53 protein-coding genes (2 of these 53 only partly in view) are annotated in these 55509 nt (G+C 71.8%); 21 read left to right on the top strand and 32 right to left on the bottom strand.

The window, feature by feature from the left end:
• Positions 1 to 549, bottom strand: partial view of a metallophosphoesterase gene (locus ACZ63I_RS21705; protein WP_469340871.1) — the start only. It extends 717 nt beyond the left edge of the window; the window shows 549 of its 1266 coding nt (coding positions 1-549); the start codon lies at positions 547 to 549; its stop codon lies off the left edge, out of view.
• A 179-nt stretch (positions 550 to 728) separates the two neighbouring features.
• The gene (locus ACZ63I_RS21700; RefSeq protein WP_469340622.1) at positions 729 to 1016 is read right to left on the bottom strand and encodes an SCO4848 family membrane protein; all 288 of its coding nucleotides are present in this window, start codon (positions 1014 to 1016) and stop codon (positions 729 to 731) included.
• A 79-nt stretch (positions 1017 to 1095) separates the two neighbouring features.
• Between ACZ63I_RS21700 and ACZ63I_RS21695 the strand changes: the two genes are divergently transcribed.
• A complete protein-coding gene (locus tag ACZ63I_RS21695; RefSeq protein ID WP_469340621.1) occupies positions 1096 to 2352 on the top strand; it encodes a D-alanyl-D-alanine carboxypeptidase family protein in 1257 nt (418 codons plus the stop codon).
• On the opposite strand, the gene ACZ63I_RS21690 is transcribed toward ACZ63I_RS21695, so the two are convergent.
• A complete protein-coding gene (locus ACZ63I_RS21690; RefSeq protein ID WP_469340620.1) occupies positions 2300 to 3292 on the bottom strand; it encodes a YihY/virulence factor BrkB family protein in 993 nt (330 codons plus the stop codon). The genes ACZ63I_RS21695 and ACZ63I_RS21690 overlap by 53 nt on opposite strands.
• 183 nt (positions 3293 to 3475) lie before the next feature.
• Here ACZ63I_RS21690 and ACZ63I_RS21685 point away from each other — a divergent pair, with 183 nt between their 5' ends.
• Complete coding sequence (locus tag ACZ63I_RS21685; RefSeq protein ID WP_469340870.1) at positions 3476 to 4249, top strand: SDR family NAD(P)-dependent oxidoreductase; 774 nt, start codon at positions 3476 to 3478, stop codon at positions 4247 to 4249.
• Between the two features lie 21 nt (positions 4250 to 4270).
• Here the strand turns inward: ACZ63I_RS21685 and ACZ63I_RS21680 are convergent, their stop codons facing one another.
• Complete coding sequence (locus tag ACZ63I_RS21680) at positions 4271 to 4864, bottom strand: 2'-5' RNA ligase family protein (RefSeq protein ID WP_469340619.1); 594 nt, start codon at positions 4862 to 4864, stop codon at positions 4271 to 4273.
• Positions 4865 to 5039: 175 nt separating this feature from the next.
• Positions 5040 to 6053, bottom strand: coding sequence for a tryptophan--tRNA ligase (gene trpS / locus ACZ63I_RS21675; protein ID WP_469340618.1), 1014 nt, complete (start codon positions 6051 to 6053; stop codon positions 5040 to 5042).
• A 156-nt stretch (positions 6054 to 6209) separates the two neighbouring features.
• On the opposite strand from trpS, the gene ACZ63I_RS21670 reads away from it, so the two are divergent.
• From ACZ63I_RS21670 to ACZ63I_RS21660, 3 genes are all read left to right on the top strand, one after another.
• A complete protein-coding gene (locus tag ACZ63I_RS21670) occupies positions 6210 to 6830 on the top strand; it encodes an RNA polymerase sigma factor (protein ID WP_469340617.1) in 621 nt (206 codons plus the stop codon).
• Positions 6827 to 7681, top strand: a complete 855-nt coding sequence (locus tag ACZ63I_RS21665) for a hypothetical protein (protein WP_469340616.1) — start codon at positions 6827 to 6829, stop codon at positions 7679 to 7681. The genes ACZ63I_RS21670 and ACZ63I_RS21665 overlap by 4 nt, the downstream gene beginning before the upstream one ends.
• Positions 7682 to 7799: 118 nt before the next feature.
• Positions 7800 to 8504: a hypothetical protein gene (locus ACZ63I_RS21660; protein WP_469340615.1), complete on the top strand. Its 705-nt coding sequence runs from the start codon at positions 7800 to 7802 to the stop codon at positions 8502 to 8504.
• Positions 8505 to 8520: 16 nt separating this feature from the next.
• On the opposite strand, the gene ACZ63I_RS21655 is transcribed toward ACZ63I_RS21660, so the two are convergent.
• Positions 8521 to 9789, bottom strand: a complete 1269-nt coding sequence (locus tag ACZ63I_RS21655) for a serine hydroxymethyltransferase (RefSeq protein WP_469340614.1) — start codon at positions 9787 to 9789, stop codon at positions 8521 to 8523.
• Positions 9790 to 10050: 261 nt separating this feature from the next.
• Between ACZ63I_RS21655 and rocD the strand changes: the two genes are divergently transcribed.
• Complete coding sequence (rocD, locus tag ACZ63I_RS21650) at positions 10051 to 11256, top strand: ornithine--oxo-acid transaminase (protein ID WP_469340613.1); 1206 nt, start codon at positions 10051 to 10053, stop codon at positions 11254 to 11256.
• An 87-nt stretch (positions 11257 to 11343) separates the two neighbouring features.
• Here the strand turns inward: rocD and ACZ63I_RS21645 are convergent, their stop codons facing one another.
• Both ACZ63I_RS21645 and pdxR read right to left on the bottom strand, forming a co-directional pair.
• The gene (locus ACZ63I_RS21645) at positions 11344 to 11736 is read right to left on the bottom strand and encodes a VOC family protein (protein ID WP_469340612.1); all 393 of its coding nucleotides are present in this window, start codon (positions 11734 to 11736) and stop codon (positions 11344 to 11346) included.
• Positions 11737 to 11828: 92 nt separating this feature from the next.
• On the bottom strand, positions 11829 to 13295 hold the full coding sequence (pdxR, locus tag ACZ63I_RS21640; protein ID WP_469340611.1) for a MocR-like pyridoxine biosynthesis transcription factor PdxR: 1467 nt from the start codon (positions 13293 to 13295) through the stop codon (positions 11829 to 11831).
• A 47-nt stretch (positions 13296 to 13342) separates the two neighbouring features.
• Here pdxR and ACZ63I_RS21635 point away from each other — a divergent pair, with 47 nt between their 5' ends.
• Together ACZ63I_RS21635 and ACZ63I_RS21630 are read left to right on the top strand one after the other, a co-directional pair.
• Positions 13343 to 13879 carry a carboxymuconolactone decarboxylase family protein gene (locus ACZ63I_RS21635; protein WP_469340610.1) on the top strand — a complete coding sequence of 179 codons (537 nt, stop codon included), beginning with the start codon at positions 13343 to 13345 and terminating at the stop codon, positions 13877 to 13879.
• Between the two features lie 14 nt (positions 13880 to 13893).
• Positions 13894 to 14607: an isocitrate lyase/PEP mutase family protein gene (locus ACZ63I_RS21630; protein ID WP_469340609.1), complete on the top strand. Its 714-nt coding sequence runs from the start codon at positions 13894 to 13896 to the stop codon at positions 14605 to 14607.
• Between the two features lie 165 nt (positions 14608 to 14772).
• Here ACZ63I_RS21630 and ACZ63I_RS21625 read toward each other — a convergent pair whose 3' ends face one another.
• The 6 genes from ACZ63I_RS21625 to ACZ63I_RS21600 form a co-directional block, all read right to left on the bottom strand.
• Complete coding sequence (locus ACZ63I_RS21625) at positions 14773 to 15249, bottom strand: DUF5990 family protein (protein ID WP_241778484.1); 477 nt, start codon at positions 15247 to 15249, stop codon at positions 14773 to 14775.
• 52 nt (positions 15250 to 15301) lie between these two features.
• On the bottom strand, positions 15302 to 15820 hold the full coding sequence (locus ACZ63I_RS21620) for a hypothetical protein (RefSeq protein WP_469340608.1): 519 nt from the start codon (positions 15818 to 15820) through the stop codon (positions 15302 to 15304).
• Positions 15817 to 16065 (bottom strand): helix-turn-helix transcriptional regulator, encoded by a 249-nt coding sequence (locus ACZ63I_RS21615; RefSeq protein ID WP_041985404.1) that lies wholly within the window; start codon positions 16063 to 16065, stop codon positions 15817 to 15819. The genes ACZ63I_RS21620 and ACZ63I_RS21615 overlap by 4 nt, the downstream gene beginning before the upstream one ends.
• Before the next feature lie 115 nt (positions 16066 to 16180).
• Positions 16181 to 17170 (bottom strand): malate dehydrogenase, encoded by a 990-nt coding sequence (locus ACZ63I_RS21610; protein WP_469340607.1) that lies wholly within the window; start codon positions 17168 to 17170, stop codon positions 16181 to 16183.
• A 392-nt stretch (positions 17171 to 17562) separates the two neighbouring features.
• Positions 17563 to 18234 (bottom strand): DUF3017 domain-containing protein, encoded by a 672-nt coding sequence (locus ACZ63I_RS21605; protein ID WP_469340606.1) that lies wholly within the window; start codon positions 18232 to 18234, stop codon positions 17563 to 17565.
• A gap of 31 nt (positions 18235 to 18265) precedes the next feature.
• Positions 18266 to 19129, bottom strand: coding sequence for a bifunctional methylenetetrahydrofolate dehydrogenase/methenyltetrahydrofolate cyclohydrolase (locus ACZ63I_RS21600; protein ID WP_469340605.1), 864 nt, complete (start codon positions 19127 to 19129; stop codon positions 18266 to 18268).
• Between the two features lie 233 nt (positions 19130 to 19362).
• On the opposite strand from ACZ63I_RS21600, the gene ACZ63I_RS21595 reads away from it, so the two are divergent.
• Positions 19363 to 19971 (top strand): RDD family protein, encoded by a 609-nt coding sequence (locus ACZ63I_RS21595; RefSeq protein WP_469340604.1) that lies wholly within the window; start codon positions 19363 to 19365, stop codon positions 19969 to 19971.
• A gap of 147 nt (positions 19972 to 20118) precedes the next feature.
• Here ACZ63I_RS21595 and purH read toward each other — a convergent pair whose 3' ends face one another.
• Together purH and purN are read right to left on the bottom strand one after the other, a co-directional pair.
• Positions 20119 to 21678, bottom strand: coding sequence for a bifunctional phosphoribosylaminoimidazolecarboxamide formyltransferase/IMP cyclohydrolase (purH, locus tag ACZ63I_RS21590; RefSeq protein ID WP_469340603.1), 1560 nt, complete (start codon positions 21676 to 21678; stop codon positions 20119 to 20121).
• Entirely contained in the window at positions 21675 to 22307 is a 633-nt protein-coding gene (gene purN / locus ACZ63I_RS21585) for a phosphoribosylglycinamide formyltransferase (RefSeq protein WP_469340602.1), read from the bottom strand. The genes purH and purN overlap by 4 nt, the downstream gene beginning before the upstream one ends.
• Before the next feature lie 264 nt (positions 22308 to 22571).
• Between purN and ACZ63I_RS21580 the strand changes: the two genes are divergently transcribed.
• Entirely contained in the window at positions 22572 to 23642 is a 1071-nt protein-coding gene (locus ACZ63I_RS21580) for a hypothetical protein (protein ID WP_469340601.1), read from the top strand.
• Here the strand turns inward: ACZ63I_RS21580 and ACZ63I_RS21575 are convergent.
• Entirely contained in the window at positions 23632 to 25458 is a 1827-nt protein-coding gene (locus tag ACZ63I_RS21575; protein ID WP_469340600.1) for a cell division protein PerM, read from the bottom strand. The genes ACZ63I_RS21580 and ACZ63I_RS21575 overlap by 11 nt on opposite strands.
• A gap of 116 nt (positions 25459 to 25574) precedes the next feature.
• On the opposite strand from ACZ63I_RS21575, the gene ACZ63I_RS21570 reads away from it, so the two are divergent.
• Positions 25575 to 26813: a sigma factor-like helix-turn-helix DNA-binding protein gene (locus ACZ63I_RS21570; protein ID WP_469340599.1), complete on the top strand. Its 1239-nt coding sequence runs from the start codon at positions 25575 to 25577 to the stop codon at positions 26811 to 26813.
• Positions 26814 to 26932: 119 nt separating this feature from the next.
• Here ACZ63I_RS21570 and sucD read toward each other — a convergent pair whose 3' ends face one another.
• From sucD to ACZ63I_RS21545, 5 genes are all read right to left on the bottom strand, one after another.
• Entirely contained in the window at positions 26933 to 27817 is an 885-nt protein-coding gene (gene sucD, locus ACZ63I_RS21565) for a succinate--CoA ligase subunit alpha (RefSeq protein WP_041985432.1), read from the bottom strand.
• Positions 27818 to 27839: 22 nt separating this feature from the next.
• Positions 27840 to 29015, bottom strand: a complete 1176-nt coding sequence (gene sucC / locus ACZ63I_RS21560; protein WP_469340598.1) for an ADP-forming succinate--CoA ligase subunit beta — start codon at positions 29013 to 29015, stop codon at positions 27840 to 27842.
• 210 nt (positions 29016 to 29225) lie between these two features.
• The gene (locus tag ACZ63I_RS21555) at positions 29226 to 30440 is read right to left on the bottom strand and encodes a vWA domain-containing protein (RefSeq protein ID WP_469340597.1); all 1215 of its coding nucleotides are present in this window, start codon (positions 30438 to 30440) and stop codon (positions 29226 to 29228) included.
• Complete coding sequence (locus ACZ63I_RS21550) at positions 30437 to 32746, bottom strand: DUF5682 family protein (RefSeq protein ID WP_469340596.1); 2310 nt, start codon at positions 32744 to 32746, stop codon at positions 30437 to 30439. The genes ACZ63I_RS21555 and ACZ63I_RS21550 overlap by 4 nt, the downstream gene beginning before the upstream one ends.
• Positions 32743 to 33843 carry an ATP-binding protein gene (locus tag ACZ63I_RS21545; protein ID WP_469340595.1) on the bottom strand — a complete coding sequence of 367 codons (1101 nt, stop codon included), beginning with the start codon at positions 33841 to 33843 and terminating at the stop codon, positions 32743 to 32745. The genes ACZ63I_RS21550 and ACZ63I_RS21545 overlap by 4 nt, the downstream gene beginning before the upstream one ends.
• 128 nt (positions 33844 to 33971) lie before the next feature.
• On the opposite strand from ACZ63I_RS21545, the gene ACZ63I_RS21540 reads away from it, so the two are divergent.
• Positions 33972 to 35330, top strand: a complete 1359-nt coding sequence (locus tag ACZ63I_RS21540) for an SWIM zinc finger family protein (RefSeq protein WP_469340594.1) — start codon at positions 33972 to 33974, stop codon at positions 35328 to 35330.
• A gap of 16 nt (positions 35331 to 35346) precedes the next feature.
• On the top strand, positions 35347 to 36975 hold the full coding sequence (locus ACZ63I_RS21535) for a DUF5691 domain-containing protein (protein ID WP_469340593.1): 1629 nt from the start codon (positions 35347 to 35349) through the stop codon (positions 36973 to 36975).
• Between the two features lie 17 nt (positions 36976 to 36992).
• Here ACZ63I_RS21535 and ACZ63I_RS21530 read toward each other — a convergent pair whose 3' ends face one another.
• On the bottom strand, positions 36993 to 37406 hold the full coding sequence (locus ACZ63I_RS21530) for a cobalamin B12-binding domain-containing protein (RefSeq protein ID WP_041985474.1): 414 nt from the start codon (positions 37404 to 37406) through the stop codon (positions 36993 to 36995).
• A 197-nt stretch (positions 37407 to 37603) separates the two neighbouring features.
• Here ACZ63I_RS21530 and ACZ63I_RS21525 point away from each other — a divergent pair, with 197 nt between their 5' ends.
• On the top strand, positions 37604 to 38407 hold the full coding sequence (locus ACZ63I_RS21525; RefSeq protein WP_469340592.1) for an alpha/beta fold hydrolase: 804 nt from the start codon (positions 37604 to 37606) through the stop codon (positions 38405 to 38407).
• Positions 38408 to 38641: 234 nt separating this feature from the next.
• Positions 38642 to 40249: a M23 family metallopeptidase gene (locus ACZ63I_RS21520; protein WP_469340591.1), complete on the top strand. Its 1608-nt coding sequence runs from the start codon at positions 38642 to 38644 to the stop codon at positions 40247 to 40249.
• Between the two features lie 23 nt (positions 40250 to 40272).
• Here the strand turns inward: ACZ63I_RS21520 and ACZ63I_RS21515 are convergent, their stop codons facing one another.
• Complete coding sequence (locus ACZ63I_RS21515) at positions 40273 to 42885, bottom strand: ATP-dependent DNA helicase (RefSeq protein ID WP_469340590.1); 2613 nt, start codon at positions 42883 to 42885, stop codon at positions 40273 to 40275.
• A gap of 237 nt (positions 42886 to 43122) precedes the next feature.
• On the opposite strand from ACZ63I_RS21515, the gene ACZ63I_RS21510 reads away from it, so the two are divergent.
• From ACZ63I_RS21510 to ACZ63I_RS21500, 3 genes are all read left to right on the top strand, one after another.
• Entirely contained in the window at positions 43123 to 44316 is a 1194-nt protein-coding gene (locus tag ACZ63I_RS21510; RefSeq protein ID WP_469340589.1) for a C40 family peptidase, read from the top strand.
• A 283-nt stretch (positions 44317 to 44599) separates the two neighbouring features.
• A complete protein-coding gene (locus ACZ63I_RS21505; RefSeq protein WP_469340588.1) occupies positions 44600 to 45676 on the top strand; it encodes a C40 family peptidase in 1077 nt (358 codons plus the stop codon).
• Between the two features lie 102 nt (positions 45677 to 45778).
• On the top strand, positions 45779 to 46183 hold the full coding sequence (locus ACZ63I_RS21500) for a hypothetical protein (RefSeq protein WP_469340587.1): 405 nt from the start codon (positions 45779 to 45781) through the stop codon (positions 46181 to 46183).
• On the opposite strand, the gene ACZ63I_RS21495 is transcribed toward ACZ63I_RS21500, so the two are convergent.
• The 5 genes from ACZ63I_RS21495 to ACZ63I_RS21475 all read right to left on the bottom strand — a co-directional run bounded on the left by ACZ63I_RS21495 (position 46180) and on the right by ACZ63I_RS21475 (position 49788).
• On the bottom strand, positions 46180 to 46461 hold the full coding sequence (locus tag ACZ63I_RS21495; protein WP_469340586.1) for a hypothetical protein: 282 nt from the start codon (positions 46459 to 46461) through the stop codon (positions 46180 to 46182). The two genes, ACZ63I_RS21500 and ACZ63I_RS21495, sit on opposite strands and share 4 nt — an antisense overlap.
• Positions 46461 to 46706 (bottom strand): hypothetical protein, encoded by a 246-nt coding sequence (locus tag ACZ63I_RS21490; protein ID WP_469340585.1) that lies wholly within the window; start codon positions 46704 to 46706, stop codon positions 46461 to 46463. The genes ACZ63I_RS21495 and ACZ63I_RS21490 overlap by 1 nt, the downstream gene beginning before the upstream one ends.
• Positions 46693 to 47601 carry an RpnC/YadD family protein gene (locus ACZ63I_RS21485; protein WP_469340584.1) on the bottom strand — a complete coding sequence of 303 codons (909 nt, stop codon included), beginning with the start codon at positions 47599 to 47601 and terminating at the stop codon, positions 46693 to 46695. Before ACZ63I_RS21485 ends, ACZ63I_RS21490 begins: the two co-directional genes overlap by 14 nt.
• A gap of 94 nt (positions 47602 to 47695) precedes the next feature.
• The gene (locus ACZ63I_RS21480; protein ID WP_469340583.1) at positions 47696 to 48397 is read right to left on the bottom strand and encodes a LuxR C-terminal-related transcriptional regulator; all 702 of its coding nucleotides are present in this window, start codon (positions 48395 to 48397) and stop codon (positions 47696 to 47698) included.
• 44 nt (positions 48398 to 48441) lie between these two features.
• The gene (locus ACZ63I_RS21475; protein WP_469340582.1) at positions 48442 to 49788 is read right to left on the bottom strand and encodes a PspC domain-containing protein; all 1347 of its coding nucleotides are present in this window, start codon (positions 49786 to 49788) and stop codon (positions 48442 to 48444) included.
• 156 nt (positions 49789 to 49944) lie between these two features.
• On the opposite strand from ACZ63I_RS21475, the gene ACZ63I_RS21470 reads away from it, so the two are divergent.
• Entirely contained in the window at positions 49945 to 51411 is a 1467-nt protein-coding gene (locus ACZ63I_RS21470) for a PspC domain-containing protein (RefSeq protein WP_469340581.1), read from the top strand.
• A complete protein-coding gene (locus tag ACZ63I_RS21465) occupies positions 51398 to 51661 on the top strand; it encodes a hypothetical protein (RefSeq protein ID WP_469340580.1) in 264 nt (87 codons plus the stop codon). The genes ACZ63I_RS21470 and ACZ63I_RS21465 overlap by 14 nt, the downstream gene beginning before the upstream one ends.
• Here the strand turns inward: ACZ63I_RS21465 and ACZ63I_RS21460 are convergent.
• Positions 51568 to 52092 carry a DoxX family protein gene (locus tag ACZ63I_RS21460; RefSeq protein ID WP_469340579.1) on the bottom strand — a complete coding sequence of 175 codons (525 nt, stop codon included), beginning with the start codon at positions 52090 to 52092 and terminating at the stop codon, positions 51568 to 51570. The genes ACZ63I_RS21465 and ACZ63I_RS21460 overlap by 94 nt on opposite strands.
• 100 nt (positions 52093 to 52192) lie before the next feature.
• Complete coding sequence (locus ACZ63I_RS21455) at positions 52193 to 53458, bottom strand: hypothetical protein (RefSeq protein WP_469340869.1); 1266 nt, start codon at positions 53456 to 53458, stop codon at positions 52193 to 52195.
• Between the two features lie 184 nt (positions 53459 to 53642).
• Between ACZ63I_RS21455 and ACZ63I_RS21450 the strand changes: the two genes are divergently transcribed.
• The gene (locus tag ACZ63I_RS21450) at positions 53643 to 54092 is read left to right on the top strand and encodes a cupin domain-containing protein (RefSeq protein WP_469340578.1); all 450 of its coding nucleotides are present in this window, start codon (positions 53643 to 53645) and stop codon (positions 54090 to 54092) included.
• 84 nt (positions 54093 to 54176) lie between these two features.
• Here ACZ63I_RS21450 and guaA read toward each other — a convergent pair whose 3' ends face one another.
• Positions 54177 to 55509, bottom strand: the 3' portion of a protein-coding gene (guaA, locus tag ACZ63I_RS21445) for a glutamine-hydrolyzing GMP synthase (protein ID WP_469340577.1). It continues 266 nt past the right edge of the window; 1333 of the gene's 1599 nt are visible here — the last part of the coding sequence; the start codon falls outside the window, past its right edge; its stop codon occupies positions 54177 to 54179.

Raw genomic sequence — 55509 nt, 5'->3', positions numbered from 1 at the left:
GACGCGCGGGCCGCGCAGCACGCCGTACGTCCCGTAGCCGACGGTGCCGAGGGCCGCGGCGGTCGCCGCGCCGCCGACGACACGGGCGACGAAGAGGCGGCGTGAGGGAACGGTGGCGGTCGCTGTGGCGAGGCTTCCTGACGGTGCGTCAGCTTCCGGGAGGCCGCGCGCTGCCTCTGAGCCGGACTCGGCCGGCGGGACCGGCTCGGCCCCGCTCCCCCCGCGTGCCGACTCCCGGCGCGCCGAATCCCGCCGCGCCAACAGTCGCCGCAGCAACGGCCGTACGACTTCGCCGACCGCGAGCGCCAGCAGCAGGTAGAGCAGGACGGCGAGCCACAGATACCCCGGCCAGGCGAGTACGCGCTGGAGCAGGAACGGCGCCCCCGACCGGCCCACGCCCAGCGCGGCGAAGGCCAGTACCGGCATGAGCACGGCGACGGCCGTACCGGCCCGGCGCCAGCCGCTGCCGTCGGCCGTAGTGTCGCGGACCAGCCGCCGCCACAGGTACCAGTGGGCCGCACCCACCACAGCGACAGCCAGCAGCACCATCAAGACGGCCAACACGATCACGAACGGCTCCTGCCCCAGTCGGCCGCGCCGCGCGACGCACCCCGTCGGGACAGTGTGCCGGGCGCCCGCCGGAGCACGGACGGCGGGCCGTGGTCAGCGGCGGCCTGCGGTCAGCGGCGGTCGTGGTCAGCCATGGTCGCGGTCAGCGGCGACCGCGGTCAGGGCACGTGCGTCGTTTCCGGTTCCGGCTGTGGCTCGTTCTCGTCCCGTTCGCGCCGCAGGGTGCGCACACTACGGAACCCGATGACCCCGATCGCCGTCCCCAGTACAAAGGACGCGACAGCCAGCAGCAGATGCACCCAGAAGTAGGCGGTCGGATCGCCCGCCTCGTCGAAGGCGAGTCCGCTGCCGTCCTGCCAGAGATTCTTTGCGAAGGTGATCCAGATCCACCAGCTCCAGACTCCGAAGGCGAGCAGGAACCAGGAGACGCGGCGGCTGAGCTTCATGGACCCAGTATCGCCGCCGGTCCCCGGTGCGAAGAGGCTGGGGTGGGGATCCATGGGCGGGGCATGTACGTTCTGGTGCGTGTCCGCTCTGAAAAAGACCGCCCTGACGGTCGTCTCCGCCGCGTTGCTGCCCGTTCTGACCGCCGCGCCCTCCTGGGCGGACGGCAAGCAGCCCCAGCCGCCCGCCTCGATGTCGAGCGTCGGCGGGACGAGGCTCGCCATGGCGGGCACGCAGGTGGATCTCGGACTCGGTGCGCCCGTCCTGCCCAAGAAGCTGTCGGGGCGGTCCTGGATCGTCGCGGACGCCGAGTCGGGCGACGTACTGGCCGCGCACAACCCGCACTGGCGGCTGGCGCCGGCCTCCACGCTCAAGATGCTCTTCGCGGACACGCTGCTGCCGAAGATGCCCAGCACCGAGCAGCACAAGGTGGCGCCCGCCGATCTGGCCGGCATGGGCGAGGGCAGCAGCCTGGTCGGGGTGAAGGAGAATCTCACCTATTCGGTCCATGACCTGTGGCTGGGTGTCTTCCTGCGCTCCGGCAACGACGCGGTGCACGTGCTGTCCGCCATGAACGGCGGCGTCAAGAAGACCGTCCAGGACATGCAGGCGCACGCCGACGAGTTGCAGGCCCTGGACACCAACGTCGTCTCGCCGGACGGGTACGACGAGCCGAGCCAGCTCTCCAGTGCCTACGACCTGACGCTGTTCGCCAGGTCGGGGCTGCAGAACAAGGACTTCCGCGCGTACTGCTCGACGGCGACGGCCAAGTTCCCCGGCGAGATGGTGAAGCCCAAGAAGGGCAAGAAGCCGAGCAAGAAGCGCTCGACCTTCGAGATCCAGAACACCAACAAGCTGCTCACCGGCGCCGGCGGCGTCAGCCCGTACCAGGGCCTCGCCGGGGTGAAGAACGGCAACACCACGCACGCCGGCGCCACCTTCACCGGAGTCGCCGAGCGCAACGGCAAGGTGCTGCTGGTCACCGTCATGAACCCGTCGTCGGACGAGAACCAGGCGGTGTACGAGGAGGCGGGGAGGCTGCTGGACTGGGGCTTCGCCTCGGCCGGCAAGGTGACGCCGATCGGCAAGCTCGTACCGCCGAAGTCGGCGAAGACCGGTACCCAGCAGGCGGGCGGCAAGCCCAGCGCCGCCGCGAAGCCCTCGCCCGACGCCGGTGCACGGGCCAACGCCTCGGCCGACGTTTCGGACGGTTCGAGCGGCGTCGGTATCGCGCTCTCCATCACGGCGGGCGCGCTGATCGTGCTGGCTGCCGCCGCCTATCTCGTCAACCGGCGCTGGCCGCTGCCGGACCTGGTCCGTCGCCGTTCGCGTCCCTGACCTGCCCGGCCCGCTCTTCCGCCGCCCGCTCCCGCTCCTCTTCGTGCTCCCGCTCCTGTTCCCGCTCCGCCGCGCGCTCCTTCTCCTGCTCCTTGCTGGGGGTGGCCGTCCAGGCGGCGCAGAACAGGAGCAGCTTCGCCATGAAGTTGATCCACAGCAGCAGCGCGACGGGCACCCCGAACGCGCCGTACATGGACTTCGAAGCGACGCCCTTCATATAGCCGCCGAGCAGCAGCTTGAGCAGTTCGAAGCCGATGGCGCCGAGCAGGGCGGCGACCGCGAGCCTGCGCCGCTCGGGCTTCACGCGCGGCAGCAGCGTCAGCACGTACAGCAGGATCAGGAAGTCGGCGACGGCGGCGACGGCGATCGCCGCGACCTGGAGCAGCACCCCGCCTGCGCCGCCTTCGGGGATGCCGAGCTTGTCGGCCGTCCAGCCGACGGCGGTCGAGCCGAACCCTGAGGCGCCGAGCGAGGCGAGGCCGACGGCGCCGAGGCCGAACAGGACCAGCGCGTCCTTGCCCTTGAGGACGATCGGATTGCCCTCGGGGCTGTCGTCCAGCTCCCAGACGGCCCGCAGGCATTCGCGCATGGAGCCGACCCAGCCGATACCGGTGAACAGCAGCAGCGCGCCCGCGATCAGCCCGACCGTGCCCGCGTTGGCGACGAGCGTGTCGATGTTGAGCTGGTCGGAGATGCCGGGCACCTGCTTGGAGATGCTGTTCTGCACCCGGTCGAGCTGCCCCTGGCTGAGCAGCGCCGCGCCGATCGCGGCGCCCACGGTGATCAGCGGGAAGAGCGCCAGGAAGCTGATGAAGGTGATGGCGGCGGCGAGTCTGGCCCAGTGGACCCGGTCGAGTGTCTCGTACGACCGCCACGCGTGCGTCTGCATCAGCCGGGCCACGAAGGGGCCGATGACGGGGAGCTTTTTCAGCCAGTCCATGGAAGGAGATTTACCCCCGAATCGGAAGTCCAGCGGTTACATCTCGGCCCCTCTCGGCCGACGGACACCGTCGGGCCCTGTCAGCCACCCATTCATACGCGCCGGATGGCGAAGGCGACAAATTATGAGGTATAGGGCGATACGGTCACCTTCATGTCTGTCTTGACGAAGGAGCACAGCCCGATGAAGGACGCCTTCGGTTCCCCGCGGTCCCTGCTCGTCCTCGGCGGCACGTCGGAGATCGGACTCGCGACGGCGCGCCGGCTGATCACCCGCGGGGTCCGTACGGTCTGGCTCGCCGGCCGGCCCTGCGCGGGGCTGGAGAGCGCGGCGGGGGCGCTGCGGGGGCTGCACGCGGACCTGGACGTCCGTACGGTCGCCTTCGACGCGCTGGAGACGGACGCGCACGAGGAGGCGCTGGGCAAGGTGTTCGCCGAGGGCGACATCGATCTGGTGCTGCTGGCCTTCGGGGTCCTCGGCGACCAGGCGCGCGACGAGGCGGCGCCGCTCGCGGCCGTGCGGGTCGCGCAGACGAACTACACCGGGGCGGTCTCGGCGGCGCTGGTGTGCGGGGCGGCGCTCCAGGCGCAGGGGCGCGGTTCGCTGGTGGTGCTGACGGCGGCGGCCGGCGAGCGGGCCAGGCGGACGGACTTCATCCACGGGTCGAGCAAGGCGGGCCTGGACGCGTTCACGCAGGGACTCGGCGACGCCATGTACGGCACGGGCGTGCACGTGATGATCGTCAGGCCCGGGTTCGTCCGGTCGAGGATGACGGCCGGCCGGCCGGCCGGGCCCGTGGAGGCGCTGGTGACGACCACGCCCGGGGCGGTCGCGACGGCGGTGGAGCTGGGGCTGCGGCGGCGCTCGGAGACGGTGTGGGTGCCGGGGGCGGCGCGGGTGGTGATGTCGGCGCTGCGGCATCTGCCGAGGGCGCTGTTCCGCAACCTGCCGCTCTGAGGCGAGCCCCGCCCGGCGCGCCTAAGGCCGCAGGGAGGAGGCGGGGTGGTCGCGCGGGCTGCTCTGCGAGGGCACCCCGCGCGTCTCGCCGCCGCCGCCGAACGCGTACTCGTGCAGCTTGCGCCACACGCCGTCGGTGCCCTGCTCGTAGAGCGCGAACGAGGTGCAGCTCCACTGCGCGCCGTACTCGGCCAGCTCCTCGTAGGCGCGGTCCATGGCGTCGTCGGCGATGCCGTGCGCCACGGTGACATGCGGGTGGTACGGGAACTGCAGTTCCCGTACCAGGGGCCCCGAGGCGTCCCTGACCCGCTTCTGGAGCCAGCTACAGGCCGAAACGCCTTCGACGACCTGGATGAAGACGACCGGCGAGAGCGGACGGAAGGTGCCGGTACCGGAGAGCCGCATCGGGAAGGGCCTGCTGGCCGCCGCGACGGCGGCGAGATGCGCCTCGACGGCCGGCAGCGACGCGTGGTCGACCTCCGTCGGCGGGAGGAGCGTGACATGGGTGGGGATGGCGTGCGCCGCGGGATCACCGAAGCCCGCACGCTGCTCCTGGAGCAGACTGCCGTACGGCTCCGGGACCGCGATCGAAACGCCGAGCGTTACGGTCCCCACGTCGTTCTCCTCACTTGATGCGCCACTCGCACCACTCGCACCGTGTGCACGTCGTCTACCGCTTCGCCGGTCATCTGATATGCCCGGCGCCGTCCGCCAGTGTGACTCGCCGCCGCCGCGCTTACCAGCGTGCCCGGTCGCCGGACCGGGTGCTCAGGGCCCGCTCGGTGCCCGCTCAGTGCTTGGCGGGCAGCAGGCCGATGCGGTCGTACGCCTGCGCCAGGGTCTCCGCCGCGACCGTACGGGCCTTGTCAGCGCCTTCCGCGAGGATCGAGTCCAGCGTCTCCGGGTCGTCCAGATACTCCTGGGTGCGGGTCCTGAACGGTGTGACGAAATCAACGACGATGTCCGCGAGGTCCGTCTTCAGCGCACCGTAGCCCTTGCCCGCGTACGCGGTCTCCAGATCCTGGATTCCGGTGCCGGTGAGCGTGGAGTAGATGGTGAGCAGATTGCTGATGCCGGGCTTCTCCGCGGCGTCGAAGACGATCTCCGAGCCGGTGTCGGTGACGGCGCTCTTGATCTTCTTCGCCGTGACCTTCGGGTCGTCCAGCAGATTGACCAGGCCCTTGGGCGTGGACGCCGACTTGCTCATCTTGATCGTCGGGTCCTGGAGGTCGAAGACCTTCCCGACCTCCTTGACGATGTACGGCGCCGGCACCGTGAACGTCTGACCGAAGCGGGTGTTGAACCGCTCGGCGAGATCGCGCGTCAGCTCGACATGCTGCCGCTGGTCCTCCCCGACGGGCACGGCGTCGGCCTGGTACAGCAGGATGTCGGCGACCTGCAGGATCGGATACGTGAACAGCCCGACCGTGGACCGGTCGGCCCCCTGCTTGGCCGACTTGTCCTTGAACTGCGTCATCCGGGACGCCTCACCGAAGCCGGTGAGGCAGTTCATCACCCAGCCGAGCTGGGCGTGCTCGGGCACATGGCTCTGCACGAACAGCGTGCACCGCCGAGGATCGAGCCCGGCGGCGAGAAGCTGGGCGACAGCGAGCCGCGTATTGGCCCGCAACTCGGCGGGAACCTGCGGAACCGTGATCGCGTGCAGGTCGACGACCATGTAGAAGGCGTCGTGGGATTCTTGCAGCGCCACATACTGGCGGATCGCCCCGAGGTAGTTCCCGAGATGGAACGAACCTGCGGTGGGCTGGATACCGGAGAGCGCGCGGGGACGGTCAGAGGGCATGTTCACCATTCTCTCAGGTACGGCGGACAACTCGGGTCCGGTCCCGGGGTGCGGCCCCGGCGACGGTCCGCGAACGTCCGCGAACAGAACGCGGCGACGGGACCCCGGGACCGGACCGAGGTGGAACCGATCTTCGGTGACCGGTGTATCAAAGGCGTGAGGACACGGGAGGGGACCCGGGAGGGGGGCCGCATCCTGACGGCTGCGGATGAGGCGGCGGTGATCGCCCGGGTGCGCTCCGGAGAGCCGGAGGCGTATGCGGAGCTGGTCCGCGCCCATACGGGCGTCGCGCTGCGGGCCGCTGTCGCCTGCGGGGCGGGGGCCGACGCCGAGGATGTGGTGCAGGCCGCGTTCTTCAAGGCGTACCGGGCGCTGGGGAAGTTCAAGGACGGTGCGCTGTTTCGCCCCTGGTTACTGCGGATTGTCGTGAATGAGACAAGGAATATGGTGCGCTCGACGGTCCGGCTCCGGGCCGCCGCCGGGCGGGAGGCGTCGCTGCTGCGCGCGGAGCCGGTGATACCCGAGTCGGCTGACCCGGCGGTCGCGGCGCTGGCGGAGGAGCGGCGTGCGCTCCTGGTGGCGGCGTTGGAGGAGCTGAGCGAGACGCAGCGGCAGGTCGTGACGTACCGGTATCTGCTGGAGCTGGACGAGGCGGAGACGGCGGAGGCCCTGGGCTGGCCGCGTGGCACGGTCAAGTCCCGGCTGAATCGGGCGCTGCGGAAGCTGAGCCGGATCGTGGCGGTGCCTGAGGGGCCGGAGGGGGGTGCCCGCACGTGACTGACGGCGGTAGCGAGGAGCGGTTGCGGGAGGAGCGACTGCCTGAGGAGCTGCGCGCGCTGGGGCGCGGTGCGGACGTCCCGTCGGTGGACGGCGCGTCGATGGCGGAGCGGGTGCTGGCGCAGTTGCTGGCCGAAGCCGTGCCGGTACCGGTCGTGGAGCCACCCGGGCGGTGGGCTCGGCTGCGGGATCGGCTGCGTGGGCAGCGGCGAGTCCTCGCTGCGGCGCTCTCCGGGTTGCTGGTGGTACTGGTGCTGACCCCGCCGGTACGAGCCGCCGTGGCCGACTGGTTCGACTTCGGCGGGGTGCGCGTGCGGTACGACCCGTCGGCGAGTCCGCGGCCGGGTGCGGAGGTGCCGGGATGCGGCCGGCCGGGAGGCCGGTCCGTGGGCTTGGCGGAGGCCGCGCGGAGCGCGGGGATCGCCCCGCGTATGCCGGCGGAGCTGGGTGCGCCGGACGCGGTGTCCCTGTCCCCGGCCTCCGGATCCGGGGGCGTGCTCAGCCTCTGCTGGCGGGAGGAGGGGCGGACGGTTCGACTGGACGAGTTCGGCGCGTGGCTGGACATCGGGTTCGTGAAGCAGGTCCAGGTTCCGCCGCGATGGGTGGAGTTGAGCGGCGCCCGTACAGGGCTCTGGTTCGAGCAGCCGCATCTGCTGCGCTTCCGGCTGCTCGGCGGCAACGGCGTCACCTGGACGGAGTCCGTGCGTACGGCGGGCCCCACGCTGCTGTGGGAGGAGCGCGGGCCGGACGGCGGCACGGAAGGCGATGTGCAGGACGGCGCCGTCACCCTGCGACTGGAGGGGGTGGCCTCGCCTGCGCGGGCGAAGTCCATCGCGGAATCGGTGCGTTGAGAGCGGAACCGGCCGGACTTGGGCGGTGTACAGAAGGTGACGCGGAGGCGGTGCGGACGGTCCGTGCGGCGCCTCGGCCGCGTCGGCAGGGGGAGAGATGCGACGGCCGGATGTGCAAATGGCCCGATGGCCGATGGTGCTCGTGGCGGTGCTGGCGCTGTCCTGGGCCTTCGCGCCGGGCGCGGTGGCGGGCGGCCCGACCAGCGTGCTGGTGGTCTCGCCGGAGAGTGAGGAGACGGCCGCTCTCTACTTCAGCGGTGCGGACTATCCGAAGCTGCTGGAGCAACTGGCGGGGCCTGGCGCCTTGGTGGGCGATTCGGCCCTGAAGGGGCAGCGGGAGCGGCCGTTCTCGATCGGCGGCAGGGCCGCGGAACGGCAGATCAATGTGACCTGGATGGTCCATGACATGACGCCCTGGCGGGTGGACCAGGTGTACATCACGCCGGGTGACCCGACGGTCTGGATATTCTCCGCCACCGAACTGTCGAGCGCCCGGGGCGGTGTGTGGCACAAGGCGGACCACCCGGCCCGGTTGCAGGGCCTGTTGACGGAGATCGGAGTGATGGGGAAGGAAACGCCCGACGGCGCTCCGGGCGTACCGTTCTCGTCCTCCTCGTGGGGGCGGGCGGCGCGGCCGGAGGCGCCTGCGCCCGGCACGGACGGCGGCTGGGGTCCGTGGTGGTGGGCGATACCCGGTGTCGCGGCAGGTGTGGTGCTCGGCCTGCTGCTGCGCCGGCAGCTCCCGCGGCTGCCGCGCCCACCGTTCGGGCGGAGCGGCGAGCCGCAGGAGAACGGGCCGCGTCAGCAGCTACTGGAGCTGTGAGCGGCGGGTTGTCCGGTCAGACGGGCAGGCCCGGGGCGGGGAAATCCTTCATGAGGGCGGCCACCTCGGTGCGGATCTTGGCCAGGGTGTCCTCGTCGCCCGCGCCGGCCGCCGTGACGCCGCGGTCGATCCAGTCGGCCACCGTGGGCATGTGGTGCGTGTCCAGGCCGCGTGAGGTGAGGGACGGGGTGCCGATGCGCAGGCCCGAGGGGTCGAAGGGCTTCCTCCGGTCGTACGGGACGGCGTTGTGGTTGACGACGAGGCCCGCGCGGTCGAGGGCCTTGGCCGCGAGTTTGCCCGGGACGTCCTTGGGGGTGAGGTCCAGCAGGATCAGGTGGTTGTCGGTGCCGCCGGAGACCAGGTCGAAGCCGCGCTCCAGCAGCGCCTCGGCGAGGGCCTTGGCGTTGGCGACGACGGACCGGGCGTACGCGGGGAAGGAGGGCAGGGCGGCCTCGTGGAGGGCGACGGCGATGGCGGCGGTGGTCTGGTTGTGCGGGCCGCCCTGGAGGCCGGGGAAGACGGCCTTGTCGATGGCCTTCGCATGGGATTCGCGCGACAGGAGCATCGCGCCGCGCGGGCCGCGCAGGGTCTTGTGGGTGGTCGTGGAGATCACGTCCGCGTGCGGCACGGGCGAGGGGTGCGCGCCGCCGACGATCAGCCCGGCGATATGGGCGACGTCGGCGACGAGTACGGCGCCGCACTCCCGCGCGATCTCACCGAAGGCCGCGAAGTCGATGGTGCGCGGGACGGCCGTACCGCCGCAGAAGATGATCTTGGGGCGCTCCTTGAGCGCCAGGTCGCGCACCTCGTCGAAGTCGATCCGGCCGGTGTCGGCGCGCACGCCGTACTGGACGCCCCGGAACCAGGTGCCGGTGGCCGAGACACCCCAGCCGTGGGTGAGATGGCCGCCCATGGGCAGCGCCATCCCCATCACGGTGTCGCCCGGCTCGGCGAAGGCCAGATAGACGGCGAGGTTGGCGGGAGACCCCGAGTAGGGCTGGACGTTGGCGTGCTCGACGCCGAACAGGGCCTTGGCGCGGGCGACGGCGAGCCGTTCGACCTGGTCGATGACCTGCTGGCCCTCGTAGTAGCGGCGGCCGGGGTAGCCCTCGCTGTACTTGTTCTGCAGGACCGTGCCGGACGCTTCGAGCACGGCGGCCGAGACGTAGTTCTCGCTGGCGATCAGCCGGAGCGTCTCGGCCTGGAGCCGTTCCTCCGCGCCGACCAGCGCGGCCAGTTCGGGGTCGGCGGCGGACAGGGCGGGGTGGTGCGGGGGCAGGGTCATGGCGTCCTCCCGGGACGACTCGGTGCTGCTCGGTCGTGGTCCCGGGGCGCCCAGGCGGGCGGCGCCTCGTGCGGTCGTGCCCGCACGGCTCCCCCGCGGTCCGTTCCGCGCTCGCCAGTCGCCGTGCCCGCCCAGGGTAGGGGCTCCCCCGCCCGATCATGTGGACGGTGACGTTTTTTCTCCACAGGTCTTCGCGGCGAGAGAAACTGGGGTATGTACCCGCCCACGCAGGACACCTTGTCCCGATCGAACGGAGAACGCGTGCCGACAACGGAGAGCGCCATCGCCTCGGCGGAGGCCCACAGTGCGCACAACTACCACCCGCTGCCCGTCGTCGTCGCTTCGGCCGAGGGGGCCTGGATGACCGACGTCGAGGGGCGGCGCTTCCTCGACATGCTCGCCGGGTATTCCGCGCTCAACTTCGGCCACGGCAACCGCCGGCTCATCGAGGCGGCCAAGGCGCAGTTGGAGCGGGTGACGCTCACCTCGCGGGCGTTCCACCACGACCGGTTCGCCGATTTCTGCACCCAGCTCGCCGAGTTGTGCGGCATGGAGATGGTGCTGCCGATGAACACCGGGGCCGAGGCGGTGGAGACGGCGGTGAAGGCCGCCAGGAAGTGGGGGTACCGCGTCAAGGGCGTGCCGGACGGCCAGGCGAAGATCGTCGTCGCGGCCGGCAACTTCCACGGCCGTACGACGACGGTCATCAGCTTCTCCACGGACCCGGAGGCGCGGGCCGACTACGGCCCGTACACGCCGGGGTTCGAGATCGTGCCGTACGGCGATCTGGCCGCGCTCGAAGCGGCGGTGACCGACAACACCGTCGCCGTGCTGCTGGAGCCGATCCAGGGCGAGGCCGGGGTGCTGGTGCCGCCGGCCGGCTATCTCGCCGGGGTACGGGAGCTGACCCGCGCGCGCGACGTGCTCTTCGTGGCTGACGAGATCCAGTCGGGGCTCGGCAGGACGGGCAAGACCTTCGCCTGCGAGCACGAGGGGGTCGTGCCCGACATGTATCTGCTCGGCAAGGCGCTGGGCGGCGGGGTGGTCCCGGTGTCCGCCGTCGTGTCGTCGGCCGCGGTGCTCGGGGTCTTCCGGCCGGGGGAGCACGGCTCGACCTTCGGCGGCAATCCGCTGGCCTGCGCGGTGGCCCTTGAGGTCATCGCGATGCTGCGGACCGGGGAGTTCCAGCAGCACGCGGCGGAGCTGGGCGACCATCTCCACCACGAACTGGGGCTGCTGGTGGGCGGCGGCGCCGTCGAGGCGGTGCGCGGCCGGGGCCTGTGGGCCGGGGTCGACGTCGTACCGTCGCACGGCACGGGCCGGCAGATCTCCGAGCGGCTGATGGAGCGCGGTGTGCTGGTGAAGGACACCCACGGCTCCACCATCCGGATCGCCCCGCCGCTGGTGATCAGCAAGGAGGACCTGGACTGGGGTCTTGACCAACTGCGCGGTGTGCTCAGCGAGTAGGCCGTACGCCGCCGCCCCGCCCCCGGGCGAACCGGGGGCGGGGGGCAGGGCAGGGGCAGGGAGAGGGCAGGGGCAGGGGGCGGCGGTTCAGCTCACCGGACCGCTGCCGTACGGCCGGGTGATGGCTTCCATGCCGTGGCCCGCCGGGTCGAGGAAGTACACGCCCCGGCCGCCGTCGTGATGGTTGATCTCGCCGGGCTGCTTCATGTGCGGATCGGCGTAGTACGTGAGCCCGGCGTCCTGGATCCGCCGGAAGATCCCGTCGAACTCCCGCTCCGTGACGAGGAACGCGTAGTGCTGCATGACGATGGACCCGGCCGGGACGGTCGCGAAGTCCAGGGTGACGCCGTTGCTGAGTTCGAGGGGGACGAACGGGCCCCAGGTGTCCCCGGCCTTCAGGCCGAGGATGCCCGCCAGGAATTCGGCGGATGCCCGGTTGTCCCGGGCGTGGACGATGGTGTGGTTCAACTGGATCGACACTGTGGAATGCCTCCGTAAGGCAAACTCACGGGCACCTCCATGCCTCACCCGGTCGGTGACCGGCACGCGATGCCGTCCGGCAATCCTAAAGGTCAGTCCTGGACAGGGTCCGGCAGTACGCGGCACAGCGCGTCGAGCGCGCCCGCCCAGGCGCTGTCGCTCGGCGTCCCGTACCCGATCACCAGCCCGTCCGCCGCCGGCAGCGGCACCCGCCTGCCGGGCCCCGCCTCCGGGTGGCGGTGGCGGCTCAGCCCGTCCACGGCGAGACCCTGCCAGGTGGCGGCCTCGACCACGGCGCGTTCGGTGCCCGGCGGGAGTTCCAGTACGGCGTGCAGCCCCGCGGCGATGCCGCGCACCGGGATGCCCGGGTTGCGCTCGGCCAGCGCCTCGACGAACTGGTCGCGGCGGCGCCGGTAGCGCAGCCGGGCGGCGCGCACATGCCGGTCGTAGCCGCCCGAGCCCATGAACTCGGCGAGCGTGAGCTGCTCCAGCGCGCTCGACGCCCAGTCGCTCCCCTTGGCCGCGACCACCTCGGCGACGAGTTCCTGCGGCAGCACCATCCAGCCCAGCCGCAGCCCCGGCGCGAGCGCCTTGCTCGCCGTGCCGAGGTACACCACCCGCTCCGGATCGAGGCCCTGGAGCGCGCCCACCGGCTGGCGGTCGTAGCGGAACTCGCCGTCGTAGTCGTCCTCCAGAATCAGTCCGCCGGTGGCGCGCGCCCAGTCGACGGCGGCGGCGCGCCGGTCGGGATGGAGCGCGACGCCGGTCGGGTACTGGTGCGCGGGCGTGAGCAGTACGGCGCCCGCGCCGGGCACATCGGCCAGCTCCCCCGTACGGGCGCCGTGCCCGTCGAGGGCCAGCGGCGGGGTGCGCAGCCCGGCCTGGGTGAGCAGGTCGCGGTGCTCGCCGAAGCCGTACGCCTCGACGGCGACGGCCCGCACCTTGCGCGCCTTGAGCACCCGGCCGAGCAGCATCAGCCCGTGCACGAAGCCCGAGCAGACGACGACCCGGTCCGGGTCCGCGTAGACCCCGCGGGCCCGCGCCAGATAGTCGGCGAGGACGGTGCGCAGTTCGATACGGCCGCGCGGATCCCCGTACCCGAACGCGTCGTCGGGCGCTTCGGTCAGCGCGCGGCGGGCCGCCTTGAGCCACTGGGCCCGGGGAAAGGCGGCGAGGTCGGGCCTGCCGGACATCAGGTTGTACGTGACCTTGCGGCTGACCGGCCGGGTCGTACGCGCCGTCCTGGCCGGCCTGCGCGGCGCCGCCCGCCGGGCGACCTGGGTCCCCGAGCCCTGCTGCGCGGTGAGCCAGCCCTCCGCGACGAGTTCGGCGTACGCGTCGGCGACGGTGTTGCGGGCGATCCCCAGGTCGGCGGCGAGCGAGCGGGACGACGGCAGCCGGGTGCCCGGGGTCAGCCGGCCGCTGCGTACCGCCTCGCGCAGGGCGTCCATCAGCCCGGCCCGCAGGCCGCCGCCGCGCAGCTCCAGATGCAGATCGGCACCGAAGGCGGTTCCACCGGCCGTTCCACCGGCCGTGCCACTGGCCCAGGAATCTGTCATGAAAGTGGACCATACCGCTGCGCCACCGGGCGCGTAGCTTCGTACCCATGACCACGAGCGAAGCAGGGCACACAGCGCCAGCCACTACGGCGGCTACGACGGACGACCGGCTCCCCGAACACACCCCCCGGCTCAATCTCGCGAAGCTCGTCCCCGACTTCTACAAGGCGATGGTCCGGCTGGAGGCGGCGACCGGTCGGGACATCGATCCGGCGCTGCACCACCTGATCAAGATCCGGGCCTCGCAGCTCAACCACTGCGCGTTCTGCCTCGACATGCACACCAAGGACGCCATCGCCTCGGGCGAGTCCGTCGAGCGGATCATCCAGCTCGGCGCCTGGGCGGAGTCGCAGCACTTCTACACCGCCAAGGAGGTCGCCGCGCTGGAGCTGACCGAGGCGGTCACCGTCCTGACCGACGGCTTCGTGCCGGACGCCGTCTACGAGAAGGCGGCGCTGCACCTCGACGAGACGGAACTGGCGCAGGTCATCGCCGCGATCACGGTGATCAACGCCTGGAACAGGCTCGGCGTCTCCGCCCGCCTCGTGCCGGGCCACCACGTGCCCGCAGCGCACACCCACTGAGCCGGAGCCGCCCGATGACCGCCGCCCTCTTCCGCGCCCTGCACCACGACCGTGCCCCCGGCGACCCGCTGGTCCTGCCCGGCCCGTGGGACGCGGGCAGCGCGCGCGTCTTCGCCGACGCGGGCTTCCCCGCGCTCGCCACCCCGAGCGCGGGGGTCGCCGCGTCCCTCGGGTACGAGGACGGCTCGACCCCGCCGGACGAGATGTTCGCCGCGGTGACCAGGATCGTACGGGCCGTCTCCGTACCCGTGTCGGCGGACGTCGAAGGCGGTTACGGCCTCTCCGCCGGGGAGTTGGTGGCCCGGGTGCTCGGTACGGGCGCGGTCGGCTGCAACCTGGAGGACTCGACGGCCGCCGGTATGAACGACCCGCAGGCGCACGCCGACTGGCTGGCGGAGGTACGGGCGGAGGCGGGCGACGCGCTGTTCGTCAACGCCCGCGTCGACACCTTCATCCACGGCTCGGGGGACCTGGCCGACGCCGTCGCCCGCGCCCGGCTCTATGTCGCGGCGGGCGCCGACTGCGTCTATCCGATCGGCGTACCGCCGCAGAGCCTGCCGGCACTGCGGGCCGGTGTCGAAGGTCCCGTCAACACGGCCGCAGGACCAGACGGACCGTCGGTGGCGGAGCTCGGCCGGCTCGGCGCGACCAGGATCACCTACGGCCCCGGCCTCCAGCGCCGCGCGATGGCGGCCGTCGCCGAGATCGCGGCGGGACTGCGGGGCTGAGCCAGGGCTGCGGGGCTGACCGACCGTCGGGGGGCGGCTCGGTCGGTCCCGCCGCAGCACGCGGTTTGACGGCCTGACGGCCTGTCGGCTCGGCGGCAACGAAAAAGCCGAGCCGCCCCCCGGCGGCTCGGCCGATCAGTTCGTACGAAACGTCAGCGTGGGACATCAGCGTGGTGTCGCGGTCCAGGCCACCAGGGGCGGCCGGACGGCGCCGCACAGCGGGTGGCCCGCGCCGTCGGTGAGGCGCAGCTTCGCCGTCAGGCAGCCGGTGCGGGTCGCCGCCTCGACGGTCCGGGGCGGCACCGCGGCGAACATCAGCTTCGCCCGGCGGAACATCGTGAAGAGTCCCGCGTCGTCGAGGGTCCCCCAGGACAGGTACACGAACCGCCCGCCGAGCCGGTTCTGCACATAGCGCCCCGTGATGTCGATGCCGGTGTCCGAGGCCGCCGCGGCGCACTCCAGCGTCCAGGCCACCGAACGGGCGTCGCCCGGCTGCGGATCGAGCACCTCGCCCGGCTGGTCCTTGCGCTGCACCCCGACATGGACGTTGTCGACCGCGTCGAAGGTGGGCCCGGGACCGATGGTGCGTCCCGGCAGGGCGGTGGCCTCGATACGGATCAGCATCACGCCATCATCGTCCATCTGCCGTTCGTACGGAGTCAGTCGTCGGTCGTCCCGCGCCGACCGTCCCGCGTCAGTCGTCCGCCGGGTCGTCCCTGACCAGCAGGCCGGCCGTCCACAGCGGCATCATCCAGTGCACGACGAAGACGCCGACCAGGACCGGCACGAGCGCCGCCTCCACCTCCACGTCCCTGATCCGGCCGACGGCCAGCACCACGAGGGCGGCGGCTGCGACCAGCAGCGAGGTCGTCCGGTGGGAGCGGGCGAGCACCTGGTCGCGCTCGACGCGCTGCCGCTCGTCCAGGACGCGGGCGCGCAGCTCCAGCAGGCCGCGGGTGGCCGCGTTGATGAGCCCGGTGGCGAGGCACCACGGCAGCAGGACGCCGAGGGTCACGAAGAGCGGCCACCGCGCCTCGGTGAAGACACCGGCGATCCAGGCACCGGCCCCGACGGCGGTCAGCGCGATGTGCGCGCCGACGACCAGGCGCCTGCGGCCGGTCGTCGCGTAAAGGCCCCGCCCCTCGGGCCTGTTCATCAGTGCCCGCATGCGCCGGTCGTAGCGCGTGGGGCCTGACATCTCGCGTGCGTTCATCGCTGCTTCCTCCCGTAGACCTCGTCCGTGAGCGGGCTGAACGGCTCCAGGGAGAAGAGGGCTTCGACCGGCAGACCGAAGAACTCCGCGATCCGCAGGGCCAGATCGAGGCTGGGGTTGTACTGGCCCCGCTCGATGTACCCGACCGTCTGGTAGTGCACCCCGACGGCTTCCGCCAACTGTTGTCTGGACACTTTTCGCTCCGCCCTGACAACCGCCATTCTGTTGTGCACGTGCTCGCTCATGTATAAGAAGTACTACATTCGATCGCAGGGGCGCAACAGTGCGGGCAGCGAAAAGCCCCGACCCATCAGATGGGCCGGGGCTTCTCAGAAGCTGACAGGTGTCAGGTGTCAGATGTCAGATCAGGCCGAGCTCGCGCACCGCGTCGCGCTCCTCCTGGAGCTCCTTCACCGACGCGTCGATCCGCGCCCGCGAGAAGTCGTTGACCGACAGGCCCTGGACGATCTCGTAGGCGCCGTCCTTCGTGGTGACGGGGAAGGACGAGATGATGCCCTCGGGCACGCCGTACGAGCCGTCGGAGACGATGCCCATGGACGTCCAGTCACCGTCGGCCGTGCCGTTGACCCAGGTGTGCACGTGGTCGATCGCCGCGTTGGCCGCGGACGCGGCGGACGAGGCGCCACGGGCCTCGATGATCGCGGCGCCGCGCTTGGCGACGGTCGGGATGAACGTGTCGGCCAGCCACGCCTCGTCGTTGACGGTCTCGGCCGCGTTCTTGCCGGCGATCTCCGCGTGGAAGATGTCCGGGTACTGGGTGGCGGAGTGGTTGCCCCAGATCGTCAGCCGCTTGATGTCGGAGACGGCGGCGCCGGTCTTCCGCGCGAGCTGCGAGATGGCGCGGTTGTGGTCCAGGCGCGTCATGGCGGTGAAGCGCTCGGCCGGTACGTCGGGGGCGGCGGCCTGCGCGATGAGCGCGTTGGTGTTGGCCGGGTTGCCGACGACGAGCACCTTGATGTCGTCGGCCGCGTTGTCGTTGATGGCCTTGCCCTGCGGCTTGAAGATGCCGCCGTTGGCCGAGAGGAGGTCGCCGCGCTCCATGCCCTTGGTACGGGGGCGGGCGCCGACGAGCAGGGCCACGTTCGCGCCGTCGAAGGCGACGTTCGGGTCGTCCGTGATCTCGATGCCGCCGAGCAGCGGGAAGGCGCAGTCGTCGAGTTCCATCGCGGTGCCCTCCGCCGCCTTGAGACCCTGCGGGATCTCCAGGAGACGCAGTTTGACCGGCACGTCCGCGCCGAGCAGGTGACCGGAGGCGATGCGGAAGAGCAGCGCGTAGCCGATCTGGCCGGCCGCGCCGGTGACGGTGACATTCACGGGAGTGCGGGTCATGGCGGTCTCCGTAATACATCTGGCGGTGGGGGTCCCTGCCCCTGGTGCGGGACGTCCCGGCGCCGCCAGGAGTCCGGTTCCGGGTCGCGGATCCGAATCTTGACGTGAAGAGACATCCGGCGGTCAGGCTATCGGACCCAGGACCCCCAGCCGCTCCGGCCCCTTGTGGCACGCCTCACGGACTTGCCGCACAGCCCGGCATCCGCCTCACCCTCGTGTCCCACTTCCGTTGCGCACGGATCACACGGTGGCGGAATGGTCACCTCCGTGCCACAGCGAGCAGGCAGCCCTTGTAGCCGCTTGGCACGTCCATGACGCTGTGGAGGTCGGCGGCGCCCGTCATCATCTCGGGGGAGAAGACAGGCGCCGCCGCACTCACCCGACCTGGCGTCTCACGGCGTGGGCGTCTTGACCGTCGAGTGGACGACGTCCTCCAGGAACGGGAACTCCAGCCACGGATCGGGCTGCGTCATCAGCGCGAGCAGCACGATCGCGATGCCCAGCAGGCCGTACGTGACCATGTCCGTGAAGCGTGAACGCACGGCGAGCATGCCGACGGACGGGATCGTCCGGCGCAGCACGGCGCCGCCGATCAGGGCGATCCCGATCAGCATCGTGCCGATCCGGAACGCCTCGTCGAAGGGGTGCAGACCGACGATCAGCAGGCCGAGACCTGTCGTGCCGAGCACACTGATCAGCGGCCACTGCCGGACCGGCGCGGGCGCGTCGGGTGCGGCGGCGCGGCCACTGCCCTCGGGTCGCGCCGTGGTCGCGGGGACCTCCTCGGGAACGGCCTCGGGAACCGCCTCGGCGGCGGCGGACTGCGCGGCCGTACCGTTCACGGCACCGTTCTGCGCGGCCGTACCGTTCACGCTGCCGTTCTGAGCAGCCGCGCCGCCGTGCTGCGCCGGCGTACCGCTTGCCGCGCCGGTCTGCGCGGGCGTACCCGCCGCCGTACCGTTCTGCGCGGCCGTACCGTTCTTTGCCGCCGTACCGTGCTGTGCCGCCGGCTCCGCCGCGACCTGCGGACCCGTCGCGTCGCCCGCGCTCGTACCAGCACCCATGTGTGGTGCCCCTTTCCCGTTCGGCTCGCGTTCAGCCCGCGTCGACGACGGTACGCTCCGCCGCCTCGACGACGTTGACCAGCAACTGCGCACGTGTCATCGGGCCGACGCCGCCCGGGTTCGGCGAGATCCAGCCCGCCACATCGGCCACGCCCGGATGCACGTCGCCCACGATCTTGCCGTTCTCGTCCCGGCTGACGCCGACGTCGAGCACGGCAGCGCCCGGCTTCACGTCCTCGGGCTTGATGATGTGCGGCACACCCGCGGCGGCGACGATGATGTCGGCCTGCCTGAGCTGCGCCGACAGATCGCGGGTGCCGGTGTGGCACTGGGTCACGGTCGCGTTCTCCGACTTACGGGTCAGCAGCAGCGGGATCGACCGGCCGACCGTGATGCCGCGGCCGACGACCACCACATGCGCGCCGTTGATCTCCACGCCGTGGTGGCGCAGCAGTTGGATGATCCCGTACGGGGTGCAGGGCAGCGGCCCCGTCTCGTTCAGCACCAGCCGGCCGAGGCTCATCGGGTGCAGTCCGTCGGCGTCCTTGTCCGGGTCCATCAACTCCAGCACCCGGTTGGTGTCGATGCCCTTGGGCAGCGGGAGCTGCACGATGTAACCGGTGCAGTCGGGGTTCGCGTTCAGCTCCAGGACCACCGCCTCGATGTCCTCCTGCGTTGCCGTGTCCGGCAGTTCGCGCTGGATCGAGGCGATACCGACCTCCGCGCAGTCGCGGTGCTTGCCGTTGACGTACCAGCGGCTGCCCGGGTCGTCCCCGACGAGCAGGGTGCCGAGGCCCGGGGTCAAGCCTCGCTCCTTGAGAGCCGCCACTCGGACGGTCAGTTCGGACTTGATCGCGGCTGCGGTGGCCTTGCCATCGAGAATCTGGGCGCTCATGGCCCCATCCTCGCGGATGACCCCTCCCCTGTTCCAATTCAAGGCCCGCACGGACCGGTGCATAGGTTGCACTTACACAACGCATACGTCATACGACTGGACAGAAAGTCGGACGGAATACCACGATGACCGCGCAGAGCGCGGAAAGTGTCGGGGGAACGATCCGCTCAGTCATGTCCTGTTCCTCCGCGCGGGCCGCGCCGACCCCGCACCACCGACGGAGGAATACCGCAATGAGCTTCGGCGACCCGAACAACCCGTACGGCCAGCAACAGGGTCAGCCGGGCAGCACACCCCAGGGCCAGCCCGGATACGGCTACCCCCAGCAGACCCCGCAGGGCGTCCCGCAGCAGGGGTACGGCTACCCGCAGCAGCAGCCCGGCCAGCCCTACGGCTACCCGCAGGCACCCGGCCAGGGCGGATACGGCTACGGATCGGCCCCCAGTTACGCGAACTGGGGCCAGCGCTTCCTCGGCACGCTCGTCGACGGTCTCGTCTTCCTCGTCCCGTACCTCATCGCCCTCATCGGCTACAGCAGCGACGGCGCCGTCTCCGCGATCTTCGCGGTCATCGGCACCCTCGTACTGATCGGGATAGCCATCTGGCAGCTCATCAAGGAGGGCAGGACGGGGCAGACCATCGGCAAGAAGGCCGTGGGCATCCGTCTGGTCCGCGAGTCGGACGGCCAGCCGCTGGGCGTCGGCATGGCGTTCGTCCGCCGCCTCGCGCACTTCCTCGACAGCATTCCGTGCTACATCGGCTGGCTGTGGCCGGCGTGGGACGAGAAGAGCCAGACGTTCGCCGACAAGGTCTGCTCGTCCATCGTCATCCGGACCAAGTGACGCGTGCGCTGACGACAGCCGCAGGACCGCACGAGGGCCGCGCTCCCCTGGAGGGGAGGCGCGGCCCCTGTGCGTGCGGGTCCTTCATGGACGTATCGCGTGCGGGTCCCTCACGTACGTATCGCGTGCGGGTCCCTCACGTACGTATCAGTGGAAGAAGTGCCGCGTCCCGGTGAAGTACATCGTCGCGCCGGCCTTCTCCGCCGCCTCGACCGACTGCGCGTCACGGACCGAACCGCCCGGCTGCACCACGGCCTTGACGCCCGCTTCGAGCAGTACCTCAAGACCGTCGGAGAACGGGAAGAACGCGTCGGACGCCGCGTACGCACCCCGCGCCCGCTCCTCCCCCGCGCGCTCGACGGCGAGCTTCGCCGAGTCGACGCGGTTGACCTGCCCCATGCCGACGCCGACGGAGGCGCCGCCCTTGGCGAGCAGGATCGCGTTGGACTTGACGGCGCGGCTGGCGCGCCAGGCGAAGGCCAGCTCGGCCAGTTCGGCCTCGGACAGCGCGTCGCCGGTGGCGAGTGTCCAGGTGGCCGGGTCGTCGCCGTCCGCCTGGAGCCGGTCGGTGACCTGGAGCAGCGCACCGCCGTCGACGGCCTTCACCTCGACGGAGTTGGCCGGGGCACCGGCGCAGCGCAGCACCCGGATGCTCTTCTTGCGGGCCAGCACCTCGACGGCGCCGTCCTCGTAGTCGGGCGCCACGATGACCTCGGTGAAGATCTCGGCGACCTGCTCGGCCATCGCCACCGACACCGGCCGGTTGACGGCGATCACCCCGCCGAACGCGGAGACGGGGTCGCAGTCGTGGGCCTTGCGGTGCGCCTCGGCCACGTCGTCGGCGATGGCGATCCCGCACGGGTTGGCGTGCTTGATGATCGCGACGCACGGCTCGGCGTGGTCGTAGGCGGCCCGGCGCGCGGCGTCCGTGTCGGTGTAGTTGTTGTACGACATCTCCTTGCCGTGCAACTGCTCGGCCTCGGCGAGGCCGCCCGTACCGCTCGTGTACAGCGCGGCGGGCTGGTGCGGGTTCTCGCCGTAGCGCAGCACCGCCGACCGCTCGTACGTGGCACCGAGGAACTGCGGGAAGCCGGAGTCGTCGGCGGCGTAGTCCTCGTTGAACCAGGACGCCACGGCCACGTCGTAGGCGGCGGTGTGCTGGAACGCCTCGGCGGCCAGCCGCTTGCGGGTCGCCAGGTCGAACCCGCCGTCCCGCACGGCCGCGAGCACGTCCGCGTACCGGTCGGGGCTGGTGACGATGGCGACCGACGGGTGGTTCTTGGCGGCGGCGCGCACCATCGAGGGGCCGCCGATGTCGATCTGCTCGACGCACTCGTCCGGGGTGGCCCCGGACTCGACGGTCTCGCGGAACGGATACAGATTCGAGACGACGAGTTCGAAGGGCTCGATGTCCAGTTCGGCCAACTGCTCGCGGTGCGAGTCGAGCCGGAGGTCGGCGAGGATGCCGGCGTGCACGCGCGGGTGCAGCGTCTTGACCCGGCCGTCCAGCGTCTCGGGGAAGCCGGTCAGCTCTTCGACCTTGGTGACGGGCACCCCGGCGGCGGCGATCTTCGAGGCCGTCGATCCTGTCGAGACCAGCGTGACGCCTGCCTCGTGCAGCCCGCAGGCCAGCTCTTCGAGGCCCGTCTTGTCGTAGACACTGACCAGCGCGCGGCGGATCGGCCGCTTGGTACCTTCGGCGGTCACTGGATTGACACCTTTCGTCCCTCAATGCGGTAGCCGTGCCGGGCCAGACGCCCCACGACATCGACGAGCAGCCGTCGCTCGACTTCCTTGATGCGCTCATGGAGCGCTTCGCCACCGTCCTCGTGGTCCTCGTCCCGCACCTCGACCACCGCCTGGGCGATGATCGGGCCGGTGTCGACACCGTCGTCGACGAAGTGGACGGTGCAGCCGGTGACCTTCGCCCCGTACGCGAGCGCGTCGCGTACGCCGTGGGCACCGGGAAAACTGGGCAGCAGGGCGGGGTGCGTGTTGATGAAGCGCCCGCCGAACCTCGCGAGGAAATGCTTCCCCACGATCTTCATGAAGCCGGCCGAGACCACCAGATCGGGCTCGTACGCCGCGGTGGCGGCGGCCAGCGCCGCGTCCCACTCCTCGCGCGTCCCGTGGTCGGCCACCCGGCAGACGAAGGTCGGCAGCCCGGCGCGCTCGGCGCGCTCCAGACCGGCGATGGAGCCGCGGTCGGCGCCGACAGCGACGATCCGCGCGCCGTAGGACTCCGGATCGTCGCCGATGGCGTCGATCAGGGCCTGCAGATTCGTACCGGATCCGGAGACCAGGACCACGAGACGGGAGAGGGGCGCGGAGGCCACGACGGGCGCCTTTCTGTGCGCGAGCACGGCCTCGGAGAGAGGTCCCTGCGGGCTTTGTGTGGTCGTACGAACAAATCGTGTCCCGCGATCTGGGGAACTCTACGAAGGAGCCGACCGTCAGCAACGATACCGGCACACCGAGACGCCCCCACGGGACGGGGGCGTGGCCGGGAGGTAGCGTCAGGGGACAGGGTTCCGTCTCTCGACGGGCCATACGAGACCAAGACCCCCGCGCGCAGGGTCTGAGGGGAAGACGTTCACCAGATGCCGGACCGACGCCGCCGCACGGCACTCCACCTCCCGCCGCCCTCCGGGCCGGTGCTGCTGCAGCGGGAACGCCAGTCCTCTTCCACCGGGCCTTCGGGGTCGTCCGGGTCGTCGGGACCTGCCGAACCGGAGGACTCGGGCACGGGCTCGGGCTCGGGCTCGGGTTCCGCTTCCGGCTCGGGTTCCGGATCGGGCTCGGGTTCCGGATCGGGCTCCTCAGGGCCTTCCGGTCCTTCCGGTCCTTCCGACGACAATCCGTTCGCGCCTCCGCCCGAGGACAGACCCGACCAGCCGTGGCGGCCCCGCCACCACGGCGGCGGTGACTCCCCCGACGACGGTTCGGGCGCCGACGGCGACCGTCCGGTCTGGGGCAGCCAGTGGAGCAGCCGGCAGCCGGGCCGTTCGCAGGGCGGTTTCGGCAGCCGTCCCGGCAGCCGGAACACCCCCGATCCGCAGCGCGGCAGGCCGGGCCAGGGGCCTGGCCAGGGCGGTCCCGAAGGGGGCCGCGGGCTGCGCTGGGACCCGACGGACCCGGCCCAGCGGCGCGCCCGCTACGCCCTGCTGGCAGGAATGTGGGCCTTCTTCTTCGCGCTGTTCAACTTCCCCGAGATCGCGCTGCTGCTCGGCGCGCTCGGCCTGTACTGGGGCATCAGCTCGCTGCGGAACAAGCAGCCCGCGCAGCGTACGGAGGGCCGCGCGACGGCCGGCCGGCCCGACCCGTTCAACGCCCCGGCGCAGCCGTCGGCCGATCCTTCGGACCGCGCGCCTGCCGACGACGGACCGCAGCGGTCGCCGGCCCGGGGCGGGCAGCGACCGGCGGCCGGTGCGAGCGGTGCGACCGGTGCGAGCGGTGCGACCGGTACGGGCAAGCCGCAGACGACGGCCGCGGTGAGCGGGATCGTGACGGCCGGGCTCGCGCTGGCGATCGTGGCGGCGACGTTCACGGTGCAGCTCGTCTACCGCGACTACTACACGTGCGTGGACGACGCCCTCACCAAGACGGGTCAGATCTCCTGCAACGACGAACTGCCGCACTCGCTGGTCTCGGTCTTCGGGATCAAGGAGTAGCACCCGGCGGGGTGTCGCCCTCGTCGGCGTCGGCCTGATCGGTCTTGGACTCGCTCTCCTCCGTGGAGGGCGGCTCCGGCTGCTGAAGGGGCGGCGTCACAGGTACGGCGGGTGGGGCCGGTACGACCGGTGGAGCCGGTGCGGGCAGATCGGGCACCGGACCGTCCGCGACCTCCTTGAACGCGGCCCAGCGGGCCTCTCGCGCGTCGTCGTCGTGCCAAGCCTCGGCCGGCAGGAAGTCGTAGTCGGCGTCCAGGTCGGCGTCGGCCCCGGGCCCTTCCGCCGCCGGATGCGCGGGCTGCGGTACGGCGGCGACCGCCGAGGCCACGGCCGGTGCGCCGTCGGCCCGTGCGCCGGTCCACCACAGCAGCGCCCGCCACCAGGCCACCTTCGGGGTCTCCGCGGCAGCAGCCGCCCCGGTGGCCGTCTTCGTCCCGGTCCCGGCAGCCGCGACCGGCTCCACCGCCCCCCGTACCTCCACCGGCGGGACCGTTTCGTGCTCCGCCGTGTCCACGTCCTTGACGCGCCGCTCCCGCAGCCGCCAGGCCCGTAGCCCCAGCGCCACCGGCAGGCCGACGGCCAGCGTCCACACCAGCGCCGCTGCGCCCGTCAGCCACCACAGCGGCCCGAACTCCGCCAGGTCGTGGGTCCCGAGCGGGCCGCCGGCGGCAGCCGCCAGCAGCGCGGTCAGCGCCCCGCAGCCGGCGCCGCCGACCAGCACCGCCACCGCCGTCTGGCGCGCGGTCCAGGACTCCTCGCGCAGCGCGTACGGGGGCGCAGCCACCCGCACCGTGAACCAGGCGACCACCAGTCCCGCGACCATCGGGACCGCGACGGCGGCCCAGTGCACCGGCGTGCCCGACGTCCCGGGCACGGCAGCGAGCAGCGGGAACGCGGGCGCCTCCGGGCTGCCGGTGACGCCGAGCGGGCCGACCGTCGCCCCCGTACCGAGGGCGAATCCCGGGCCGAGGCCGTACGCGGCGCCCCAGACCGCCGCGTTCGGTACGAGCACGAGCCCCAGCAGCATGACCGCGAACCGCCCCGACCAGATCCCGGAGAGCCGCAGGAACGATTCCTGCGCCGCGTCGCCGTGCCACACCAGCGAGACCCCGACGAGCAGCGCCCCGCCGCCCAGCAGGACGGCGGCGCCCGCCGCCCCCGAGCGCAGCGCGGCGCCGGTCCTGCGCCGGGTCGCGGGAGCCCAGACCGTACGGACGAGGAACGCCCGTACGGCCTCCGGCAGCCACAGCGGCAGCGCTCCCGCCGAGCGCCCGGTGCCCGACCAGGCGCCTGCGACGGTGGCCGGTACGACGACGAGCGGCAGCGTGAGAGCGGCGCGCAGCGGCGACGCGGTGAGCGGGCCGCCCGTCACGTAGAGCACGACAGCGGCGCTGACCAGCAGATATCCGCCGGCCACCGTGGTCACGGCGCCGAGTGCCGTGAGCTGGGGCCGGCCCTCGTCGGGTTCCGTCGTGTCGCGCGCGGCCCGGTAGGCGAGCCAGACGGGCAGGAGCACGAGCAGCAGGGGGACGACGCCGAGCGGCGCCGGCGTCCCCGAGAGGGTGTCGGGCCGGGTCAGCTCGACGCCGTGCGCGAGCAGCCAGAGCGCCGCTGCGACGTGCATGGCGCCCCCCGCGCCGCTGTCCGGGTACGGCGAGCTGATCCACAGCGCCATCACGAGGACGGCGATGGCGCCGAGTCCGAGCCCCGCCGCGATGATCCCGCGCAGGAAGGACGCGGTCAGCGCGGCGGCCCGGCCACGCTCGGCGGCCGAGGCCGAGGACAGCGGCATACCGCGATCAGTCACCTGGGTCACGCCGCCATGCTGCCAACGACACGCGCTTTAATCGCGTAACGGGCGAATGGTCGCCGTGTCGCTCAATATACGCTTATGTACTTTTTCGCCCAGTACAGTGCTGCGGGGAGTCCGTCATGACACAGAGCACCAAGGACAGCGCCCCCGCGCCCCCGCTGCCCGTCCCCAAGGAACGGCGCCGGCTGCGCGAGGCGAAGTCCATGACGGCCAAGCAGGTCGCTGCGGCCTTGGGCGTCACGCAGTCGACGCTACGGGGCTGGGAGACCGGCAGGGCCGCTCCCCGGGGCCGTAAGCGTGACGCGTACGCGCGACTGCTGGCCGGCTACGCCGCCGAGCTGCGGGAGCAGGAGGAGAAGGACGAGCGGGAGGCCGCCGAGGTCCGCGCGGCGGCCCGGCAACGCGCCGCGACGGCCGCCGCCACGACGGCCGCCGCACCGGCCCTCGCGCCCGACACTTCCGCACCTGCGGCACCCGCGGCGGGCGCGGTGGCGGTGATCGAGCCGCCCGCCGTGAAGGTCAACATCACCAAGTCCCCGCCGTACACCAAGGCCGACACGGCCGAGCAGGCGTTCGACGCGCTGTACGCGTACGCGGCGCCCGCCCTCGTCCGCCAGACGTATCTGCTGACCGGCCGGCGCGCGCTCTCCCAGGAGTCCGTCGAGCGCGCGTTCCACCTCGCCTGGCACCGCTGGCCCGAGGTGGCCGTCGACCGCGATCCGGCGGGCTGGGTGCGGGCCGCCGCCTACGAGTACGCGCTGTCGCCGTGGCACCGGCTGCGGCTCACCCACCGGCGCCCGGACCCGGCGGCAGCGGCGGCCGAGCGCGAAGGACGGCCGCTGCGTGAGGCGCTGCTGCGGCTGCCGCCCCGGCACCGGCGCACGCTGCTGCTCTACGACGGTCTCGGCCTCGACCTGCCGGAGACGGCGGCCGAGACGGAGGCGAGCACCCCGACGGCGGCCAACCGGCTGCTGCACGCGCGGGAGGCGGTCGCCGAGCGGGTGCCCGAGCTGGCCGACCCGGACGAGCTGCACGCGAAGCTCGGCAGCCTCACCCGTACCGTCGCCCCGCCGTCGATCGCACCGGCGGGCGCGGTACGGACCGCGAGCGAACGGCGGGCCAAGTTCTGGACGCGGTCGGCCGTCGCCCTCACCGTACTGATCATCGGGGCGACCGCGTTCACCGTCGCCACGGCGCCGAGGCAGTACGAGCCGCCGCGCGCGCCGAGCGAGCGGGTCGGCGGGGTGCCGCAGCGCGGCGGCCCCGAGCAACTGACCGGCGCGGACCTGAAACTGCGCGCGAAGCTGATGGACGAGCCGCTGAGCGGCCCTCCCCGGCTGGTGCCGACGGCGCACTGATGGATGCGCGTTGATCGCCTGCGGAACCGCGCACGGCCGGTCCCGCACCCCTGATGTCCGGGGTGCGGGACCGGCCGCGTGTGTGCGCTGTGACGGCGCGTGCCGTCAGCAGTCAGCCGTCAGCCCGCGAGGATGGCGCGCGCCAGCTCGGCGGTCTCGGTCGGGGTCTTGCCGACCTTCACGCCCGCTGCCTCCAGGGCTTCCTTCTTCGCCTGCGCCGTGCCGGAGGAGCCGGAGACGATGGCGCCCGCGTGGCCCATCGTCTTGCCCTCGGGCGCGGTGAAGCCCGCGACGTAGCCGACGACCGGCTTCGTCACGTTCTTGGCGATGAAGTCGGCGGCGCGCTCCTCGGCGTCGCCGCCGATCTCGCCGATCATCACGATCAGGTCGGTCTCGGGGTCGGCCTCGAACGCCTCAAGGGCGTCGATGTGCGTCGTACCGATGACCGGGTCGCCACCGATGCCGACGGCGGACGAGAAGCCGATGTCGCGCAGCTCGTACATCATCTGGTAGGTCAGCGTGCCGGACTTGGACACGAGACCGATCCGGCCGGGCTTGGTGATGTCGCCCGGGATGATGCCGGCGTTGGACTGGCCGGGGGTGATCAGACCCGGGCAGTTCGGGCCGATGATCCGGGTCTTGTTGCCCTTCGAGCCCGCGTACGCCCAGAAGGCGGCGGAGTCGTGGACGGCGATGCCCTCGGTGATGACGACGGCGAGGGGGATCTCCGCGTCGATCGCCTCGACGACGGCGGCCTTCGCGAAGGCCGGCGGTACGAAGACGACCGACACGTCGGCGCCGGTCTCCTTGATCGCGTCGGCGACGGAGCCGAACACGGGGACCTCGGTGCCGTCGAAGTCGACGGACGTGCCGGCCTTGCGGGGGTTCACACCGCCGACGATGTTGGTGCCGTCGGCGAGCATGAGCTTGGTGTGCTTCATGCCGGTGGCGCCGGTCATCCCCTGGACGATGACCTTGCTTTCCTTGGTGAGGAAGATAGCCATGGTTGTGGTTTTCCCTCTTCCCTTACTTCGCAGCCGCGAGCTCGGCGGCCTTGTCGGCCGCACCGTCCATGGTGTCCACGCGCTGCACGAGCGGGTGGTTGGCGTCCGACAGGATCTTGCGACCCAGCTCAGCGTTGTTGCCGTCGAGCCGCACGACGAGCGGCTTCTCGACCTTCTCGCCCTTGGAGGCGAGCAGTTCGAGGGCCTGCACGATGCCGTTGGCGACCTCGTCGCACGCGGTGATGCCGCCGAAGACGTTGACGAAGACGGACTTGACGTCCGGGTCGCCGAGGATGATCTCCAGGCCGTTCGCCATGACCTCGGCCGAGGCGCCGCCGCCGATGTCGAGGAAGTTGGCCGGCTTCACACCGTTGTGCTTCTCACCGGCGTACGCGACGACGTCGAGGGTCGACATGACCAGGCCCGCGCCGTTGCCGATGATGCCGACCTCGCCGTCGAGCTTCACGTAGTTGAGGTTCTTCGCCTTGGCGGCGGCCTCAAGGGGGTTGGCTGCCGCCTTGTCCTCAAGCGCCGCGTGCTCCGGCTGGCGGAAGTCCGCGTTCTCGTCGAGCGAGACCTTGCCGTCCAGCGCGATGATCTTGCCGTCGCCGGACTTGACCAGCGGGTTCACCTCGACAAGGAGGGCGTCCTCCTTGATGAAGACGACCCACAGCTTCTGCAGGACGTCGGCGACCTGGTCCGCGATCTCGGCCGGGAACTTCGCGGCGGCGACGATCTCGGCGGCCTTCTCGGGGGTGCAGCCCTCGTTGGCGTCGACAGGGATCCTGGCGAGCGCCTCGGGGTTCTCCTCGGCGACGACCTCGATCTCCACGCCGCCCTGCACGGACGCCATGGCGAGGAACGTGCGGTTGGTGCGGTCGAGCAGGAACGAGACGTAGTACTCGTCCGCGATGTTCGCCGTCTCGGCCAGCATCACCTTGTGGACCGTGTGGCCCTTGATGTCCATGCCCAGGATCTGGCCGGCCTTCTCGACGGCGTCCGCCGGGTCGGAGGCCAGCTTCACACCGCCGGCCTTGCCCCGGCCGCCGACCTTGACCTGCGCCTTGACGACGGCCCTGCCGCCGAGACGCGTGGTGACCTCTCGGGCCGCCTCAGGCGTGTCGATGACTTCACCGGCCAGCACCGGTACACCGTGCTTGGCGAAGAGGTCCCTCGCCTGATACTCGAACAGGTCCACGCGTGTCCGCTCCGTCCCTATGTCTGTGATTCCGCAGCCTGGTGATCGCGGGTTCGTTGGGTGCGTGGGCGTGCCGCGAAGGGCAACGTGACTGCGCTGTCACAGAGGGAGGCGTACACGCTGTCCGGTACGCGGCATGTCCGTCTCGCAGGTTATCCCCGAGGGCGGTGGGACCCTAAATCGCAGATCACACCTGAGCGGTGATACCTGTCACAGATCGTACGAACGGGCGACCGGCTCGTCCGGTACGGGCAGCGGACGCTTCTCTATCGCGGCGGCCATCACGTCGGGAAACAGGTCAGGGGTGCAGGCGAAGGCGGGGGCGCCCAGCTCGGCGAGCGCCGCCGCGTGCTCCCTGTCGTACGCGGGCGCTCCCTCGTCGGACAGCGCGAGCAGAGCGACGAACTGCACGCCCGACGCCTTCATCGCGGCCACCCGCTTCAGCATCTCGTCGCGTATACCGCCCTCGTAGAGATCGCTGATGAGCACGACGACGGTGTCGGCGGGCCGGGTGATCTGCGACTGGCAGTACGCCAGGGCGCGGTTGATGTCGGTGCCGCCGCCGAGCTGGGTGCCGAACAGCACGTCCACCGGGTCGTCGAGCTGGTCGGTGAGATCGACCACGGCCGTGTCGAAGACGACGAGCCGGGTGGCGATGGAGCGCATCGAGGCGAGGACCGCGCCGAAGACGGACGCGTAGACGACGGAGGCCGCCATCGACCCCGACTGGTCGATGCAGAGCACGACGTCCTTCTTCACCGACTGGGCGGCCCGCCCGTATCCGATCAGCCGCTCGGGCACGATCGTGCCGTGTTCGGGCAGGTAGTTCTTGAGGTTGGCCCGGATCGTGCGGTCCCAGTCGATGTCGCGGTGGCGCGGCCTGCTGATCCGCGCCGACCGGTCGAGCGCGCCGGTCAGGGTGGCGCGGGTGCGGGTGGCGAGCCGCTTCTCGATGTCGTCGACGACCTTGCGCACGACGGCGCGTGCGGTCTCCTTCGTCGTCTCGGGCATGGCTTTGTTGAGCGAGAGCAGGGTGCCGACGAGATGCACGTCGGCCTCGACGGCCTCCAGCATCTCCGGCTCCAGGAGCAGCGCGGAGAGCCCGAGCCTGCTGATGGCGTCGCGCTGCATGACCTGGACGACCGAGGTGGGGAAGTACGTACGGATGTCGCCGAGCCAGCGCGCGACGGACGGCGCCGACGCGCCGAGCCCGGCCGAGCGGTCGGAGCGCCCGCCGCCGCCCTTCCCCGCGCCGTACAGCGCGGACAGCGCACCGTCCATGGCCGCGTCCTGGCCGGTCAGCCCCCGGCCCGTGCCGTCGGCCGCTCCCCCGCCGAGCACGAGGCGCCAGCGGCGCAGCCGCTCGTCCACGGCGCCGTCGCGCACGCTGCCTGTGCCGGTTCCTGTTGTGCCGTTCGCCGTCATCGGGCCACCTCCGTCAGTTCGTCGCCGAGCAGCAGTCGCAGCACGGGCAGTACGGCGTTGGCCCGCGGTCCGTCGAGTCCGGCGCCGAAGCCGGGGGCGCCCGCTTCGGCCTGCGCGGGAGCGCCGCCGCCGTCGGATGTCGCGGGGCCGCGTCTGACCAACTCGCCGAGAGTGCGCCGCACTCCGGACTCGTACGCGGCGAAGGTGCGCCGCAGCAGCGGCAGCACGTCCGTGAACGCCGCGTCGGGTACGCCGGTCAGCCAGGCGTCGAGCAGGCCGAGCAGCCGCTCGTCGTGCACGAGCAGCATCCCGCCGCCCGAGGCACCGCCGACGAATCCCTCGACCCAGGCCGCCGCGTCGGCCGGTGGCGTGCCCGGGGACAGCGCGAGGCTCATGAACCGCGCCGCTTCGTCCTCTTCGAGCCGTCCGTCGTCCAGCAGCAGCCGGGCGGCCCGTCCTCTGATCACACCGGGCACGGTGTCGCGGGCGGCGAGCTTGTGCAGCACCGCTCCCCAACGCTCGCCCATCGCCGGCGAGTTGTCCGGGAGGAGTCCGATGGCGGTGTGGACGCTGTCGAGATGGCCGCGCATCTCGGCGGCGCCGTCCTCGTCGAGTCCCGTGCAGGCGGGCGGCAGTCCGACGCAGACGCGCTCCACGAGTCCGGCGGCGACCTCGCCGAGCGCCGCCGTGTCCGTGGACCGCACGTCGCCGTAGCGCAGCGAGCGGGCGAGGGCGGGCAGGGCCTGGGCGAGATGGCCGACGTCCGCGTCGAGCGCGGCGCGGTCCGCGAGGGCGCGCATCACGACGGGCAGCGCTTCGGGCAGTTCGGCGAGCAGGCAGTGCTCGGCGAGCGCGGTGATCTCGGCGAGCGCGGTCGCTTCGACGGCCCGCGACGCGGCCTTGGCGGTGGCGGCGGTGAGCACGGTCGTGCCCCAGACGCCGGCTTCGGCGACCCGTACGTACAGCTCGGGCTCCCAGCGCAGCCGCCAGCTCTCCCGGAACGTGCCGGTGCTGCCCCGTCCGGCCGACGGTTCGCCCCAGCCGATGGCGAGCAGCCGCAGCCGGTGCAGCAGCCTGCTGCGACCGGCGTCGGTCTCCTTGCGCAGGTCGAGGTCCAGCTCGCGCTCCAGCGCCTCGGGCTTGAGCCGCAGGGTGCGCTGCGCGCGGGTGAGGTCGCGCTGGAGCGGTACGGCGGGCGCGGCGTCCGGGACTTCACCGAGCACGTCGCCGACGACGAGCCGGTCCCTGATGAGAGCGAGCGGCACGTCCGACCCCTCGCACAGCACGGCCCTGACGGCGTCGGTCGTCTCGGTCAGACCGGGCAGCGGGCGGCCGCGCAGGACGGCCAGGGCCTCGGCGAGCCGTACCGCCTCGATGACATGGGCGGAGGAGACGATCCGGTCCTCCTCCCGCAGCAGCCCGGCGACCTTGGTCAGCCAGCGCTCGACGGGCCGGTCGGCCACCCCGAACAGGTGGGCGTACCAGCCGGGTGAGTCGATCCCCGCGCCGTAGCCGCTGTGCCGGGCGAGCCTGCGATGGGTCCAGGGCACCCAGGTCAGTTCCGTCCTGACCTTCGGCAGCCCTTTCAGCAGGGCCCGGTCGGCGGTGGCCGTGGTGCGTTCCATCAGTGCGGGCACATGCCAGGCCCCGCAGACGACGGCGACCTCGGCCGCGCCGAACTCCTTCTGCGCCGCGCGCAGTTGGATACGCATATGGGCCTCGCGGACCAGATCGCGGCCGTGCCCGCCGACGCCGTACGCCTCCCGCAGCGCCCCCATCGCCTCGGCGAGCGCCTCGAACGGCGCGAAGGGGTCGCCGGCTCCCGGGCCCTGGTGCTCGACGACGTCCTCCCACCAGCGCTCGGGGTCGTCGTACCCCGCGGTCTCGGCGAGCACGGCGAGCGGATCGATCCGCAGCTCTTCGACGGGCTCGTCGGGCCCGTCGCCCGCCTCTTCGGTCTCCTCGGCGAGGGTGTGGGCCGCCGGCAGGTCGATGAACCGTACGGGTACGTCATGGCCGAGCGCCCAGCGGATCGCGACCCACTCCGGGGAGAACTCCGCGAGCGGCCAGAACGCGGCGCGCCCCGGGTCGTCCACGGCATGCGCGAGCAGCGCGACGGGCGGGCGCATCGTCTCCTCTGCGGCCAGCGCCACCAGCGCGTCGCCCTCGGGCGGCCCCTCGATGAGCACGACGCCCGGCGCCGCCGCTTCGAGCGCCGCCCGGACGGCCCGCGCCGACCCCGGGCCGTGGTGCCGCACCCCGAGCAGCAGCGGCCCCCGCCCGGCCGCCTCCCGCGCGGCGCTCACACGCTCACCTCGCGGCAGGCGCGGTAGAAGTCCTTCCAGCCGTCGCGCTCGCGCACGACCGTCTCGATGTACTCCTGCCAGATCACCCGGTCGGCCGCCGGGTCACGGACGACGGCGCCGAGGATGCCCGCGGCGACGTCGGCGGGGCGCAGCACGCCGTCGCCGAAGTGGGTGGCGAGGGCGAGGCCGTTGGTGACGACCGAGATCGCCTCGGCCGTGGAGAGCGTGCCCGAAGGCGACTTGAGTTTCGTACGGCCGTCGGTCGTCACTCCGTCGCGCAGCTCGCGGAAGACCGTGACGACGCGGCGGATCTCGTCGATGCCCTCGGGTCCCGTGGGCAGTTCGAGCGAGCGCCCGATCTGGTCGACACGGCGCGAGACGATCTCGACCTCCGCCTCGGGGGTCGCGGGCAGCGGCAGCACGACGGTGTTGAAGCGCCTGCGCAGCGCGCTCGACAGGTCGTTGACCCCGCGGTCGCGGTCGTTGGCCGTGGCGATCACGTTGAACCCCCGCACCGCCTGGACCTCCTGGCCCAGTTCGGGGATGGGCAGGGTCTTCTCCGACAGGATCGTGATGAGCGAGTCCTGGACGTCGGCGGGGATACGGGTCAGCTCCTCGACCCGGGCCGTCATGCCCTCGGTCATGGCCCGCATCAGCGGGCTGGGCACCAGCGCCGCCCTGCTGGGGCCGTTGGTCAGGAGCTGCGCGTAGTTCCAGCCGTAGCGGATCGCCTCCTCGGGTGTGCCTGCCGTGCCCTGCACGAGCAGCGTCGAGTCGCCGCTGACCGCCGCCGCGAGATGTTCGGACACCCAGGTCTTGGCGGTGCCGGGCACGCCGAGCAGCAGCAGCGCCCGGTCGGTGGCGAGTGTGGTGACGGCGACCTCGACGATCCGCCGCGGCCCGACGTACTTCGGCGAGATGACCGTCCCGTCGGGGAGCGTGCCCCCGAGCAGATAGAGGGACACGGCCCACGGCGACAGCAGCCAGCGGGCCGGCCTCGGCCGGTCGTCGGCGGCGGCCAGCGCGGTGAGTTCGTCCGCGAACTGGTTCTCGGCGTGCGGCCGCAGGACCTCGGCGGTGGTTTCGGGCATGGTCATGGATCCCCCTCCAGATCGTTCGACCGGATGTGGTCCCACCGTGCACCACGGCACTGACAATCGACCGGCGCCCACCTGTTTCCGCAGGTGGGAGTGGTTTGTCAGTGGGGCGTCCTACCGTCGTACACATGAATCAACTGGGGGTGCGCTGGACGTCGGAGCAGGTGCTGGCCCTGGCTCCTGACCATGCGTCACGCAAGGCGGGGACCAAGCTGAGCACACCGGCGCCGTGGTCGGAGGCGGGCAGCACGGCGGAGGGTGCCGTCTGGGGCCTGTGCAAGGGCAGCGGCAGCAAGCCGTACCAGACCGTGGTGGACACGACGGGCCCCGCGTACAAGTGCAGTTGCCCCAGCAGGAAGTTCCCGTGCAAGCACGCGCTGGGACTGCTGATGCTGTGGGCGGAGGGCGAGGAGGCGGTCGCGGCGGCCGAGCCGCCCGACTGGGCCGGGCAGTGGCTGGAGGGGCGCAGGAAGCGCGACGAGGCCAAGGCCGGGCAGGAGGGCGGGCCGGACGCGGCGGGATCGGCGAAGCCGGCGGATCCGGCGGCCGCCAGGCGCCGGGCCGAGCGCAGGGCCGCGCGGATCACGGCGGGCGCGAGGGAGCTGGAGCAGCGTCTCGCGGACCTGCTGCGCGGCGGTCTGGCGGCGGCGGAGCAGACGGGATACGGGCTGTGGGAGGAGACGGCCGCCCGGATGGTCGACGCGCAGGCGCCGGGACTCGCGGGCCGGGCACGGGAGTTGGGTGCGATCCCGGGCTCGGGTCCCGGCTGGCCGGTGCGGCTGCTCGAAGAGTCCGCGCTGCTGCGGCTGCTGACCGCGGGATGGCTGGGGCTCGACCGGCTGCCCGAGCCGCTGGCGACGACGGTCCGCACGAGGACGGGGCTGCCCTCGCCGGCCGAAGGCCCGCCGGTGCGGGACCACTGGCTGGTCCTGGCGCAGTACAACACCTCGGACGGCAAGCTGACCACGCGTCGGATCTGGCTGTACGGAAGGGACTCGGGCCGCTCGGCCCTGCTCCTTTCGTTCGGCGCGGCGGGCAGGGCACCGCAACTGGCCCTGCCGGTGGGGCTGATGGTGGACGCGGAGATCACCCCGCACGGCGGCGCGGGGCAGTTGCGGGCGGACTGGGGCGAGCAGTTGGGCCCGCCGGTGCCGGTCCCGGCGCCGCCGCCCGGCGGGCCGACGGCCGCGGCCGTCGCCGCGTACGGATCGGCCCTGCGGGACGACCCGTGGCTGGACTCCTGGCCGGTGACCCTGACCGGCGTCATACCGGTGCCCGGTGTGGCGGACGGCTGGCAACTGGCCGATGCCGACGGGCAGTCCGCCCTTCCGGTCGCACCGGCCGCGCTCGGCAGGCCCGGCCTGTGGAAGCTCGCGGCGCTCTCCGGCGGCGCCCCCGTCACGGTCTTCGGCGAGTGCGGACACCGCGGCTTCGACCCGCTCGCCGCCTGGTCCGAGGAGTCCTCGGCGATGGTTCCGCTCATCTGACAGGGAGGACTGACCCATGACCGACCCCGGCACCACAGCCACACTCTGGGAAGAACTCGTCACCTCGGCGCTGCTCGGCACCGACCGCCGCACCCCGCCGGCGGACCTCATGGCCCCCGGCAAGGAAGCGCCGGTCGCGCTGCTGGACGCCGCCGCCCTGCACACCGTACGGCGGCGGGCCGGCCTGCTGCCGGCGCCCGCCGCCGCGCTGCCGGGGCGCGCGCCCCACGACGGGCGCCGCAGGCTGCCCGAGAAGGCGGGCAAGCGGCTCGCGCAGCTCCTCGCCGACCGGTCGGCGCCTTCGGGCGGCGGCAGGCGCGGCACCGCCCCCGATCTCACCGAGCTGCTCCCCCAGTGGCTCGCCGCCGCCAACAGCCACGGCTACGGGGCACCCGCCGCCGCGCTGCCCGCGCTGCTCGACGCGGCGCGTGGCCGCACCGATCTGCGGCCGCAGGCGCTGGCCTTCGCGGGGCCGCGCGGGCTGTGGCTGGCCAGGCTCAACCCGGACTGGAAGTTCGCCCTGCGCGGCGCATCGGGCGGTTCGGCGCTGCCCGACCTGGCGGACGCCGAAGCGGTCGGCAGGCTCTGGGACGAGGGCCTGTTCGCCGAGCGGGTCGCGCTGCTCGGTGCCGTACGGGCGAGGGAAGCGAGCGCGGCGCCCGCGCTGCTGGCCTCCACCTGGTCGACCGAGCGCGCCGAGGACCGGCTGATGTTCCTCGACTCGCTGCGTACGGGGCTGTCGGCGGCCGACGAGCCGTTCCTGGAGCAGGCGCTCGCCGACCGGAGCCGCAATGTCCGCTCGACGGCGGCCGAGCTGCTGTCCGCCCTGCCGGGGTCGGCGCTCGCCCTGCGGATGGCGACCCGCGCCGCGACCTGCGTCAGCCTGGACCGCACCGCGGGCGGTCCGGGCGGCGGTCCGGCCGTGGTCGTCGAGGCGCCGCACGAGTGCGATGCCGACATGCAGCGCGACGGCGTGACCCCGGTGCCGCCGGCGGGCCGGGGCGAGCGGTCCTGGTGGCTGGGGCAGCTCGTGGAGGCCGCCCCGCTGGCGACCTGGCCGGACCGGCTCGGCGGCCGGACGCCAGCGGAGATCGTCGCGCTGCCCGTCCTCGACGACTGGGCGGACGAACTGCACGCGGCCTGGTGCAGGGCAGCGGTGCGCCAGCAGGACGCCGCCTGGTCGGCGGTGCTGCTGGGCCCGCCCGCCGTCTCCCCGGCGGCGGGCCCCGGCGCCTCGTCCATCGCCGAGCGGGCCAAACTCCTCGCCGCGCTCCCGGCCGACGCTCGCGCGGACTGGGTGGCGGCGTTCATCGCCGCCCACGGCCTGTCGGAGGCGTTCCAACTGCTCGGAGTCTGCGCGGTCCCCTGGTCCGAGCCGCTGGGCCGGGCCGTCGTGGACGCCCTCGACATCGCCAGGGACGCCGGAAGCTACCCCTGGAGCTTCAGCGGCGTGATGGGCCTGGCCGAGCGGTGCCTGGACCCGGCGGAAGCGGCCAGGCTCGAACTCCTCACGGCGATACCGGACGAACCGGAAGGCGCCTCCCCAGGAGCGGGCGGCTACTGGTCGGAAGCGTTCCGCCGCCTGGTCGCGACCCTGCGCCTGCGCGCCGACATGCTGACGGAACTGGCCGAGACCGCACCCTAGCCACGCGGCCTACGCGCTTACGCGCCGGCCGGTTGGCGGACGTTCGCGTTGACCCAGTCGACGATCGACGTCGTCGTCGCCCCCGGGGTGAAGATCTCCGCCACGCCAAGCTCCTTCAGCGGGGGGATGTCCGCCTCGGGGATGATGCCGCCGCCGAAGACCTTGATGTCCTCGGCCTCGCGCTCCTTCAGCAGCTCGATGACCTTCGAGAAGAGCGTGTTGTGCGCACCGGACAGGATGGACAGGCCGATCGCGTCGGCGTCCTCCTGGATCGCGGTGTCCACGATCTGCTCGGGCGTCTGGTGGAGACCCGTGTAGATGACCTCCATCCCCGCGTCCCGCAGCGCACGCGCGATCACCTTGGCCCCACGATCGTGGCCGTCGAGACCGGGCTTGGCCACCACCACTCGGATCGGACCGGACACACCCATCACTGCCTCCACCTACCGACTGCGCTGTCATTGGCACGGGTCTTCGAACCGGCGACGGTACGAAGATGTGAACGAACGTTATCCACAGCATCCCGCACGCTGCTGTTTCGCGGAGGCCGGGAGGGGGAAATCACAGAGAGGACATGTTCGCTTTATGGCGTTAGCGCACGAGTCGGCAGCGCCGTTCGGAGGTGACCATGAGGATTCCGCCGTTCCAATGGCCACCGCTGATGTGGCTCCAGGCCACCGCTCTGGACCTGGCGATTCTCACGGGTCACCTGCTGCTCTACCCCACCGGCATCACCCAGGAGCGCCGTGACGGCGATCTGCCGGCCGACACGGCGGAACTCCCCACGGAGGGCCGCGCCCACCCGCCGGTCCTGATGGTGCACGGATTCGTGGACAACCGCTCCGTTTTCGTGCTGCTGCGGCGCTCCCTGTCCCGGCACGGCTGGCGGCATCTGGAATTCATCAATTACTCCCCGCTGACCTGCGACATCCCGACCGCCGCCGCGACGCTCGGCGAGCGCATCGAGGAGATCTGCGCCCGTACGGGACACCGCAGGGTCGATGTCATCGGGCACAGCCTGGGCGGCCTGATCGCCCGCTACTACGTCCAGCGACTGGACGGCGACGCGCGGATCAGGACCCTGGTCACGCTCGGCACGCCGCACGAGGGCACGTCCGTCGTCCCGATCGCCAGCGCGCACCCGATCGTGCGGCAGATGCGGCCCGGATCGGCCGTCATCAAGGAGCTGCGGCTGCCCGCGCCCGGCTGCCGCACCCGGTTCGTCAGCTTCTGGAGCGATCTGGACCCGCTGATGACCCCCGTGGGGACGGCGCGGATCGACCACCCGGACCTCGACACCGAGAACGTGCGGGTGACCGGCGTGGGCCATCTCGCCCTGCCCGTCCACCCGGCGGTGGCGGCCGGCATCCGACGCGTCCTCGGATCCGAGCGGAGCGCCGCAGGGGTCCCCGGAGCGGTTTCCGTGGCCTGAGCGAGACGCCACCTACCTCGAACAGGTTTCGAACATAGGGCCAAAGCTGTGCCCGCAGTCCGCCGAAAGACGGCCGAATGCCCCTTTCCGCAGGGCCCGAAACCCGCCGAAGATTGTCGCCGTCGTATACCGCCGGGTACAGTCGCGGCCACTGCTTTCCCCTCCCGGGGCCTTCCCTTCCAGGGACGGTCGCCGAGAGGCCCTGGTTCTGCTGCCGAGGCGAGAGAGAAGTTGGTGAACGACCAGCACACCCACGCCGGGTACGCCGCATATGGCGGCGACACCACTGGCAGTTTCGACACCGACCCGCTCTTCGGCTCCCTTCCGGGTGGCTACGAGACCGGTATCGCTTACGACACCGGTCAGTACGGAACCGATCAGTACAGCACCGACCAGTACGGAACCGGCCAGTACGACAGCACGCAGTGGAACACCGGGGCACAGCAGGCGGCGGGCTACGACACGTACGCCACCACCGCCTACGCCACGGGTTACGCGCAGCCGCAGTACGACACCAGCGGCCAGTGGGACGCGAGCGCCTGGAACCAGCCCGAGGGCGCGACGCAGGTACAGCAGGCCCCCGTACCGCAGGCCCCGGTGGAGCAGGTACCCGTACAGCAGGCGCAGACGCAGGTGCAGACCGCGCCGTACGGCTACGACACGACAGGGCAGTGGGGCACTCCCACCTTCGACACCGGCGCCTACGACGCCACCGCGTGGAACGCGACGCAGCTCACGGAGCAGTACGCGGCTGAGCCGTACGAGCACGAGCGGGTGCCGGAACAGCAGCACCAGGAGCAGCCGCAGCCGGCGGAGCAGTACGCCGCGGCCGACCCGTACGAGCCCGCGGCCCACGAGCCCGCGGCACACGAGCCCGCGGCACACGAGTCGGACGCCGCCTACGCGGCCGAGCCGTACGCACCGTACGAGCCCGAGCCGGAACACGGTTTCGACCCCGGCGACGAGCCCGGCCTCGACGTCGACTCAGGACTCGATCTCGACGCCGGTATTGACCTCGCCTCCGGCCTCGACGTCGACCTCGATCCCGCGCCGCGCCCCGAGATCCCGGTCCGCCGGGTCGGCTCGGGCGGCGGCAGCCGCGGCCGGCGCCGTACGCCCAGCAAGCGCTCCGCGCTCCTCACCATCGCCGTCCCCTCCGCCTGCGTGATGGGCGTCGCCGGTATCGCGGCCGCCTCCGTCGGCGGCATGAGCGGCGGCGACGAGACGCAGGACGACCGGACCACGCAGGCCGCGGCCGACGCCGCGTCCGTGCATCCGGTAGCCGCCAACAACAAGGTCGACACCCAGCTCGCCGCGCTCAGCGCCGACGCCAGGGACTTCGGGGACCGCGCCAGCCGCACCCAGGAGCGCATCGACCTGAAGGAGCGGCAGGAGGCGGAGAAGAAGAAGCGCGACGAGGAAGCGGCGCGCAAGGAGGCGCTGCGGCCCAAGTACGTCCTCCCCGTCGCCCAGCACGGGCTCAGCGCCTACTTCGGGCAGGCCGGCGTCAACTGGATGTCCGTGCACACCGGCATCGACTTCCCCGTCTCGTACGGCACGCCGGTGATGGCGGCGACCGACGGCACCGTGCGCACGCAGTACAACAGCGCCTACGGCAACATGGCCATCGTGACCTCGCCGGACGGCACGGAGACCTGGTACTGCCACTTGAGCAGCACCAAGATCCGCTCCGGTTCGGTCAAGGCCGGTGACGTCATCGCGTACTCCGGCAACTCCGGCAACTCCACAGGCCCGCACATGCACTTCGAGGTGCGGCCGGGCGGCGGCGCGGCGATCGACCCGCTCCCGTGGCTGCGCAGCCACGGGGTCAACCCGGAGTAACCCCGCCCCCCCGAAGGCCCTCTCTACAGCTTCTGGACCGGTGCGTACCGCAGCAGCAGCCGCTTCGGCTTCGTGTCCCCGAAGTCGATCGTCGCCTGCGCGTCCGCGCCCTGCCCCGTGACCGTCACGACCGTACCGAGACCGAACTGGTCGTGCGTCACGCGGTCGCCCACCGCGAGCTGGATCACCGGCTTGTCGGTCGCGCGCCGGGTCGCGAAGCCCGAAGGGCCGCCGCCCGAGCGGGAACGGGCCGAGGTGGACGACAGCGACGACGTGATCCCCGAGGTGGGGCCCGCCGGGATCTGCGCGCCGGTGCGCTTCCAGTCCAGATGCGCGCCCGGGATCTCCTCAAGGAACCGCGACGGCGGGTTGTACGACGGCTGCCCCCAGGCGCTGCGCATCGCGGAACGGGTCAGATACAGCCGCTCGCGGGCGCGGGTGATGCCGACGTACGCCAGCCGGCGCTCCTCCTCCAGCTCCTTCACCTGGCCCAGGGCGCGCATGTGCGGGAAGACGCCGTCCTCCATGCCCGTCAGGAACACGACGGGGAATTCCAGGCCCTTGGCGGTGTGCAGCGTCATCAGCGTGATGACCCCTGAGCCGTCCTCGTCCTCGTCGGGGATCTGGTCCGAGTCGGCGACGAGCGCGACCTGTTCGAGGAACTCGGCGAGCGTGCCGGGGGTGGCGGGGGGCGCCGCAGGAGCGGCCGGGGCCGCTGCCGGGGTGCCGGGGGCCGTCAGGGTGCCGGGGGCCGCCGCCGCTCCGTCTCCGTCTCCGGCTCCGTCTCCGTCTCCGTCTCCGGCTCCGTCTCCGTCTCCGGCTCCGTCTCCGTCTCCGTCTCCGGCGTCACCCGCCGCCTGCTGCCTGGCCTGCTCGAACTCCAGTGCCACTGCGGCCAGTTCCTGCAAGTTCTCGATTCGGGTCTCGTCCTGCGGGTCGGTCGACGCCTGCAACTCCGCGAGGTAGCCGGTCCGTTCCAGCACGGCCTCCAGGACCGTCGCGGGCCCGGCGCCCGACTCGACGACCGTGCGCAGCTCCTCCATCAGCGTGTTGAACCGCTTGACGGCGTTGGCGGAGCGCGCCGCCATCCCGTACGCCTCGTCCACCCGGCGCAGCGCCTGCGGGAAGGTGATCTTCTCGCGCTGCGCGAGCCCGTCGATCATCGCCTCGGCGCGGTCGCCGATGCCGCGCTTCGGTACGTTCAGGATGCGGCGCAGCGGGACGCTGTCCTCCGGGTTGGCCAGGACGCGCAGATAGGCCAGCACGTCGCGGACCTCCTTGCGCTCGTAGAACCGCACACCGCCGACGACCTTGTAGGGCAGGCCGACCCTGATGAAGATCTCCTCGAAGACACGCGACTGCGCGTTCGTCCGGTAGAAGATCGCGACATCGCCCGCCTTCACATCGCCCGCGTCCGTCAGCCGGTCGATCTCCTCGGCGACGAACTGCGCCTCGTCGTGCTCGGTGTCGGCGACGTAACCGGTGATCTGGGCGCCCGCGCCCGCGTTGGTCCACAGATTCTTCGGGCGGCGGCTCTCGTTGCGCTCGATGACGGCGTTGGCCGCGCTGAGGATGGTCTGCGTGGAGCGGTAGTTCTGCTCCAGCAGGATCGTCGTCGCGTCGGGGTAGTCCTCCTCGAACTGGAGGATGTTGCGGATCGTGGCGCCGCGGAACGCGTAGATCGACTGGTCCGCGTCACCGACGACGCACAGCTCCCCCGGGTCGTGCCCCTCGCCCGACGGTCCTACCAGCTCCCTGACGAGCGTGTACTGGGCGTGGTTGGTGTCCTGGTACTCGTCGACGAGGACGTGCCGGAAGCGGCGCCGGTAGTGCTCGGCGACGTCGGGGAACGCCTGGAGGAGATGGACGGCGGTCATGATGATGTCGTCGAAGTCGAGGGCGTTGGCCTCGCGCAGCCGGGACTGGTACATCCGGTACGCCTCGGCGAGCGTCTTCTCGAAGCCGTCCGTGGCCTGTCCTGCGAACGTCTCCTCGTCGATCAGCTCGTTCTTCAGGTTCGAGACCTTGGCGCTGAACGACTTCGGCGGGTGCCGCTTGGGGTCCAGGTCCAGATCGCGGCAGACCAGGGCCATCAGCCGCTTGGAGTCCGCCGCGTCGTAGATCGAGAACGAGGACGTGAAGCCGAGCCGCTTCGACTCGCGCCGCAGGATCCGTACGCAGGCGCTGTGGAACGTCATCACCCACATGGCGGCGGCGCGCGGCCCGACGAGCTGCTCGACGCGCTCCTTCATCTCGCCCGCGGCCTTGTTGGTGAAGGTGATCGCCAGTATCTCGCCGGGGTGCACACTGCGGGTGCCCAGCAGATGGGCGATCCGGTGCGTCAGCACCCGGGTCTTGCCCGACCCGGCGCCGGCGACGATGAGCAGCGGAGAGCCCGTGTGCACGACGGCGGCGCGCTGCTCCTCGTTGAGCCCGTCGAGCAGCGCGGCCGGATCCACGACGGTGCGCGGAGCGCCGTCGCGGTGGTACGCATCCCTGGCCGCGGGCACGTGGAACGCCCCCTCGAATAGGTCGTCGGGCACCTGCTCGGGCGCGGTGTCCTCGGGCGGCGGCGGAGGCTCGTCGCCGGAGGGCTGGAGGTCCGCCAGGAAGCTGTCGTCAAAGAGGCTGCTCATCGCCTCCAGAGTCTAGGGTCTGGCACTGACACCCGGCGCCCGCCTTCACTCAACCACGGAGTGTGACGAGACGCACTTCACGCCGAAGGTCACGAAAATGTATCGGGCATATCGCACATCAACCTTCACAGAGTGTCCACGGTTGGCTAGCGTGCTCGATCAGGCAGCCCGTCCCCTCATGAGGCGAGCCACGCCGGCCGGACGGCTCACGCCCCGGCGGGCGGTTCACGGAAGGAGATGCCGGCCTTGTCGTCGCATCGCAAAACGCGCAGCCGCACCGGAATTCGCGCGGGTTCGCCCGCCGTCGGGCTCACCACCGCGGCCATCGCCTCGGTCACCCTGCTCTCCTCGCAGAGCGCGTACGCGGCACCACGCGACCCGAAGCCGTCCGTCGAAGAGGTGCAGAAGAAGGTCGACGACCTTTACCGGCAGGCCGGTTCGGCCACCGAGCGGTACAACAAGGCGAAGGAGTCGACGGACAAGCAGCGCAAGACCGTCGACGAGGTGCTCGACCAGGTCGCCGCACGCGCCGACAAGGTCAACGAGGCCCGCCGCGCGCTGGGGATGTTCGCGACGGCGCAGTACCGCGAGGGCGCGGTCTCGGGGACGGCGGCGCTGATGTTCTCCGACAGCCCTCAGCAGTTCTTCGAGCAGAGCCAGCTCATGTCGCGGGTGACCGACCGCCAGCAGGCCGCCGTCTCCGACTTCCAGGACCAGCAGGCCGCCGCGGCCGAGAAGCGCGCGGAGGCGTCGAAGCAGCTCGCGTCGCTGACCGCGTCGCAGAGCTCGCTGCGCACCAGCAAGGAGCAGGTCCAGCAGAAGCTGGGTGCCGCGCGCACGCTGCTGTCGAAGCTGACCAAGGAGGAGAAGGCGCGGCTCGCCGCGCTGGAGCGCAAGAAGGAGGACGAGGCGCGCCGCAAGGCCGAGGCCAAGGCGAAGGCGGAGGCGCGCGCGAGGGCGGAGGAGGCGGCGAAGGCGAAGAAGAAGCCGGCCGCGGGCGGGTCGACCAGCGACTCCGGCACCAGCACCGGCTCCTCGGGCTCCTCGGCCGGATCGAGCAGCGGTGCCACCACCGGTTACGCCGCGAAGGCCGCCAAGGTGCTCGCCTTCGCCCGCTCGCAGATCGGCAAGCCGTACGTGTGGGGCGCGACGGGCCCCAGCTCGTACGACTGCTCGGGGCTGACCCAGGCCGCCTGGCGTGCGGCCGGCGTGGAGCTGCCCCGTACGACGTACGACCAGGTGAACGCGGGTACGCGCGTCGCGACGGACGATCTGCTCCCCGGCGATCTGGTCTTCTTCTACGACGACATCAGCCACGTCGGCATCTACATCGGCGACGGCATGATGATCCACGCGCCGAAGCCGGGGGCGAACGTCCGCGAGGAGTCGATCTACTACATGCCGATCTACGGCAGCGTGCGCCCCGCCTGACGCAAGCCGCCCCACCCGGGCCCACCTGACCCGCCTGACCCACCTGACGCACCCTGACCCACCGATCGCCGTCTGTATCACCCCTCCGGCTCCGGCGCGGCGTTCTCGGCGTATCGGTCGGGTCCGGAGCGGAAGCGATGATCTTGCCATCGGTCATCCGGTCAGAAAACAGCTTTGTACTTTCATCTCGCGCCAATACCTGGCTTGTCGATGCCTCTTCGTGACCTTGCGCCCTAGCGTCCTCCTTGCAACGGACATATGACGTAAGGAAGTGGACGCCCCCGTGGCAGCGCACCGGAAACGCAAGCACCGCCCGTTCACAGGACCGGCCCGCAGGACCGCCGCCACCCTCGCCCTCGCGGGAGCGGCGACGGCGACGGCCTCGGGCGGTGCGGCGCACGCGGAGCCGCAGCTCTCGCCGGCCCAGGTCAAGGCCAAGGTCGACAAGCTGTACGAGGAGGCGGAGGCCGCCACAGAGAAGTACAACGGCGCGAAGGTGAAGGCGGACGCGGCCCGCCGTTCGCTCGCGTCGCTGCGCGACCAGGCGACCCGCAGGACGGAGCGGCTCAACACCTCGCGCAACGCGCTGGGTTCGATGGCGACGGCGCAGTACCGCTCGGGCGGCCTCGACCCGGCCGTACAGCTCGCACTGTCGTCCAAGCCCGACGACTACCTGGACAGCGCGTCGCTGGCCGAACGGGTCGGCTCGCGGCAGGCGAACACGCTCAGCAGGGTCCGCGGGGAACTCGCCGCGATCGGCCGCCTGCGGAACCAGGCCGACGGCGACCTCGCGGACCTGAAGGCGCGGCAGAAGGAACTGGCGGACCGGAAGACCACGATCCGGACGAAGCTGGACGAGGCGCGGCAACTGCTGGCGCGGCTGAGCGAGCCGCAGCGGGCGGCGTACGCGCAGTCCTCCACCGCCCCCACCGCCCTCACCACCCGCGCCAGCCGCTCGACGTACCGCTCCTCCTCCGCCTCCCAGGCCCCGGCCCGGACGCAGGCGCCGACGTCTCGCGCGGCCGCGGCCGTCGCCTTCGCGTACGGGGCGCTGGGCAAGCCGTACGTGTGGGGCGCGACGGGACCCAATTCCTTCGACTGCTCGGGGCTGACCCAGGCGGCCTGGCGGGCGGCCGGTGTCTCGCTCCCCCGTACGACGTACACCCAGATCAACGCGGGCCGCCGGGTGTCCCGCTCCGAGCTGGCCCCGGGTGACCTGGTGTTCTTCTACTCCGGGGTCAGCCATGTCGGGCTCTACATCGGCAACGGCCAGATGATCCACGCCCCGCGCCCCGGCACCCCGGTCCGGGTGGCCCCGATCGACCAGATGCCCTTCGCGGGCGCGACCCGCCCGGCCTGAGCCCGCACGTTTGGCTGGCGCCGGGATGCCCCGGGCGGTCCCCCGGGCCACGATGGGCGGGCAGCACACCCGCAGGCCCGCGAAGGGACAGCCGTGAGAGCCGTGAGACGAACCAGCACCGCCGGCGCGACGGGGCTGGCCCTGGTCGCGGCCGCGTTCTTCGTACTGGCCCCGGTAGGCGCACCCCCGGCAGGCTGCGACGACACCCCCGAAGGCCGCCTGTGCATCGAGGGCCCGATCGGCACGAGGGGCACCTTCACGACCCGCTACACCCAACACCCCGGCCACCCGCCCACCCGGGTCGAGCTGGGCTACCAACGCAAGGACCACCGCCTGCGGGCCTTCGCCGACTGGTTCGGCACGACCCGCACCCACGGGGGCCGCGCGGAACTGACGGGCACCCTGGCCACGCTCCCGGACGAATGCATCAGAGGAGTCCTACGCGACCCCCAGGGCCACACAAGAGCAACAACCTGGCACTGCGCGCAGCCGCCCGCGGGGCGCTAGGAGTTCTCGGGGTCGAGGAAGATGTCGCGGGCGTCGGTGACGGTGATGGCGCGGTCGAACCAACGGGTCAACTGATCCAGATCACCGGACGCGATAACGCGCTCCCGCACCTCGGCAGGAACAGCGATCCCCCGGTTCTCAAGGAGACACACCACCCACTCCGCCGTGGCCTCAGCCTTGCCCTCAGCCCTGCCTTCCGCTTTGCCCTTGGCCTCGCCCGCCAGGAACGTCTCCTCGACCAGGGTTCCGCGACCGGGAAAGTAACTGCCTGGGCTCATCAGTTCCCTCCCGAATCGAGGAAGATGTCGTTGGCTTCGGAGACGGTGACGGCGCGGTCGAACCAACGGGTCAACTGATCCAGATCACCGGACGCGATAACGCGTTCCCGCACCTCGGCAGGAACAGCGATCCCCCGAGTCTCCAGAAGACGCACCACCCACTCCGCCTTGGCCTTGGCCTCGCCCTCCAGGAACGCCTCCTCGACCAGAGTTCCGCGACCGGGAAAGTAGCTACCTACGCTCATCGGTCCCTCCAGAATCAAGGAAGATGTCGTTGGCATCGGCGACAGTGACTGCGCGGTTGAACCAGCGGGTCAGCTCGTCCAGATCGCCTGACGCGGTAATGCGCTCCCGCACCTCCGCAGGAACAGCGATCCCCCGGTTCTCAAGCAGATGGACCACCATCTCGGCTTTGGCCTCAGCCTTGCCTTCTGCCTTGCCCTCCAGGAACGTCTCCTCGACCAGGGTTCCGCGACCGGGGAAGTAGCTGCCTACGCTCATCAGTTTCCTCCAGAATTCTCGCGCCGGGGTGTCTCCCAGGCCGATCTCCAGCATTTCCGAGTAGAACGAGAGGGACGCCTGATCCACGGATCCCAGGGCACGTGCCAGCGCCTTCAGTATCGCCTGAACCTTGTCGTCCCGGCCATGGGTCATTGCCGAAAGCGTCGCCATCGCCAACTCGCGGCTCGCGACCTGGGGATCGGTGATCATCGGGACGTTGTCCGGGCCGAGGACCAGCGGGTACACCGCCATTGACGTCCAGTCGGGCGTGCCCATGCGGAACGGGCCGCAGGCCCAGGTTGCCGTCTGCGGGTCGTGGCAGATCACGAGCAGCAGCGTCGGCAGCCGGTACTTCGCCTGCAAGTACGCGACGTAGTACGCCCAGCTCATCTCCTTCTCCACGGCCCGGCGGCTCTGCGCCTCGATGGCCAGCAGAAAGCCGGGGCCGTCGGGTGGCGCGATCCTCAGGACGCTGTCCACCCGGCGTTCCAGGGGCTTGATCTCCGTGACGTCCACCGTCAGCACTTCGATCTCGGCCTTCTCCGGGAGTGATACGCCCAGGAGTTCGAAGACCGGCGACAGTAACGTCGGGTGGTTCAGGAGGATCCGGTGTGCCGCCTCATGCGACGAAGTGACCATGCCAGGAGCATATGACTGCGCGGAGTGACGGATCACTGGCAACCAGCGATCATCATCCGTTCAGGTAATCAACTGGACATGAGTTCGAGACCGGTCAGACCAGGCGGCGGGCTGTTGCCCAGCGGGTCAGTTCGTGGCGGTTGGAGAGTTGCAGTTTGCGCAGGACCGCCGAGACGTGGGACTCCACCGTCTTCACCGAGATGAAGAGCTGCTTCGCGATCTCCTTGTACGCGTAGCCGCGCGCGATCAGGCGCAGGACCTCGCGTTCGCGTTGGGTCAGGCGGTCCAGGTCCTCGTCGACCGGTGGGGCGTCCGTCGAAGCGAAGGCGTCCAGGACGAAGCCGGCCAGGCGGGGGGAGAAGACCGCGTCGCCGTCCTGGACGCGGAAGATCGAGTCGACCAGGTCCGTGCCGGTGATCGTCTTGGTGACGTAGCCGCGGGCGCCGCCCCTGATCACGCCGATGACGTCCTCCGCCGCGTCCGAGACCGACAGGGCCAGGAAGCGGACCTGGTGTTCGGCCGCCGCCATGAAGGGGGCGCAGCGGCGCAGTACCTCGACGCCGCCGCCGCCCGGCAGGTGGACGTCGAGCAGGACCACCTCGGGGCGGGTCGCCGTGATGACGGTGACCGCCTGGTCCACGTCGGCCGCCTCGCCGACGACCTCGACGCCCGTCTCCTCCGTACGGCCGATCTCGGCCTGTACGCCCGTGCGGAACATCCGGTGGTCGTCGACGAGCACGACCCGGACCCTGCGGCCGTCCGCCGTGCTCTCGGCCTGTACGTCCTCGCTGCTCATGGTGTGTGCCCCTCGATCGTCCGCAGGTCGGGTCGCCCGGCTGCTCATTCGTCTGCCCGTTCCATCTCCAGCTCGACCTCGGTGCCGCCGTCCGGCACCGCGCGCAGTCTGGCCGTACCGCCGTTGCGCTGCATCCGGCCGATGATCGACTCGCGGACTCCCATCCGGTCGTCGGGTACGGCGTCCAGGTCGAACCCGGGGCCGCGGTCCCGTACGGAGATGAAGACCGTCCGGCCCTCGACCTCCGCGTACACCTGCACTGCGCCCCCCTCGCCACCGTACTTGGCCGCGTTGACCATCGCCTCGCGCGCGGCCTGCAGTTGCGCCGCCAGCTTGTCGTCGAGCGGGCAGTCGCCGACGACGACGACCTCGATCGGTACGCCGTGGTAGTCCTCGACCTCGGCCGCCGTCTTCTTCACCGCTTCGGCGAGCGTGGCCGGTTCGTCCGCCTCGTCCTTGCCCGTGCCCTCCGGCTTGTACAACCAGGCCCGCAGCTCCCGCTCCTGGGCGCGGGCGAGCCTGCGGACCTCGCCCCCGTCGTCCGCGTTGCGCTGGATCAGGGTGAGGGTGTGCAGCACCGAGTCATGGACGTGCGCGGCGACTTCGGCACGCTCCTGCGCGCGGATGCGCATCAGCCGCTCCTCCGACAGGTCCTGGGTCATCCGGACCAGCCAGGGCCCGACCAGCAGTCCCACCCCGGCGAGGATGGCGATGGCCGCCGTCAGGACGTTGCCGAACTGCGCCGCCGAGCCGCGCACCACCACGAAGACGGTCAGGCCGAGCCCGACGAGGGCCACCCCCGCGAGGCCGCGCGCCAGTTGCAGCACCCGGCGGCGGCGGCCGATCTCGCCCCAGCGGGCCCGCCGCGCGTTGTCGGCCTGCCGCCAGACCAGGACCACGCCCACCGCGATGAGCAGCACCGGCCAGATGTACCGTCCCGCGTGGCCGCGGCCGAGGTTGACGTTGCCGATGAAGATCCCGGCGCCGATGACGAGCGCGATCAGCGCGAAGATCTGCCCCTTGTCGGGCTTGCGGAGCCGGCGCTTGCCGTCGGGTCCCGTCTCGAAGACCGAGCGCGGCTGGGCCGCCGTACCGCCGACGCCCAGCGGGACGACGATCCAGAACACCGCGTAGAGCAGCGCGCCCAGGCCCTGGGCGAAGAAGAGGCCGAGGAAGACCAGCCGGACCCAGATGACCGGCAGCCCGAGATGTCCCGCGAGGCCGCGCGCCACGCCGCCCAGCATCCGGCCGTCGGCGCTGCGGTAGAGCTTGCGCTGCGGCGGCTCGTCGGGCACCGAGGCACGCGCGGAGCCGCGGGCGGACCCGAGCGGGGACCCGTGGGCGGACCCGCGGGCAGAGGTCGCTCCGGCGGCGGACGTGGCGGCTGGCATGCCACTGATGGTCACACGGCGGGCGGGGTCGGGGCATCAGGGTCGCGCCCCTGAGCCGACCCTGATGCGGTCGATGAGGCCACGGCGGTCAAAATCAGGGATCGTCCAGGGTCCCGGCCGATGCGACGGCGCCCCGCTGTCCTTCACCATGAACGTATGACTCCGCCGCCCGCCTCCCCGGTCGCCGAACCGGCGCCCCCGCCGCAGCCGCCGGCCGCGCCCCCCGCACGGCCGCCGCTGCACCGCGCCCCGCGCCAGAAGGTGGTGGCCGGAGTCTGCGGCGGGCTCGGGCGGTACTGCGACATCGACCCGGTCATCTTCCGGATCGTCATCGGCGTGCTGTCGGTGACCGGCGGCCTCGGGCTGATCTTCTACGGCTTCGCCTGGCTGCTCGTCCCGATGGAGGGCGAGGACGAGAACGAGGCGCGCAGGCTGCTGGCCGGCCGGGTCGACGGCGCCGCGCTCATCGCCGTCCTGCTCGCCCTGATCGGCTGCGGTCTGTTCCTGTCGATGCTCGGTAACGGCGGCACGCTCGGCTTCGCCGCGCTGCTGTCGCTCGCCGTCGTCGGCTCCGCCGTCTGGTCCCAGCGCCGCCGCGGCGCCGTACCGCCGGGGCAGCCGCTCGACCCCGCGGCGCCCCGCCCGCCGGTGGTGCACACGGTCGACGCGCCGCCGGAGACCAAGGCGCCGCCGTCGCCCGGCAGCCCGTCGTGGTGGCGGGACCCGATCGTCAAGGACGGTACGACGGGCCCGGTGCCCACCGGCTACCTCTGGGGCCCGGCGGACGCGGCCCCGCAGGAGACCGCGCCGCCCGGCCACCGGTGGGGCGGCCACCGGCACGGGCGGTACGGGCCCGGCAGGCACGGGTACGAGGGTTACGGCCTCGGGGGGTACGGCCTCGGGGCATACGGGCACGGCGGGTACGGCGGGTACGGGTACGGCGGGCACGGGTACGGATACGGCGGGCACGTCCGCGCCACCCGGGTACGCGGCCCCCGCTCCATCGGCGGCCTGCTCTTCCTCCTCGCCCTGATCGCGGGCGGCCTCGGCACCGGCCTGACCTGGCACACGCAGCCGCTCGGTACGAGCCTGCAGATCGGGCTGAGCGCCGCGCTCGCCGTCTTCGGTCTCGGCCTCGCCGTGAGCTGCCTCTTCGGCCGCACCGGCTTCGGCACGGTCTTCCTGACCGTGGTCACCGCCCTGCTGCTCGCCGGGGCCTCGGCCGTTCCCAAGGACATCGGCACCGGGTGGAGCCGGCAGCACTGGACGGCGACATCGGCGGCGGCCGTCAAGCCCGGCTACGCGCTGGGCAACGGCGCCGGCACGCTCGATCTGGGGAGGCTGGCCGTCCCGCGCGGGCAGACGGTGGTGACGTCCGCCGACGCCCGTCTCGGACAGCTCAAGGTGGTCGTGCCGCCGGACGCCACGGTGAAGGTGTTCGTCTCCGCGAACCTCGCCAATCTGCGGCTGCCCGGCGGCCCGTCCGACCGGTTCGTGACGGACGGCGACCGGGCGGCGCGGCAGGTGCTGCCGCCGCCGGCCGGCTCCCGTCCCGCAGGCTCGCTCGTCCTGCGGCTCCATGTCGACCTCGGCCAGGTGGAGGTCACCCGTGCCGCGTCATGAGGCCAAGCCCGGCCGGCTGGTCGTGGGGCTCGCGGCGCTGGGCGCCGCCGCGCTCTACGCGGGCGACGCCGCCGGCGCCTGGCAGGTCCCCTGGTTCCTCGTCCTGACGATCGTCGGGGACAGCCTGTTCCTGAGCGCCGTCGTCGCGCTCGGCCATCAGCGCATGCGACGGCGCCGCGAGGCCCACAGGGCGTCGAGGGAGAACATCGGGGCGCCGGCCAGCACCAGCGGCAGCCACGCCATCAAGTAGGCGAGGTCGTTGCCGTAGTAGTACGGCGTGGACTGCCAGCTCACCGTCAGCCACAGGCTCAGCGAGATCAGCGCGCCACCGAAGGCGGCGAGCCGGCCGAGGACGCCGAAGAGGGTGCCGAGGCCGACGGCGAGTTCACCGAAGGCGATGGCGTAGCCGAACCCGGCGGGGCTCTTCAGTGCCAGGTCGACCAGAGCGGGGATGGCGGCGCTGTCGCGGACGCCGTTCATCATCTCGCCGACCGAGCCGGCGCCGCTCGCCTGGAAGAAGCCGCTGGTGGTCAGCTTGTCGATGCCCGCGTAGATGAACGTGATACCGAGGAACAGCCGCAGCGGCAGCAGCGCGTAGCGTACGGAGTTCTCCCGCCACCCCTGCGCCTGCCGGTCACCGCCTATCGTCCCGTAGTTGTCCGTCCGGTAGTCCTGAGTCATGGCCGACCTGCCCTTCGTGTCCCACGCCGCGGCCGCAGGTTCCGCTTTCCCCTGCGTGCTCATTGATGCATACGGACCCGGCGCGGTCGGCGCTCACCCCTCAGTCGAGAACGTCCACGGTGACCTTGTTGGTCTCCACCCCGGCCGCCGTGATCACCTGCACGTCGACCTCACCGGGCTCCACGTCGACCGGTACGGGCACGGTCAGCGCCGCGTCCGAGGGGTTGGCGAAACCGCCCGGGACCGGGACGAGCGGTACGTGTACGTGCACGGCGCCGATCCGTACGACCATCTTCGCGAGCCGGTCGGGGGTCCCGGCGCCCGGCGGTACGAAGCCGGCTCCGCGGATCTCGATGTCGTCGCCGGTGCGGATGGGCGCGTCCAGATCGCCGGCTTCCCTGGCCCGTACGACGGACAGCACGACGGGCCGGCCGCCCTCGGTGTACTTGCCCGCGAAGTACGTGGCGGCGGAGACGGCCACCAGCAGCGCCAACGCCCAGGGCAGATCGGGCAGTTGCTCGGGGCGCCGGGCGAGCCGTACGCCGCTGAAGACGACGGCCGCCGCGTTCAGAGCCGCGTACTGCACGTCGGTGAAGCTGCCGCGCCCAGCGTCGTCGCAGAGCAGGTCGGCGGCGCGCGGCCGGTCGGCCCGCACCTTCTGCAGCCGCTGCGCCAGCACCCGTACGGCGACGACGCGCCGTACGACGACGGCGATGGCGCAGACGATCGCGAGCACGGTCAAGATCCCGGCGCCCCGGGCGAGTTCGAGTCCGTCGACGAGCGCGTCGCGGTCCTTGTGTCCTGAGGCACCGGCCAGTTCGAGGGCGAGGACGAGCACGGCGAAGACGACGAACAGCACCCAGGCGGAGGCGACGGCGCGCGAGGTCGAGAGCCGGTTGTCCTCGCCGATCAGCGGCGCGAGCAGCCCGCCGCGTGCGCGGTGCAGCGCCGCGGCGCCGGTCAGCAGCCCGCCGACGACGAGCGCGCCGAGCAGCCCCGCCGTGCGCGCCACGGTCCAGCCGGCGCTGATGGCGGTGGCGGCCTGGGCGAGCGCGAGGACGACGACTCCGCCCCACACCGCGAACAGCGTGTAGCGCCAGACGGCCTGCAGCCAGGCCTCGCCCGCTTCCCTGCTGCGGTCGGCCACGGCCCGCGCCGACTGGGTGAGTTCGTCGGAGACCCACTGCCGCGACGCGCCCGCCGAGTGCGCGACGGCGGCCGGCAGCCCTTGTCCCGCCGCCAGTTCCTCCCGCTTGGCCAGGAAGGCGGCGACCGCCTGCCGGTGCCCCTCCCGCGCCCCGTGCGGGCAGTTGCCGCACATACAGCCGCCGCCGTGCGTGCCCTGTCGCGCCTCTTGCACCGCCACGCCGAATGCCGCCTTCCCCACCCTGTCCGCCATGCCCGGTGAACTTCCTTGTGCCGCTTGCGAATTGTGCCGCACGGAACGGGGGGTACGGGCCGCCGTCCCGGCTGTGGCGGGTGACGACACGATTACGTTGTTGACGCGGGCCGCCGACCTGCGCGGGAAGGGACGTACCACAATGGCGGCCATGGCAGACAACATCTCACCGCTGGTCGCGCTCCTCGGTCTCGAACGGCACGTCGAGGGCGGCTGGTTCAAGGAAACCTGGCGCACCGAGGCGGCGGCGGTCCCGCCCGGCCACCCGGGCGAGCGCTCCTTCGCGACCGGTATCTACTTCCTGCTGCACCCCGGCGAACGCTCCCGCCGCCACAAGGTGCGCTCCGACGAACTGTGGCTCTGGCACAGCGGAGGCCCGCTGCGGCTGCACATCGGCGGCACGGACACCGACGCGTCGACGGCGCGGCCGCACATCCTCGGCCCGTCGGTCGAGTCGGGCGAACAGCCCCAACTGCTGGTCCCGGCGAACGCCTGGCAGTCGGCCGAACCGCTGGGCACGGAACCGACGCTGGTCTCGTGCGTGGTGGCCCCGGGCTTCGACTTCACGGACTTCACCCTCGACGAGAACGACCCGGCCTGACCCGAGGCGGCCCGGCCTGACCCCGAAACGGCCCGGCCTGACCCCGAGGGGACAGGCCGGGCCGGGGTCATCTGGTATCGGAGGTCACTCCCACTCGATCGTGCCCGGGGGCTTGCTCGTCACGTCCAGGACCACTCGGTTGACCTCCGCGACCTCGTTCGTGATCCGGGTCGAGATCTTGGCCAGTACCTCGTACGGCAGCCGGGACCAGTCGGCGGTCATCGCGTCTTCCGAGGAGACCGGGCGGAGCACGATGGGGTGGCCGTAGGTGCGGCCGTCGCCCTGGACGCCTACCGAGCGGACGTCGGCGAGGAGGACCACCGGGCACTGCCAGATGTCGCGGTCCAGGCCGGCCGCCGTCAGTTCCTCGCGGGCGATGGCGTCCGCGTCGCGCAGCAGGTCGAGGCGTTCGCGGGTGACGTCCCCGACGATGCGGATGCCGAGTCCCGGGCCGGGGAAGGGCTGGCGCTGGACGATCTCCTCCGGCAGGCCGAGCTGCTGGCCGACCATCCTGACCTCGTCCTTGAAGAGCTGGCGCAGCGGTTCGACGAGCTGGAACTCGATGTCGTCGGGCAGGCCGCCGACGTTGTGGTGCGACTTGATGTTGGCGGTGCCGGTGCCGCCGCCCGACTCGACCACGTCCGGGTAGAGGGTGCCCTGGACGAGGAACGCGACGTCCTCGCCCTCGGCGCCCGCCTCGGCGACGATCTCGGCCTGGGCCTGCTCGAAGACGCGGATGAACTCGCGGCCGATGATCTTCCGCTTCTGCTCGGGGTCGGCGACGCCCTTGAGCGCGGTGAGGAAGCGCTCCTCCGCGTCGACGACCTTGAGCTGGACGCCCGTGGCGGCGACGAAGTCCTTCTCGACCTGCTCGGTCTCGCCCTTGCGCATCAGGCCGTGGTCGACGTACACGCAGGTGAGCTGCGCGCCGATGGCCTTCTGCACCAGCGCGGCGGCCACCGCCGAGTCGACACCGCCGGACAGCCCGCAGATGGCGCGCTTGGTGCCGACCTGCTCGCGGATCAGCGCGATCTGCTCGTCCACGACGTTGGCCGTGGTCCAGGTCGGCTCGATGCCGGCGCCCCGGTAGAGGAAGTGCTCCAGGACCTGCTGGCCGTAGGTCGAGTGCAGCACCTCGGGGTGGTGCTGGACGCCGTACAGCTTCTTCTCGTCGTTCTCGAATGCGGCGACGGGGACGACGTCGGTGGACGCGGTCACGGTGAAGCCGGCCGGGGCCGCCGAGCAGGCGTCGCCGTGCGACATCCAGACGGGCTGCTCGGCCGGGGTGCCCTCGAAGAGCGTGGAGCCGGTCTTGGAGACATGCAGATCGGTACGGCCGTACTCGCGCGCGCCCGAGTTGTCGACGGTCCCGCCGAGGGCCGTCGCCATGAGCTGGAAGCCGTAGCACATGCCGAAG

This window comes from Streptomyces sp. NPDC087906 (assembly GCF_055584925.1).
The sequence above is the reverse complement of the archived record's forward strand: the minus strand, read 5'-3'. Positions and strand labels throughout refer to the sequence as shown.

Excerpts from the sequence above, each read along its gene's own strand:
- ACZ63I_RS21615 (WP_041985404.1), bottom strand. The coding sequence starts at position 16,065 with ATGAGCGAGCACGTGCACAACAGAATGGCGGTTGTCAGGGCGGAGCGA.
- ACZ63I_RS21540 (WP_469340594.1), top strand. The coding sequence starts at position 33,972 with ATGAATCAACTGGGGGTGCGCTGGACGTCGGAGCAGGTGCTGGCCCTG.
- ACZ63I_RS21595 (WP_469340604.1), top strand. The coding sequence starts at position 19,363 with ATGAGCTTCGGCGACCCGAACAACCCGTACGGCCAGCAACAGGGTCAG.
- ACZ63I_RS21475 (WP_469340582.1), bottom strand. The coding sequence starts at position 49,788 with ATGCCAGCCGCCACGTCCGCCGCCGGAGCGACCTCTGCCCGCGGGTCC.
- ACZ63I_RS21515 (WP_469340590.1), bottom strand. The coding sequence starts at position 42,885 with ATGAGCAGCCTCTTTGACGACAGCTTCCTGGCGGACCTCCAGCCCTCC.
- ACZ63I_RS21660 (WP_469340615.1), top strand. The coding sequence starts at position 7,800 with ATGGCCCGATGGCCGATGGTGCTCGTGGCGGTGCTGGCGCTGTCCTGG.
- ACZ63I_RS21555 (WP_469340597.1), bottom strand. The coding sequence starts at position 30,440 with ATGACGGCGAACGGCACAACAGGAACCGGCACAGGCAGCGTGCGCGAC.
- ACZ63I_RS21510 (WP_469340589.1), top strand. The coding sequence starts at position 43,123 with ATGCCGGCCTTGTCGTCGCATCGCAAAACGCGCAGCCGCACCGGAATT.
- ACZ63I_RS21490 (WP_469340585.1), bottom strand. The coding sequence starts at position 46,706 with ATGAGCGTAGGTAGCTACTTTCCCGGTCGCGGAACTCTGGTCGAGGAG.
- ACZ63I_RS21580 (WP_469340601.1), top strand. The coding sequence starts at position 22,572 with ATGCCGGACCGACGCCGCCGCACGGCACTCCACCTCCCGCCGCCCTCC.
- ACZ63I_RS21460 (WP_469340579.1), bottom strand. The coding sequence starts at position 52,092 with ATGACTCAGGACTACCGGACGGACAACTACGGGACGATAGGCGGTGAC.
- ACZ63I_RS21525 (WP_469340592.1), top strand. The coding sequence starts at position 37,604 with ATGAGGATTCCGCCGTTCCAATGGCCACCGCTGATGTGGCTCCAGGCC.
- ACZ63I_RS21630 (WP_469340609.1), top strand. The coding sequence starts at position 13,894 with ATGACCGCCGCCCTCTTCCGCGCCCTGCACCACGACCGTGCCCCCGGC.
- sucD (WP_041985432.1), bottom strand. The coding sequence starts at position 27,817 with ATGGCTATCTTCCTCACCAAGGAAAGCAAGGTCATCGTCCAGGGGATG.
- ACZ63I_RS21620 (WP_469340608.1), bottom strand. The coding sequence starts at position 15,820 with ATGAACGCACGCGAGATGTCAGGCCCCACGCGCTACGACCGGCGCATG.
- ACZ63I_RS21450 (WP_469340578.1), top strand. The coding sequence starts at position 53,643 with ATGGCAGACAACATCTCACCGCTGGTCGCGCTCCTCGGTCTCGAACGG.
- ACZ63I_RS21635 (WP_469340610.1), top strand. The coding sequence starts at position 13,343 with ATGACCACGAGCGAAGCAGGGCACACAGCGCCAGCCACTACGGCGGCT.
- ACZ63I_RS21685 (WP_469340870.1), top strand. The coding sequence starts at position 3,476 with ATGAAGGACGCCTTCGGTTCCCCGCGGTCCCTGCTCGTCCTCGGCGGC.
- ACZ63I_RS21485 (WP_469340584.1), bottom strand. The coding sequence starts at position 47,601 with ATGGTCACTTCGTCGCATGAGGCGGCACACCGGATCCTCCTGAACCAC.
- ACZ63I_RS21480 (WP_469340583.1), bottom strand. The coding sequence starts at position 48,397 with ATGAGCAGCGAGGACGTACAGGCCGAGAGCACGGCGGACGGCCGCAGG.
- ACZ63I_RS21655 (WP_469340614.1), bottom strand. The coding sequence starts at position 9,789 with ATGACCCTGCCCCCGCACCACCCCGCCCTGTCCGCCGCCGACCCCGAA.
- trpS (WP_469340618.1), bottom strand. The coding sequence starts at position 6,053 with ATGCCCTCTGACCGTCCCCGCGCGCTCTCCGGTATCCAGCCCACCGCA.
- ACZ63I_RS21605 (WP_469340606.1), bottom strand. The coding sequence starts at position 18,234 with ATGGGTGCTGGTACGAGCGCGGGCGACGCGACGGGTCCGCAGGTCGCG.
- ACZ63I_RS21610 (WP_469340607.1), bottom strand. The coding sequence starts at position 17,170 with ATGACCCGCACTCCCGTGAATGTCACCGTCACCGGCGCGGCCGGCCAG.
- ACZ63I_RS21530 (WP_041985474.1), bottom strand. The coding sequence starts at position 37,406 with ATGGGTGTGTCCGGTCCGATCCGAGTGGTGGTGGCCAAGCCCGGTCTC.
- ACZ63I_RS21700 (WP_469340622.1), bottom strand. The coding sequence starts at position 1,016 with ATGAAGCTCAGCCGCCGCGTCTCCTGGTTCCTGCTCGCCTTCGGAGTC.
- pdxR (WP_469340611.1), bottom strand. The coding sequence starts at position 13,295 with ATGACAGATTCCTGGGCCAGTGGCACGGCCGGTGGAACGGCCGGTGGA.
- ACZ63I_RS21570 (WP_469340599.1), top strand. The coding sequence starts at position 25,575 with ATGACACAGAGCACCAAGGACAGCGCCCCCGCGCCCCCGCTGCCCGTC.
- ACZ63I_RS21600 (WP_469340605.1), bottom strand. The coding sequence starts at position 19,129 with ATGAGCGCCCAGATTCTCGATGGCAAGGCCACCGCAGCCGCGATCAAG.
- ACZ63I_RS21535 (WP_469340593.1), top strand. The coding sequence starts at position 35,347 with ATGACCGACCCCGGCACCACAGCCACACTCTGGGAAGAACTCGTCACC.
- ACZ63I_RS21495 (WP_469340586.1), bottom strand. The coding sequence starts at position 46,461 with ATGAGCCCAGGCAGTTACTTTCCCGGTCGCGGAACCCTGGTCGAGGAG.
- ACZ63I_RS21625 (WP_241778484.1), bottom strand. The coding sequence starts at position 15,249 with ATGGACGATGATGGCGTGATGCTGATCCGTATCGAGGCCACCGCCCTG.
- ACZ63I_RS21470 (WP_469340581.1), top strand. The coding sequence starts at position 49,945 with ATGACTCCGCCGCCCGCCTCCCCGGTCGCCGAACCGGCGCCCCCGCCG.
- ACZ63I_RS21545 (WP_469340595.1), bottom strand. The coding sequence starts at position 33,843 with ATGACCATGCCCGAAACCACCGCCGAGGTCCTGCGGCCGCACGCCGAG.
- ACZ63I_RS21690 (WP_469340620.1), bottom strand. The coding sequence starts at position 3,292 with ATGGACTGGCTGAAAAAGCTCCCCGTCATCGGCCCCTTCGTGGCCCGG.